We start from the raw sequence: 57,510 nt of genomic DNA, 5'->3' as shown, positions 1-57,510 counted from the left end.
GAGGCGCCGCTCAAGGAAAACCGCCTGTGGTCGATTCGCCGGCATTTTCCCCGCTATGGCAAGGCCACCCAGTTTTATCGGATAAGGGCGCTGCGGGCCACCGAGGCCCATGGCGAAACAACGCTCAACTATGACCCCTATACGTTGCAAACCGTGCGCGTAAAAATGCCCGACGGTTGTGTGACCACGGCCGAATACGACTATCAAGTGATGCTGCCGATAAAAATCGTCGACCCCAATGGCACTGTTCAAGAAGCGCTTTATGACGGTTTTGGGCAGTTGCTCGCCAGCACGTTTTACGGCAGTGAACAAGGCCTCAGAGTGGGTTTCGCTGCCCTTGAAAGCTACCGCACGCTCAACCATGTGACGCCCGAATTAGCCATCGAACAGGCGCAAAGCGTGTTGCAAGACATGGCCAGCGCGCACTGCTACGCCCCGTTCAGTTGGATGGGCAGCATCGACTTGGCCCTGGTCAAGCCTGAGTGGGTCACCAAGAACTATCTGCTCCCCAGCGGGCATATCCGCATGAGCGCGCGGGCGCGGCTGAGTGGTGGTCGCCAGCCCCTCGGCGACAGCGAAAAACAACTCAAGGCGTTGATCGATAAGGCCAGCCGCGTGCCGGTACACGGGCTCATGTCGCAAGCCGACCGCTACCCCGGCGATGCCGACCAACAGGTTCGCATGACCCTGACCTGCTGGGACGGCTTCGGCCGCTCGTTACAGACTAAGCAAAAGACCGAACCAGGCAAGGCCTATGCAGTGGACGACAAGGGCAACCTGCTGGTCGACGAGGTGGCAGATGCATCCGGCTCCTTGAGCAACCAGCTGCGCGAAGTGGATGCCGATCCCCGCTGGCGCGTCAGCGAGCGTGTCGAATACAACAACAAGGGCTTGGTCATACGTGCCTATCGCCCCTATTTCGCCAATAGCCACACCTACGTCAATGATCACTCCATGCGTGAGCTGGGTCACAGCGACCGGCAATTGTATGACCCCCTCGGACGCCCGACGCAGACGTTCACTGCGGGGGGATTCATGCGGCGTACCACCTATTGGGCCTGGTACACCGTCAATGAGGACGAAAACGACACCCATGAAGAGCTGAACGCAAGCCAAACTACTGACTGAAGAACCATGGGCCGCGGCGCCGGCCCATTCATCTTCTCCTCAGGATCGCCGGGCTGCGCCCCAGCGCGAGGCCAACGTTGTATACCCGCGCCGGGCAAACGTTACGAAAAAGCCGCGCCATTCGGTCAGTGATGCAATCACGCCGCGGGCCGCCATGACAATCGTTCGAGTGGTCCGGCTTTGGGCGGCCTGGGGCAGGCCCGTCAGCGCAACAGCCAATGCCTCGACACCGGACGCGGCCCAATGCGTCCACACCTGATTGAACATTCGGCTCAACCCACCGTGTATCGTCGCGGCAGGATCCGGCATTTGCAGGGTCTGGCCATGGGGGTCGTGGGCAGCGGTCAGGTGACCGCCGCGAATCATCGTTCCCACCGCCCCGTCGTAGGCTTCTATTGCAGGTGAGACATTGGGTTGCATCAGCGCAGGCACTTGCCCGCCATAAACAGCATTGGCCACGGTAGCGAGGGCATAGGCCGCCGTCGTTCCGGCGGTACGCGTGACCCTGCCGCTCAGGGGCGTGCTGCCCCAGGAGATGCCAGTACCGTGCCCACGCAAGACTTGCTGCACCAGTTCCCTGGAGAGCGCGCGAACATGCCCGCCCAAACGCTGAACCGCCACCGGGTCCCAGCTGTGCTCGGCTTGATCACCTATCGAGTCGCCATACATGGCATAACCCATACCTGCGGCACCTGCAAAAACAGCACCGATCTGTGGCGCATAGTGCGTCCAGTTAGCGACGATACCGGTGCTCATATGTGCCGAGGACACGGCATCAAGCACCGCAACGCTAATGCGCAAAATCTGGTTGCGTTGCGCCGTGGGCTGCAGGTTGCTGAAGATCGCCAGATCGACGCCCGTCGCGATGGCATTGGCGATATAGGTGGATAATCCATCGCGAATCGCGGCCGACGAGGCTGCTTGTATCCTGGGGCGCATAACCCGCCCTATATTCGCGAGCCTGCGACTGACGGAAAGCCTGCGTATTTGTTTGTCCTGCGGCTCCTCCAAAGCCGGTGTGGCGGCCAGCCCTTGCACATCGACCTGGGTGACTGGGTTACCGCCAACCATGGCGTACAGATTCAAGCCATCGGCATCGCCGGTCGGGTCCGGGCTGATCCAGCGGCATAACCACGGCGCGTAATACCTGAAGCCGTAGTAAGACAGCCCACTGGCATCGCGCTCCTTGCCCGAATAACGGATGAACCTGTAACTCGCCTCGGCGGAGCTTTTCGCCGCCCACCACGCGGTCCCGCCGTAAGGGTAATAACTTTCCTGGCTGAGCAGTTGCGCCTGCTCGCCCAACTCCAGGCTGCTGCTGCCCAAGTGGTCCGACAAGCCGTAACGGATCTGCGCCTCTTGGCGCCCTCCCGAAGGGTGGCGATCCCAAAGCAGGATGCGCACCGTGGTCGTACCGGCATCAAAGTTGAGTACATTCAGTTGCTCACCCGTTGCGCTGTCATGCCGAATTTCCAGCCCAGGCAAGTAACGCACCTGGGCCGTATGCACCACGCCCCTGGCCTGGGAGACCCTGCGTTTGAGGATGCGCTGGCCCGCAGCATCGTAGGCGTAGCGTTCTTCATCGTCATTGCCGCCCTCGCGTCGCACCTGCGTGAGGCGCACCAGTTGATTGCGCACATCCCAGCTCATCTTGTGATCACCTGCCAACGCTTGCAGATTGCCGTTGCGGTCAAAGCCCTGGCCCAACCCCGGCGCGGTCTTGCCATCAGCCTGCGGCACAAAATGATTGCTGCCCGCGGCCACGCTCATCTGCCGCGTGAAGCCGGCGCCGCTGCTGGGCACATGTTGCAACTTGAGCAAATTGCCGGCGGCGTCATAGTAAAATCGCTGGGTGTAGCGACGCCATACGCTGTCGTCAGTCGAGCCAAACGTCACATTCGCCGGCAACGCCGGGCCTCCCGTGTTACCGGCGGTTTCGCGGCCAGTGGCTTTGGTCAGTTGCGATAACGAGTCGTACTCATAGAGGCTGGCCGAACTGATTCGGGTGTTGCTGGACCATTGCGTCGGCTGGGCAAGGTCGTCGATCCGCACGATGTTGCCAACGCCGTCATAGTCGTAGCGCAGGTCTTGCAACGCTGCGCCCGGTTGTGCGGGTAGATGGGCAGTCATTTGCAGCAAGCGACCGTCAAACTCACGGTATTGCATGGCACGCACAACGCCGTTGCCGGCGCGTTCGCTGAGCACCTGACCCGCTGCGTTGTAGTCCCGCTGACCCAGCACCTGCGTACGCACGCCGCCCTTGGGCGTCACAACAATACTCGCCGGTTGGCCGTCAATGCCGTAGGCGTAGTCAAAGCGGTTGCCCTTGGCGTCCGTGTGATGCAGGCGCTCACCCAGCGCGTTAAACCCAATGGATGTCTGGAACCTCTCGGGCTCCAGGCGCACCTCGCGTTGTGCAGCGGGCTGCGGCCAATCCAGCGTGGCATCCGCCTGCCGAAAGCGTCGGGTCTGCTGAGCAACTTCTGCGTGCAGCCCATACCGCTCGTGGAACAACGAGCCGCCGCCGTCATCATGGCGAACCACCCGGCCACAGCGGTTGCGCGCAGCCTCCTCATCCGAGGACACGGCATAGGCAAGACGCTCGACGCACAACGCTTGCTCGTCACTGGCCGCCTGCTCGAAGACGGCGATCGGCCGCAGATATTGATCGTAGTGATGAGCCTGGTGAGCACCCCGCCCATCCCATTCTTCGAGTAAATGCCCGGCTTCCCCCATCAGCGTCAGTCGCCAGCCGGCATCCACGCTGTGGGTGCGCAACGCTTGTCCACCAAGGCTATAGACCGTGCGTTGATTAGGCGCGGTGTCGGGTTGTGAGCGTGACAACTGCAACAGACGTGGGTCCCATTGTTCAATCATCAAGCCTGTACTGCCAAAGACCTGACGATGAATGCGCACCTGCGGTTCAACCTCCGCGCTTGAGCGGTGGTAATTGACGTTACGAACAATTAACCCACGTGGGTCGACTGCGACCAGGGACGGTGTGTTTCGATGGATGGAATCAGACATGATCTCAAGACCTTATTGCTGAATAAGTAGTCCTGAAAGCCTAGGGACGGGGGGGCGAGAAAGGTGGTGCAGGAGGATGCTTTTGTGTGTCCGGGTACTGGCATCGCCCCGCCCCGCTCACGCGGGTCGAGGCGGCGCTCTTGAAGATCAAATGTGGCAGGGGCCCGCTCCCATAGGGTATGTGCTCACAGGCCGAGGCGTTTGGTCAGCGTGCCGCCCGCCCTGATACCCCGGGACGCCGCGGGGTGTAGCGACGCCAAGCAGACGCGTTTGACTCCCAAGGCGCGTCGACCCGTTGTTGGTTTTGATAGAACCTCACGCGGCCTGCCAGTTGCGTCCTGTGCCGATAGAGCCAGCGCAGCTCGGAAGCCGTAGCAGATACCCCCTGCTTGCTGATGACGGCTCCTATGTCCAAATTGTCGAGAGCGAAATGGACCACCGCCGCACTGTGCAAGCTGGTCAAGGTTTCCAAAGCGGATTTGCTGCTTCGAGTGACGATCTTTTGCTGGATGGTCAAAAGGTCTGTGCCAATGTATTGGTGAGCCGTCGCTACAAGTGAATATTTGCCTGCGCCAAGATCACTGACAAACTTCCTTGCGAATTGCTGGTTGCAGGCAGTTGACGTACACCCTGAGTACTTCAAAACAATGCCCTCGTAAAACGGCCGGACGCCGACCGAAAGCTGCTCAATGAGCTCAGCCTTGAGTTCGTTAGCTTTCGCTGGATCGTCTGGGTTTTGCGTCAAGTCTCTGAAGAGGTCCGCATTCGCGTTGCGAAAAGCAGAGAAGGCGCGAACGGGAGGCGCCAGCCCGGCAGTCCAGCGCTGCAGTTCCGCGCCTGAAAAATAGGCCACCATCGCATCCCCTCGCGCACTCAGCTTCGACCAGAAACTCCTGTAGGCCGTAATTGTGGCGGCCAGGCCGAAAATGATATCCCCTCGACTGGGCTGGAATTGCTCGCCAAACGTCGTTTGCGTGCCACCGGCATCCCTGAACCCCACGGGATTGCCCCGGACCATCGCATACAGGTTCAAGCCGTCCACATCGCCCATCGGGTCCGGGCTGATCCAACGCTGCAACCACGGCGCGTAATAACGGGCGCCGTAGTAATACAAGCCCGTGGCATCGCGCTCCTTGTCTGAGTAACGACGAACCTTGTGGTCCCCCCGAACATTATTGCTGGTTGCCCACCACGCCGTTGCGCCATAAGGATAGTAATGCTCCTGGCTCAACAACCGAGCCTGTTCGTCCAGCTCCAGCGCACAGCTCTTGAGGTGATCCAGAACGCTGAATCGCAACTGATGGGCGCTCATCTCGCGGGGCTTACCCGACTCCCATTGCACCACGGTGACTCGCCCACCGCCCGTATCGATGTCCAGCACATTGAAGCGCTGTGTGCTTTGCTTGTGGACCTGCAGGCCTGGCAGGTAATAGGTTCCCTGGGTGTAGGGTTTTGTACGCGCTTCGCGGCTGCGCACCTTGAGTGCGCGCCGGCCTTGACTGTCATACAGGTAACTCTCCACATCCGGGTCACCCTTCTCACGCTGTACCTGGGTGGTGTAGGTCAATTGGTTGCGCACATCCCAGACGGCCTGCTGTACGCCGTCGAGCGACAACTGATTGCCATTGGCATCGAACGCTTCATCCCATTGAACCTGCCGCCCTTGCACCGAAGGCACGGCGCGGTTGCTGAACGCAGCCACCTGCATTTCGCGGGTATAGCCTGTGCCGCTGGAGGGCACGTGTCGAAGGCGCGTCAGATTGCCCGCCGCATCATAGGCATAATGCTGGGTGTAATTGCGCCAGAGCCCCCGATCCGTCGCCCCGAACTGCACCGCGGTCGGGAGCTTCTGGCCGCCAGTGTTGGCGCTGTTTTCCCGGCCGCTGGCCTGGATCAACTGATAAAGCGTGTCGTACTGGTATCGACTGATTGCGTCGATCCGGGCGTTGCTGTGCCATTGAGTCGGCTGGACCAGATCGCTAAGACTGAGAATGTTGCCCACTGGGTCGTATTCATAAACAAGCTGCTGCAACGGCGCGGCGGCCTGCCCTTTACGATAGACCTTAAGTTCCAGCAACCGGCCATCTTGCTCGCAATAACGGGCGACTTTAGTGACATCATTACCCGCCCGCTCGGACACGATCTGGCCGCCGGCATTATAAGCGCGCTGATCCATTAACACCTGGCGCTCGCCATCCTTCAACGTCAGCGCCACTTCTGCCGGCCAGCCCTGTTGCCCATAGCGCCACTGTTGGCGGTTGTCCTTGGCGTCGGTCTGCTCAAGCAGCGCACCCAATGCATCGTAACGCCAGGTAGTGGTATAGGCCTGGCGTTCCACTAGCAGATCTTGGGCCTCATCGCTTTGTGGCCAGTCGACCAGCGCGGTGTCGGCGCGAAACCGCCTGGTTTGCTTGATGACGCGTTGATCGATCCCGTACGCCTCCATCAGCAGAACGCCTGCCGGGTCCGTATGCCGAATCAGCCGTGCGCAGCGATTACCGACGGCCTCGGCAGGGACTGCGGGCGCGTACGTCATACGCTCGACACAACGGGGTGACGAGTCCTCTGCCGATTGTTCGAACACCGCCACAGGGCGCAGCGAACGGTCATAGCGAAACGCTTGATGGGCGCCACGCGAGTCCCAGCTATACAGGCGCTGCCGCGCTGCGCCGTGCAAGAGCAGGCGCCAGCCGGCATCCGCACTCAGGGTACGCACGGCCTCGCCGGAGAGGCTATAAAGGTTCGATTGCGCCGCCACCCCGGTCGAGCCGAGGGCGAACTGACGTGGGTCCCACTGTTCCAGTAAGAAACCACTGGCCCCAAACACTTGGCGATTGACGCGCGGCTGTGGGGAGTGCGCAAGCGTTGCGCGGTGATACTGCACAGTGCGCACGGCTAACCCGCGAGGGTCAATGGCCGTCAAGGTAGGTGTATTTCGATGAAGAGCGTTAGACATGAATTCATGACCTGTTTGCACTAAGGTCAAAAAATCCTAGAGGTCTCGGCATTGGGAAGGGGGTATTGAAGACGGCCTTTTGTAACCAGATCCTGATAGCACCTATCGAGACCAGCAGGTTTGCACCTGCCGGTCTCAAAGGTTTTCAGTGCCCGCCGGCGCAGGTCGGCGAGGCCGGGGCTGCGTCGATGGTCGCCCATTCTTCAGGCGTGTAGGTATGCAGCGCCAGCGCATGGAACTCGCTCATCAGGCTACCCAGGGTGGCGTAGACCTTCTGGTGGCGCTTGACGCGGTTGAGCCCCTCGAACTGCTGGCTGACCAGCACGGCCTTGAAGTGGGTCTGCAACCCACGGCTGTGCATATGGCTTTCATCCAGCACGCTCAAATGTTCCGGGGCCAGGGCGGCAAGGGCCGTTTCGATACGCTGTTGCATGGTCATTCCTGCTTACTTCTTCTTGGCCGGTGCGGCGGCTTTGGGCGCCAGCTCGTTGGTCATGTCTTCCAACAGCTTGTTCACCACCGGTACGGCGCTTTCCAGCTTGGCCTGGGTCATCTGGGCCGATTGCTGGGTTAGCTGGGGCATTTTTTCCAGGACTTTCTTACCCAGTGGCGACTGATAGAACGCTACCAGGTCCTTGAGTTCGGATTCACTGAAGTTGGTGGTGTAGAGCTTGACCATGTCTGGCTTGAGCTTCGGCCAGCCGATGGCCTGGTCCAGAGCGGCGTTGGCCTTGGCCTGGTAGCTGTCCAGTACGGACTGCTTGGCGGCAGGCGCCTTGGTCTGTTCGAAACGCTGGGCGAACATTTGCTGCACTTGCATGTACACCGGGGTCCCCAGCTTGTCAGCATGGGCCAGGGTAAGGAAGGCTTCGGCACTGGCGTTGTGGCTGGCGGTATCGGCAAGAACCTGGCCGCTGGCGCAAACCAGAGCAACCGCGGTACAGATGGCACGAAGACGAGTCATCGAGTTTCCTTTTCTAGCAGGCGAGGTAAGACCCCAAGGGCGACCATTCTGCGCCTAAAAAACCTCGCGGCTCAACCCCACCCCATGGCAAGCCCCGGTTTCACGGGGCGCGGTGACACAAAAGCGCTTTTAGGGAACCCACGCTGGCCGCCAGGGCCTAAACTGACCAATCACGACAGCATAAGGAGGGTGACCGATGAGCCGTATCGAAACCGACAGCCTGGGGGAAGTACAGGTCCCTGATGACGCCTATTGGGGCGCGCAAACCCAACGTTCGCTGGTCAATTTCGCGATTGGCGAGCAGCGCATGCCGCTGGCGGTATTGCATGCCCTGGCCTTGATCAAGAAGGCTGCGGCACGGGTCAACGACCGTAACGGCGACCTGCCCGCCGACATCGCCCGCCTGATCGAGCAGGCTGCCGACGAGGTCCTGGACGGCCAGCATGACGACCAGTTCCCGCTGGTGGTCTGGCAGACCGGCAGTGGCACCCAGAGCAACATGAACGCCAACGAAGTGATCGCCGGCCGCGCCAACGAGTTGGCCGGCAACAACCGTGGCGGCAAGAGCCCGGTGCACCCTAACGATCACGTCAACCGCTCCCAGAGTTCCAACGACTGCTTCCCCACCGCCATGAGCATTGCTGCGGTGCAAGCGGTGAACAAGCAACTGCTGCCGGCGATCGCCACCTTGTCCGGCGGCCTGGCGGAATTGGCCGCGCGGCATATGAAGCTGGTCAAGACCGGCCGTACCCACATGATGGACGCTACGCCAATCACCTTCGGCCAGGAGCTGTCGGCGTTTATCGCACAGCTCGATTACGCCGAGCGTGCGATCCGCAGCGCCCTGCCCGCGGTGTGCGAGCTGGCCCAGGGCGGCACCGCCGTCGGCACCGGCCTCAATGCGCCCCATGGTTTTGGCGAGGCGATTGCCTCCGAACTGGCCGCATTGTCAGGCTTTCCTTTTGTCACCGCGCCGAACAAATTCGCCGCCCTCTCCGGCCATGAGCCGCTGGTGACCCTGCACGGCGCGCTGAAAACCCTGGCCGTGGCACTGATGAAGATCGCCAACGACCTGCGCCTGCTGGGTTCCGGCCCTCGCGCCGGGCTGGCCGAAGTCAAGTTGCCGGCCAACGAACCGGGCAGTTCGATCATGCCCGGCAAGGTCAACCCCACCCAATGCGAAGCGCTGTCGATGCTGGCCTGCCAGGTGCTGGGCAACGACGTGACCATCGGCATGGCCGCCAGCCAGGGGCACTTGCAGCTGAACGTGTACAAACCGGTGATCATCCACAACCTGCTGGAGTCGATCCGCCTGCTGGCCGATGGCTGCAACAACTTCCAGGAGCATTGCATTGCCGGCCTCGAACCCGACGCCGAGCAAATGGCCCAGCACCTGGAGCGTGGGCTGATGCTGGTCACTGCACTCAACCCGCATATCGGCTACGACAAGTCGGCCGAGATCGCCAAGAAGGCTTACGCCGAAGGGCTGACACTGCGTGAGGCTGCACTGGAGTTGGGCTACCTTACCGAGGCCGAGTTTGACCAGTGGGTGCGCCCGGAAAACATGGTAGACGCAGGCCATTGATCGCACCTACGCCTGCGCGTTGAACGCGTCTACTGTCAACTTTCACAGCTATCTATGTCAGCCAGCCCGAGGCCTAATCAAAGCTCATCGGAGCTGGCGACACGGCTATGAAACGCATCTACGCACTGACCGGTATCTTGCTATTGGCCGCCGGCCTGGTCTGGGCGGGTTTTCGATACCTGGCCGACAACCCGGCATTGAAGCCATACCCAGTCATCCTGAACCCGCCCGCAACAGCGCCGACTCGGCACGAACTGGTCATTTTCTATTCAGGCGACAGGGGCTGGGCGCCGCTGGAGCAGGCAGTGAGCCGCAATTTAAATGAACGTGGCTACGGTGTATTAGGCATCAGTACGCAAGCATATTTCTGGCATGAACAACCAGTGGCTGACTCGGCGGCACAACTGGACGGCCTGATCACGGTTTACCGCAAGATTTGGAATGCTCCGCGGGTGTGGCTGGTCGGCTACTCTTTCGGTGCAAATGTCTTGCCTTCGCTCATCGATCACCTCAAGCCCGAAAACCGAGCACGCATCACGCAATTGACATTGCTGGACCCCACTGAGGATGTGTTCCTCGAAATAGAACTGGGCGACGACATGAACGTGGGCTGGTTCAACCGAATCAGCCAGTCCTATCGACAAATGCGCAAACCCGTCCTGCACCATGATCCATTGCCCGCGCTGTATCCGTTGGAAGGGCAAATACCCGTCAATTGCTTCCACTCCACTGAAAATGTTGATGGTTTATGCAGTTTGTCGTCATGTCCAGCGTGGATAACCATAACCAGGATCGACGGCAGCCACACCTTCAATGGCGATTTCGACGGTTTGGCCCAACGCCTTATCGAACAGCATCCAGATGTACGCGACGCGCTCTGAGCCCGGCCAGCAGTGATGGAGCCAGCGCCACGGTCGCCGAGCCCAACACCACCACCAGTGCGCCGGTATACCCCACGGCATTGATCTGTTCTGCCTGCACATAGTCAGGCCACAGCCAGGCCGCCACTGCCACCGCCACAAAGGTCACCAACGGCGTCAACGCCAGGGTCGCACTGACCCGCGAGGCTTCCCAATGCGCCAGGGCTTCGGCAAATGCGCCGTAGGCCACCAGCGTATTCATGCAGCACGCCAGCAGCAGCCACCCTTGCAACGGGCTCAACTGCAACGCCTCCAGCGGATGTGCCCAGGGCGTGAGCAACAGCGCACACGACAGATAGATCACCATCATCACCTGCAGCGAATTCCACACCGTCAGCAACTGCTTCTGCCCCAGGGCATAGAACACCCAGATGGTGGTGGCGAGCAGGATCGTCAGCACACCGGCGGTGTAAGTGCCCATGGACGTCAGCAACTCCGCCAGGCGTTGGTTGAAGAACAAGCCAAAGCCTGCGATCAGCACCATCAGCCCCACTCCCTGCCCCAGGCTGAAGCGCTCCTTGAACACAAACACACTGGCTACCATCAGAAAGATCGGCCCCATCTGCACCACCAACTGCGCCGTGCCTGGGCTGAGCATTTTCAGGCCCACCAGGTACAGCACGTAGTTGCCCACCAGGCCACACACCGCCATGCCCACCAGCCACCCACCCTTGGGGCCAAGCACTTTGCGGCTGGGCAGGCGTTTGGTAGCGGCCAGGTAAACGAACAGGCAAGTGCCCGCTACCATGAGGCGAAACCACGTCACGGTGATCGGGTCCATCACCTGCAACACTTGCTTGAGCTTGATCGGAAGAATGCCCCACAGAAACGCGGTCAGCAGGGTCAGGAAAAAACCATAGACCCAGCGGCCGGAAGAAATGTGCATGAGAGCCCCAGATGCCAGAGGAAGTGGAGCAGGCATTCTAGGGGCAAGTCACTGAGTTCGGATACGTCACAGTTTTGAGTGTGGGCTGGCTTGCCTGCGATGGCCATAGGTATCCACACAATGCTGTTGCGATCAACGGTAACCACGATGCGAAGCGAGCCGCTCTTGCTCTGCTTTTGATTTTGATCTCAGGCGCCCCGTTAAACCACGCTGGCCGAACGCAGGCTTGAATTCGTGGGTAACCCGGCAGGACGCCGGGTTAGCCGCCCCGCGCCATGGATGGCGCGTGGCGGCGGCCCACGGATTCAAGCCTGTGTTCGGGCACACCGAGCCTAGGCGAGGTGCCGAGTGGTGGGGCATGAGCGTTTTGCTTACTTTTGCGCTCTTTTCAAAAGTGAGCCGCCGTCAGGGCGGAACCCTAAGTGGCCGTTACCGCAGCAATGGATATGTACACAATCCAACTGTGTTGACTGCCAGGCCGCCTTCGCGAGCAAGCCCGCTCCCACAGTTGGATGGTGGGGTGTCAGGGAGAGAAGTGTCGGCTGGCAGGCCGTTATCGCAGGCAAGCCAGCTCCCACAATTGGATCGGGGGGTGTCAGGGAGAGAAGTGTCGGCTGGCAGGCCGTTATCGCAGGCAAGCCAGCTCCCACATTAGCCCTCCCACACTGGCGCTGTTCCAACCGGGGTCAGCGCACGGCTTCGAAGAGCCCGGTAGCACCCATCCCGCCCCCCACGCACATGGTGACGATCCCATAACGCAGGTTGCGCCGCTGCAACTCCCGCACCAGATGCCCCACCTGCCGCGAACCGGTCATGCCAAACGGGTGCCCGATGGAAATCGAACCACCGTTGACGTTGTACTTGGCGTTATCAATCTCCAGGCGGTTACGCGCGTAGAGGCACTGAGAAGCAAAAGCCTCATTGAGTTCCCAAAGGTCGATGTCCGCCACCTGCAAGCCCTTGGCCTTGAGCAACTTGGGCACCGAGAACACCGGGCCAATGCCCATTTCATCCGGCTCGCAACCAGCCACGGTAAAACCACGGAAGAACGCCTTGGGCTTGAGCCCCAGTTCCAAAGCTTTTTCCAGGCTCATCACCAGGGTCATCGACGCACCGTCGGAAAGTTGCGAGGAGTTACCTGCCGTCACCGAGCCATCCTCGGCAAATACCGGCTTCAAGCCGCTGAGGCTGGCCAGGGTGGTGTCCGGGCGGTTGCAGTCATCCCGGTCGACCACGCCATCCAGGATCTGCACCGCGCCAGTGTTCTTATCCTCGACCTTGTACTTGACCGCCATCGGCACGATTTCATCGTTGAACAAGCCATCAGCCTGGGCCTTTGCGGTGCGCTGCTGGCTTTGCAGCGCGTAAAGGTCCTGGTCTTCGCGGCTGACGTGATAGCGCCGCGCAACGATTTCGGCGGTCTGGCCCATGGGGAAGTAAATGCCCGGCACCTGTTCTTTAAGCAGCGGGTTGATCAGGTTATCGGTGTTGACGCTCTTCATGGTCAGGCTGATGGACTCCACGCCACCGGCAACAATGATGTCGCTGCAGCCCGAAGCGATCTGGTTGGCGGCAATGGCAATCGCCTGCAAGCCCGAGGAACAGAAACGATTGAGGGTCATGCCCGCCGTACCGGTGCCCAGTTGCGAGAGTACCGCCACGTTACGCCCGATGTTATAGCCCTGGGCGCCTTCGTTGGAGCCGGCGCCGACAATGCAATCTTCCACCGTAGCCGGGTCGATGCCGTTGCGGGCCAGCAGCGCATTGACACAATGGGCCGCCATGTCATCGGGACGGGTCTGGTTGAACTTGCCGCGAAAGGATTTGGCCAGGCCGGTTCGCACGCTGTCGACGATCACTACTTCACGCATGGGCTACCTCGATCTTGTGGTTGTGGATGAGGATAGAGCCATGCCTGGCCGACAGCGATGATCATTCACTGCGTGGATGCAAAAGCATGGAGCCTCTGTAGGAGCGAGCTTGCTCGCGAAAAACTAATAGGCGCCGCGTTCACTCAGGAAGCACGCGTTATCGTTGACGTTTTTCGCGAGCAAGCTCGCTCCTACAGGCTATTTCTTTTTCTTTTTGTCGTGCTTGTCGCTTTTATCAAACGCTTCCTCCAGCGCACGGTTGATGGTGCGCAGCACCTTGACCCGCGCCCAGCGCTTGTCGTTGGCTTCTACCAGGGTCCAGGGCGCCACCTCGGTGCTGGTGCGGTCAACCATGTCGCCCACCGCCGCACGGTAGTCGTCCCACTTGTCGCGGTTGCGCCAGTCGTCTTCGGTAATCTTGAAGCGTTTGAAGGGGATCTCCTCTCGGGCCTGGAAGCGCTCCAGCTGCGTCTCCTTGTCGATAGCCAGCCAGAACTTGACCACGATCACCCCCGCATCGCGCAGCTGCTCTTCAAAGTCATTGATCTCGCCATAGGCACGCATCCAGTCCGCCGGGGTGCAGAAACCTTCGATACGCTCCACCAGCACGCGGCCGTACCAGGAGCGGTCAAACACGGTGAACATGCCGCGCGCCGGGATCTTCTGCCAGAACCGCCATAGATACGGCTGGGCCCGTTCGTCTTCGCTGGGCGCGGCAATCGGCACGATGTGGTACTGACGCGGGTCCAGTGCCGCCGCCACCCGACGGATCGCCCCGCCCTTGCCCGCCGCGTCGTTGCCCTCGAACACACTCACCAGGGCGTGCTTGCGCATGCGTTTGTCGCGCATCAGGCCAGAGAAGCGTGCCTGTTCGGTAATCAGTTGTTCTTCGTAATCGTCCTTGTCCAGGCGCAGGGTCATGTCGAGGCTGTCGAGCAGGCTCTTGCGGTCCACCGAGGCCAGCAACGGCGCCGGGTTCATGCCGCTGGCCTTGACCTTGGCCTGCTTCAGGGCACTTTGCAGCCCATCGAGCAGGATCTTGCCCACGGTCAGCCCACGGTAATGGGGGTCGACGCCTTCGATCACATGCCACGGCGCGTAATCGCGGCTGGTGCGGCGCAGCACGCGCTCACCGAAATGCACGAACTTGTCGTAGGTCTTGGACTGCTGCCAGTCCAGCGGGCTGATGCGCCAGCTGTGCAGCGGGTCGTCGGCCAAGGCCTTGAGGCGCGCCTTCATCTGTTTTTTGGACAGGTGGAACCAGAACTTGAAGATCAGTGCACCTTCATCGCAGAGCATCTTTTCCAGGCGCTCGGCGCCGGCGATGGCCTGGTCCAGGCGCGCATCCTTGATCTGCCCATGCACGCGGCCTTGCAGCATCTGGCTGTACCAGTTGCCGAAGAAAACGCCCATGCGGCCCTTGGCCGGCAGTTGCCTCCAGTAGCGCCAGGCCGGTGGACGCGCCAGTTCTTCGTCGGTCTGCTGGTCGAAGGTGCGCACTTCGATCAGGCGCGGGTCCATCCATTCATTGAGCAGCTTGACGGTTTCACCCTTGCCCGCGCCCTCGATGCCGTTGATCAGGATGATCACCGGGAAGCGCTTCTGCTGTTGCAGCTCGTATTGAACTTCCAGCAAGGCTTCACGCAGGGCCGGCACTTCGGCGTCGTAGGTGTCTTTGTCGATGGCGTGACCGATTTCGGCGGATTCGAACATGGGCAGCTCCGTTTCAAGATGGCTCAAGACTAGCGGATTGGGCCCCGACACGCGCAAGGAAATACAACCCAGCCTTGCCATGGATCAATTCAATGCCTGTTGATCGGCTAGAATGGCCGCCTTGTCTTTGCCCGCTTTCATTTTATGAGTCGCCATGAACCCCATCACCCACGCCCAGCTCGACTGGGATGATCAAGGCCGCCCGCATTCGCGGGTGTTCGACGATGTGTATTTCTCCGACCAGTCGGGCCTGGAAGAAACCCGCTACGTGTTCCTGGAGCAGAACCGCTTGCAGGAACGCTTCGCCGCCTTGCCGGCAGGTGGGCGCCTGGTGATTGGTGAGACTGGCTTCGGCACCGGCTTGAATTTCCTCTGCGCCTGGCAGTTGTTCCAACAGCACGCGGTGGCCGGTGCGCGACTGCACTTTGTCAGCGTGGAAAAATACCCGCTCAGCCATGCCGACCTGCAACGCGCCCTCGCCCTCTGGCCCGAGCTGCAACCCTTGGCCGAGCAACTGCTGGCGCACTACATTGCCATCCACCAGGGCTTCCAACGCCTGGTACTGGACAACGGCCGCGTGACCCTGACCCTGCTGATCGGCGATGCGCTGGAACAATTGCCGCAACTGGACGCCCAAATCGATGCGTGGTTTCTCGACGGGTTCGCCCCGGCGAAAAACCCCAACATGTGGACCGCCGAGCTGTTCGCCCAACTGGCACGCCTGGCGGCTCCAGGTTCGACCATCAGCACCTTCACCAGCACCGGCTGGGTAAGGCGGTTGATCAATGCCGCCGGGTTCAAGCTGAAACGCACGCCGGGCATCGGGCATAAATGGGAGATCCTGCGTGGGGAGTTTCTCGGTTGGCCCGAGGACGCTCCCGCGCCGGCCCCACGTAAACCCTCGTTCGCCCGGCCTCCCGCCATCGAGGGTGAACGTCACGCCCTGGTCATCGGCGGCGGCTTGGCCGGCTGTGCGACCGCCGCCAGCCTCGCCGCCCGTGGCTGGCGTGTCAGCCTGCTGGAGCGCCACGCCGGCCTGGCACAGGAAGCTTCGGGCAACCCACAGGGTGTGTTGTACCTCAAGCTTTCGGCCCATGGCACGGCGTTGTCCCAGCTGATACTCAGCGGTTTTGGCCACACCCGGCGTCTGCTGGAACACTTGCACCGAGGCGTCGATTGGGACGGCTGTGGCGTGTTGCAACTGGCGTTTGATGCCAAAGAGAGCCAGCGTCAGGCTCAATTGGCACACGCCTTCGCTCCAGACCTGCTGCACCTGCTGGACCGCGAGCAGGCGCAGCAAAAGGCGGGAATCGAACTGGCCCACGGCGGGTTGTTTTTTCCACAGGGCGGTTGGGTGCATCCACCCGCGCTGTGCCAGTGGCAGGCGAAACATCCCCTGATTGAAGTGCTCACCCACCACGAGGCACTGGAACTGCACCGGCTCGACGACCAGTGGCAAGCCCGCGCCGGTGACCGCGTGCTGGCCAGCGCCAGTGTCGTGGTGCTCGCCGGGGCTGCGGAGATCAAGCGTTTCCCCTTCAGTGCTGACGTGCCGCTCAAGCGCATCCGTGGGCAGATCACGCGGCTGGCGCAAACCCCGGCAAGTAAGGCCCTGGCCACTGTCGTCTGTGCCGAGGGCTACGTCGCACCGGCTCGGCTTGGCGAACACACCCTGGGCGCCAGTTTTGACTTCACCAATCAGGACCTCACGCCCACGCCCGCCGAACACCACGGCAACCTGCAGATGCTGGGTGAGATTTCTACCGACCTGCTGCAGCGCCTGGGTGCTGATCGCTTGGCGCCCGAACAGCTGGAGGGGCGTGCTGCGTTTCGTTGTACCAGCCCTGACTACCTGCCCATCGTTGGGCCACTGGCTGACCATGCGGCGTTTGAGCAGGCTTATGCGGTACTGGGCAAAGACGCCCGGCAAGTGCCGCAAACGCCATGCCCGTGGTTGCCGGGGCTCTATCTGAACAGCGGCCATGGCTCGCGCGGCCTGATCACTGCGCCGTTGTGCGGCGAACTGCTGGCTGCTTGGCTGAGTGATGAGCCCCTGCCAGTGCCAACCAGCGTAGCCGAGGCTTGCCATCCCAACCGCTTTGCCCTGCGGGCTCTGGTTCGAGGCCAAGCCGTGCCCCGCAAAGAGACCGATTGATGGCAAAGTGGTTAGCGGTCTTATAACTTATCGGTCTAAAACTCCACGCATAGCACTGGGTCAGTTTCTGGGTACGCGCCCTTTTGGGCGTATTGAGTGTTGACCCCTCCCCAACGGAAAAACCGGTAAGGAACTTATGTGTGGATTAGCTGGCGAGTTACGCTTTGATCATCAACCTGCCGACCTGGCAGCCGTAGAACGCATCACCCATCACCTCGCCCCCCGAGGCCCCGACGCCTGGGGTTTTCATGCCCAAGGGCCGATTGCCCTGGGCCACCGCCGCCTGAAAATCATGGACCTGTCGGACGGCTCCGCCCAGCCGATGGTCGACGCCCACCTGGGGCTGTCCCTGGCCTTCAATGGCGCTATCTATAATTTCCCGGAGCTGCGCCAAGAGCTGGAAGCCCTGGGTTACGCCTTCTATTCCGGTGGCGACACCGAAGTGTTGCTCAAGGGTTATCACGCCTGGGGCGAAGCGTTGCTGCCCAAGCTCAACGGCATGTTCGCCTTTGCCATTTGGGAGCGTGATGCCCAGCGCCTGTTCATCGCCCGCGACCGTCTGGGGGTCAAACCTCTGTACCTGTCGCGCACCGGCCAGCGCCTGCGCTTCGCCTCGGCGTTACCCGCGTTGCTCAAGGGCGGTGACATCAACCCGATCCTCGATCCGGTCGCCCTCAACCACTACCTGAATTTCCACGCCGTGGTGCCCGCACCGCGCACGCTGTTGGCCGGCATCGAAAAACTGTCGCCTGCCAGTTGGATGCGCATCGACGCCAGCGGCAAGACTGAACAGAAAACCTGGTGGACCCTGCCCTACGGCCCCCATGAGGACGAAAAACACCTGACCCTGGAAGACTGGACCGACCGCGTGCTCGACAGCACCCGCGAAGCCGTGGCCATTCGCCAACGTGCGGCGGTGGATGTGGGTGTGTTGCTGTCAGGCGGCGTCGACTCGAGCATGCTCGTCGGCCTGCTGCGCGAAGTGGGCGTGGAGGATTTGTCGACCTTCTCCATCGGCTTTGAAGACGCCGGCGGTGAGCGTGGCGATGAGTTCCAGTACTCAGACCTGATCGCCAAACACTACGGCACCCATCACCACCAACTGCGCATCGCCGAAAGCGAGATCATTGAGCAACTGCCAGCGGCCTTCCGTGCCATGAGCGAGCCGATGGTCAGCCATGACTGCATCGCCTTCTACCTGCTGTCGCGGGAAGTGGCCAAGCATTGCAAAGTGGTGCAAAGCGGCCAGGGCGCCGATGAATTGTTCGCCGGTTACCACTGGTACCCGCAAGTGGACGGCGCCAGCGACCCGTATGCGGCCTATCGCGAGGCGTTTTTCGACCGCAGCTACGACGACTACGCGGCCACAGTCGCGCCCAAATGGCTGACCGCCAACGACGCTGCCGGCGACTTCGTGCGCGAGCATTTCGCGATGCCGGGCGCCGACGCGGCCGTGGACAAGGCCCTGCGCCTGGACAGCACGGTGATGCTGGTAGACGACCCGGTCAAACGCGTAGACAACATGACCATGGCCTGGGGCCTGGAAGCGCGCACACCGTTCCTCGACTACCGCCTGGTGGAACTCTCGGCCCGTGTGCCGGCCCAGTTCAAGCTGCCCGACGGTGGCAAACAGGTGCTCAAGGAAGCGGCGCGACGGGTGATCCCCAGCGAAGTCATCGACCGCAAGAAAGGCTACTTCCCCGTGCCCGGCCTCAAGCACCTGCAGGGCGATACCTTGAACTGGGTGCGCGAGTTGCTGCTGGACCCAAGCCAGGACCGCGGGTTGTTCAACCCGGCCATGCTCGACCGCTTGCTCACCGACCCGCAAGGCCAACTGACCCCGCTGCGCGGCTCCAAGCTGTGGCAGCTGGCGGCGCTGAACCTGTGGCTGAGCGAACAAGGAATCTGATCCATGAAACCGAATGCCGCGGCTTACAGCCAACGCTTACTCAAGGGTCAGGCGCCGACCTACGAGCGCCTGCAAGCGCGCCTGGCCGAAGATGGCAGCGCACTGGCCGCCGACCCGATTGCCGTGCATTGCGGCTGGGGCCGGTTGTTGATCGGCCACACCTTTCCTGACCCGGCAAGCCTTGCCCAGGAACTGCTGAACGAGCAGCCCGGCGAGCGCGATATCGCGCTGTACGTGGCCGCGCCCCAGCAAATCCTGGGCATTGACCCGCAGCAACTGTTCCTCGACCCGTCCGACACCCTGCGCCTGTGGTTCACCGACTACCGTCCGGCCACCCGTGTGTTTCGCGGTTTTCGCATTCGCCGGGTGCAGAGCGAGGCCGACTGGCAAGCGGTCAACCACCTGTATCAGGGGCGCGGAATGCTGCCCGTCGACTCGGAGCGCCTTACCCCACGTCATCAAGGCGGCCCGGTGTATTGGCTGGCCGAAGATGAAGACAGCGGCGCAGTGATTGGCAGCGTGATGGGCCTCAACCATCACAAAGCCTTCCACGACCCGGAGAACGGTTGCAGCCTCTGGTGCCTGGCCGTCGACCCGCAATGCACGCGCCCTGGCGTCGGTGAAGTGTTGGTGCGCCACTTGGTGGAGCACTTCATGAGCCGAGGCCTGAGCTACCTGGACTTGTCGGTGCTGCACGACAACCGCCAGGCCAAGAGCCTTTACGCCAAGCTCGGCTTTCGGGCGTTGACCACCTTCGCGATCAAGCGCAAGAACGGTATCAATCAACCGCTGTTTCTGGGCCCGGGGCCGCAGGCGGAGTTCAACCCTTACGCACGCATCATTGTCGAAGAAGCCCACCGGCGCGGCATTGATGTGCAGGTGGACGATGCCGATGCAGGCCTGTTCACCCTCAGCCACGGCGGGCGTCGCGTGCGTTGCCGTGAGTCCCTGAGCGACCTGACCAGCGCCATCAGCATGACCCTGTGCCAGGACAAGAGCCTGACCCACAAGGTGCTCAAGGCGGCAGGCCTGCATGTGCCGGTGCAACAGTTGGCCGGCAGTGCCGACGACAACCTGGAGTTTCTCGACGAACACCAGCGCATCGTGGTCAAGCCGCTGGACGGCGAGCAAGGCCATGGCGTCGCCGTGGATTTGCAGAGCATCGAGGAGGTGCAGCAGGCGATCGAAGCGGCGCGCCAGTTCGACAGCCGCGTGTTGCTGGAAAGCTTCCACGAAGGCCTGGACCTGCGCATCCTGGTGATCGGTTTTGAAGTGGTCGCGGCTGCGATTCGTCGCCCTGCCGAAGTGATCGGCGACGGTCAACATTCGATTCGCGCGTTGATCCAGGCGCAGAGCCGTCGCCGCCAGGCGGCCACCGATGGCGAGAGCAAAATCCCGCTGGATGCAGAAACCGAGCGCACCCTCAAAGCCGCAGGTTACGACTACAACAGCATCCTGCCCCGTGGCGTGCAACTGGCCGTGCGACGCACCGCCAACCTGCACACCGGGGGTTGCCTGGAAGATGTCACGGCGATCCTGCACCCCACGCTGGTGGACGCCGCCGTGCGTGCGGCCCGTGCCCTGGATATCCCTATGGTCGGCCTGGACCTGATGGTGCCTGCGGCCGACCAGCCGGAGTATGTGTTTATCGAAGCCAACGAACGGGCCGGCCTGGCCAACCATGAACCGCAACCCACGGCTGAGAAGTTTGTGGATTTGTTGTTTCCACACAGTCAGCCGGCGACTTGAGTGATGTGTCGCCTGTACCGGCGCTATCGCGGGCAAGCCCGCTCCCACAGTTGACCGCATTCCCATGTGGGAGCGGGCTTGCCCGCGATGAGGCCGGGCCAGGCGAAGACGCTTGAACCCCTCATCGAAACCATCGATGCCCTCAACTCATCAGGAGTTTCCATGACCCGAACCATTCCCGAACCCGATCTGGCGTACCTGCAAAAAGTGCTGCTGGAAATGCTCGCCATTCCCAGCCCCACCGGCTTTACCGACACCATCGTGCGTTACGTCGCCGAACGCCTGGAAGAACTCGGCATCCCGTTTGAGATGACCCGGCGCGGCACCATTCGCGCCACCCTCAAGGGCCAGAAAAACAGCCCTGACCGTGCTGTCTCCGCGCACCTGGACACCATCGGCGCCGCCGTGCGTGCGATCAAGGACAACGGGCGTCTGACCCTGGCGCCGGTGGGCTGCTGGTCGAGCCGCTTTGCCGAAGGCAGCCGTGTCAGCCTGTTCACCGATAACGGCGTGATTCGCGGCAGCGTGTTGCCGCTGATGGCTTCCGGGCACGCGTTCAACACCGCCGTGGATGAAATGCCGGTGAGCTGGGACCATGTGGAGTTGCGCCTGGACGCCTACTGCGCCACGCGCGCCGACTGCGATTCCCTGGGAATCAGCGTCGGTGACTACGTGGCGTTCGACCCGCTGCCCGAGTTCACCGAAAGCGGGCATATCAGCGCCCGCCACTTGGACGACAAGGCCGGCGTCGCCGCCCTGCTCGCTGCGCTCAAGGCCATCGTCGACAGTGGCCAGCCCCTGCTGATCGACTGCCACCCGCTGTTCACCATCACCGAAGAAACCGGCAGCGGTGCAGCGGCCGCCCTGCCCTGGGATGTGAGTGAGTTTGTCGGCATCGATATCGCCCCGGTCGCCCCCGGCCAGCAGTCCAGCGAACATGCGGTAAGCGTGGCCATGCAGGATTCCGGCGGTCCTTATGACTATCACCTGTCCCGCCACTTGCTGCGCCTGGCCTCGGACAACGACCTGCCGGTGCGCCGCGATCTGTTCCGCTATTACTTCAGCGATGCCCACTCGGCGGTCACCGCCGGCCATGATATTCGCACCGCGTTGCTGGCCTTCGGTTGTGACGCCACCCATGGCTACGAACGTACCCATATCGACAGCCTGGCCGCCCTTAGCCGCTTGTTGGGCGCTTACATCCTCAGCCCGCCGGTGTTTGCCAGCGATGCGCAACCGGCCCAAGGTTCACTGGATCGGTTCAGCCATCAGATCGAGCATGAAACGCAAATGGAGAGCGACACCCGCGTACCGTCGGTGGATAGCCTGGTCGGCCAGAAGTCCTGACGCGGAGTGAGTGGATACTGGCAACAAAGGTCCCGGCGCAGTAGCATCGCCGGGACCTGACACCTGAGGCTTGTATGCTGATTCCCTACGATGCACTTGAAGTCGACACCCTGACCCGCCTCATCGAAGACTTCGTCACCCGCGACGGCACCGACAATGGCGACGACACGCCCCTGGAAACCCGCGTGCTGCGCGTGCGCCAGGCGCTGACCAAAGGCCAGGCGCTGATCGTCTTCGACCCCGAGAGCGAGCAATGCCAGTTGATGCTCAAGCACGATGTGCCCAAGCACCTGTTCGACTGAACAGCGGCGCCTAAGGGTTGGGCGCCGGCACGGGATGGGTAGCTTGGCCCTCGCCTTTGAGTATCTTGCGGTACACCTCGGCGCGGTACACGTTGACGCCCACCGGCGCCTCGATGCCGAATTTCACATGAGTACCGTTCACTTCCAGGATATGCACGGTGATGTCATCGCCAATGGCGATGGCTTCGCCTGTGGCACGGCTTAAGACCAGCATGGCGGTTGTCCTTTTCCAGTAGCAGGACCCCGACCATGCCCCCTTGGCGCTGGGCCGGCAATGGCTTGCGGGAAAATCAGGCACTGCCTACGCAGGCAGGTAATTTGTCTGACAGACCGCAGCCGAATCAGCCCTTCACGGCCTGCGCCTTGGCGCGCATCTTGTCGGCCATCAGTGTCATTTCGTCATACAGCAGTTGCGGATTTTTCTGTTTCAACGCCCAAGCCATGCGGCCTTGCTCGTGGGGCAGGATCATGAACTCGCCTGCGGCCACGCGCTGGTAAATGTAGTCGGCGATATCCGCCGCCGAGATGGGCGAACTCTCAAGCAGTTTGCCCACCTGGGCCTTCATGGCTGGGGTTGGCCCACGGAAGGAGTCGAGCAGGTTGGTCTGGAAAAACGACGGGCACACCACATGAACGCCCACTTCCTGTTGCTTGAGCTCCACCAGCAGGCTCTCGGACAACGCCACCACGCCCGCCTTGGCCACGTTATAGTTGCTCATGGCCGGGCCTTGCATCAGCGCGGCCATTGAGGCGATGTTGATGATGCGCCCCTTGCTCTTCTCAAGCAGCGGCAGGAACGCCTTGCAGCCTTTGACCACGCCCATCAGGTTGATTGCGATCTGCCAGTCCCAATCCTCCAGGGACAATTCAGCGAAGAACCCACCCGAGGCCACGCCGGCGTTGTTGACGATCACATCGATGCCGCCGAGCTTTACTTCACAGGCCTGGGCAAAGGCCGTGAGCTGGCTGTAGTCACGCACGTCACAACGCTGGGTAAAACCATCGCCGCCCGCCTCGCGAACCTGCTTGAGGGTTTCCTGCAAACCAGGCTCGCTCACATCGGACAACGCCAACTGCCAGCCTTCACGGGCCCAGCGCAGAGCGATTTCGCGACCCAGGCCAGACCCGGCGCCAGTGATCATCATGCGGTTTTGCATAGGAGGTAGCCTTGTGGTTCACGAAGAAGTGAGCGGCAGTGTAGCGAAGGTTTTTGCTCCACCCACGCACCATCAGGGTGATGAATGCCCCAGGCAAACCACGGGCTCGGTCACAGCTGCGCGCATAGACTAAGTTCAATTTTTTTCAACTAATTAGTTCACGTTGCGTACGCGTTAAAAGAAATAAGCGACGCATCAAAATGTTTTATAAAAACAATGAATTTTCTACGAAGCGGCAGAGTCGGAATGGGTAAGGCGTCCCACTGTACATGGACGAACCAACGGTTAAACAGCCGGTTTTTGCAAAGAACCTATAAGGAATAAAACCATGAGCCTCATTCTGATTATTATCCTGATCCTCCTGCTGGTCGGTGGCCTGCCGGTGTTCCCGCACTCGCGTAACTGGGGTTATGGACCGTCGGGTATCCTGGGTGTGGTACTGGTTGTTCTGCTGGTGTTGTTGTTGCTCGGCAAGATATAACGCCGCGCCACGCTTTTTGTAGGAGCGAGCTTGCTCGCGAAAAACTTACAGGCGTCTCGTTTATTCAGGACGCGCGCGTTAGCGTTGAGGTTCTTCGCGAGCACGCTCGCTCCTACAATTGAGAAGCAAAAAAAAGAGGCCCTCTAGAAGGCCTCTTTTTTATTGCCGGTCAGTTAGTCCGGCTTACCGTCCACCACACCTGCGGTGTTATCCAGCAGGCTCTTGGTCGCGGTTTGCAGGAACGACTCGAGTTTCTGCTTGAGTGCGGCTTCGTCCGGCGACTCAGGAATCACCGTGCCAGTCGGCTCGGCGCCCAGTGTGTATTCCCACAACTTGGGTGGCATTTCCTTGGGCAATACCAGTACGCGGTCACCGGTGAGCAAGGCCACGGTCTGGTCGCTGCCCGAGGGCTTGATCACGCCGAAACCTTTATCACCTTCCGGCAGGTTCAGCAGGTCACGGCCCCAGCACTGGTGCAAGGTGTCGCCGCCCAGGCGGCCCATGATGGTGGGCACGATGTCGATCTGGGTGCCCACGGTGTGGTCACGCTCACCGAACTTCTCGCGCATGCCCGGTGCAATCATCAGCATCGGCACGTTGAAGCGGCCCAGGTCCATCTCGGTGATCTGCTGCTCGTTGCCGAAACCGTGGTCACCGACGATCACGAACAGGGTTTCCTTGAAGTACGGCTCCTTGCGGGCCTTTTCAAAGAACTGGCCCAGGGCCCAGTCGGAGTAGCGCATGGCCGTCAAATGCTCGTTGAGGCTGCCACGGTCGGTGACTTTCTCGACCGGCAATGGGGTGGGCAACGCGTACGGCGTGTGGTTGGACAGGGTTTGCAGCAGTGCGTAGAACGGCTTGCCGCCTTCGCGTGCCTTCAGTTCTTCCAGGCCACGGTTGAACATGTCCTGGTCGGACACGCCCCACGTCGGGTCGGAGAACACCGGGTTGACGAAGTCATTGCGGCCGATGAAGTTGGTCATGCCCTGGTTGCTGAAGAAGCCCGACTGGTTGTCCCAGGCGAAATCGCCGTTGTAGACATACACATCGTCGAAATCACGCGCACTGAGCAACTGCGGCAGGCCCGACAGCTTATGGCTGCCTTCCGGGGTCTGCATCAGGTATTCGAAACCCGGCAGGTTCGGGAAGCAGGCCATGGTGGCGAACATACCCTGGTGGGTGTGGGTGCCGTTGGAGAAGAAGCGGTCGAACAGCAGGCCCTCTTGGGTCAGCTTGTCGAAGTACGGGGTGATATTGCCCGGACGGCCCAATGCGCCCACCGAGTGACCGGCGAAGCTTTCCATCAGGATGACCACGACGTTCTTGATCGGCAGGGTTTTCTCGGCCGGTGGCGTGAAGTCACGGCGCACGGCAGCGGTGTCGGTGTCTACCAGCTTCTCTTGCGGCAGCACCAGCATGTCGCGCACGGTCTGGGTGGCCAGCGGTTGTTCCAGGGTGGCCTTCCAGATGTTGGCGCGGTCTTCACCAAAGCGCGCCTTGGCCGCCGCGATCAGCGACAAGGTGCCATTGAGGCCCAACTGGTTGGCGAAGTTCGAATCGGTGGTGTAGACGTCACCCCAACGCAGCGGTGGCCCCTGGCGCAGGGTGCCACGGATGGCGACCACGGCAACCAGCACGCAGACCATGAACACTGCGATGCGGCTGTACCACGGCGCCACCTGGCGCGTGCTGATCGTGCCGCCGCTGAACGGGCCCCGTGGGCGCGTTGCGCGGTCAGCGCCCTTGAAGGCCATGCTCAGGATCAGCGTGCCCACGGCCCAGGCCAGCAGGTAGCGCACCACCGGGAAACCGTACCAGAGCATGCTCATCACGGTTTTGGGGTCTTCCTTCACATACTGGAAGACCAGGCCGTTGAGGCGCTGGTGGAACTCGCGATAGAAGTCCATCTCCATCAGGCCCAGGAACAAGGCGATGCTGGACGCGACGGTCAGCCACAAACGGAAGAACCCGCGCGCCGCCATGGCCCGCACGCTGAACAGCGCCAGCAACAGCGGAATCAGCAGGTACATTACCAGGCGAATGTCCAGGCGCAGGCCGTTGGCGAACGCTTCAAGGAACGTCGAGGCCGGCGTGTCCAGGATCATCTCGCGGTTGTAGACCAGCAACGCCAGGCGCAGCAGGGAAAACATCACCATCATGACCAGTGCGCAGAGCAGCGTGTACGCCAGATGGGATTTGACGGTCGGTTGCAGCAGGCGATTTGAAGCTCGCTGCTGATTCAGGGCGTCCGGGTTTGCCATGTCGTTTTAGGACCCATTGGAAGTTTAAGTTGCGAAATAATGCAGTGGCGTCCGTCCCTCGCCCAGGCTGGCTGGGGTAGGCGGTTAACGCGGTGGCACAAATGGTGCCCGATCAAGGCCGGCAAGGCTATTAATTACTGAACGTAGGGCACGGCCCTGCCTTTAAGGGCACTGGAGATAGAGCCCTGGCAGCCGGTTAAAGCCGGCGAATTGTCTTGGATGGGATGTGAAAATTTCGTGCGGCGAATAGTTTCGACACACAAATCTAATGAATGCCATACAAACCAATGTGGGAGCGGGCTTGCTCGCGAATGTGGGGTGTCAGCCAACAGATTCATTGACTGATCCTCCGCATTCGCGAGCAAGCCAGCTCCCACATTGACTGTGCCCACCGCAAATCGAGCAGGTCGTCAGATCCGCACGTTACCGCGCGGCCCGGCGATAGCCCAGATGATCAGGCCCAGCACTGGCAACAGCAGGATCAACAGAATCCACAGCACTTTGGCACCGGTGCTGGCGCCGCTTTTGAACACGTTGATGATCGCCCAGATGTCCAGCGCGAGGATGATCAGGCCAATCAGGCTATTAAACGTGGAACCCATGGTGTCGCTCCTAAAGTGAGGGCATGCCCTTGTAGGATAGTCAGCCTTGGCGCGGGTTCCGTTTTATTTCAGACGTGTACGGCAATCTTCAAGGCTTCAAGCGAGGGCTCGGCCTTGATGCCGACTTCGGCACACAGTTCCAGCACTCGCGCCAGGTCGTTGCCGAACACCAGCACCGCCTGGATCTCGTCGTCCAGCAACTGGCTGAAGTTCACCAGCACATAACCGCCGTCTTCCGGGCTCAGGGCGCTCATCTGGATCTGGATGCGGTTGAGCGCGGTCAGGTCTTCGGTCTTGGCCAGTTGCTTGGGCTTGAGGTTGAACGCCACACCCGGACCGAACGACGCGACGATCTGGGCAAACAGGTCGCCATAGGTATCAGCCTGGAACAACACCGTGTCCGGCAAGCTACCGACCACCACCCACTCCCCTAGCGGAATCGGGAAACTGTCGTCGTAGTTGATATCCGGGTTGGCCGCCAGGAACGCCGCCGGGTCCGCATAGGCCTGGGCCGCTTCGTCGGCGATACGCGCTACTTCGTCCTCACCCATGACGCCGGCGCTGATTTTGCTGATGAGTTCGACGAGGGCGGTTTTCATGGGGCGATCCTGTAACGGGCAAGTTTTGAAGGGCGCGTAGCCTACACCAGTTTCTGCAACTTCGCCGCCGTATCCACCGCACCCATGGTTTGCGCCGCAGCCAGCGCCGTCGCGCCCTGTGCATCAGTGGCCTTGGGGTTTGCGCCTTTACCGAGCAGGTAATCAACCATCTCAACGCGGTTGAACATCGCCGCCATCATCAACGCCGTACGCCCATCCGAGGAGGCCGCCTCAACCGGCGTGCCGCCTTCGATCAACGCCTGGACCACCGGCAGGTTGCCTTTGAACGCCGCACCGGCAATCGGCAACTGGTTCTTGTCGTTGGCGATCAGGGGGTCGGCCTTGAACTCCAGCAGCACTTTGACCGCCTCGGCATGGCCGTGGTAAGCCGCGAGCATCAACAAGGTGTCACCATTGTGATTACGAAAGTTGGCCGGCAGGCCTTTGGCCAACAGTGCGGCAAGCATGGCGGCGTCGCCGCGACGGGCCACGTCGAAGACTTGCTCGGCAAATTCGGCGGCTTCGTCTTCGGTCATTTGTTTAGGCTGTTCTGACATGGGGGCTCCTTGCTGAGGCGACTGATATAACTGTTTAAGGCGCCCAGTGTCGCGAGGGAGTTCCCCGGTGTCATGGCTTTTTTGTCAAAAGCCACCATAGCCAGAATCAATAACGGAAGTGGCCGCCCTGAATCTGCGCCAGCAATTGCCCGGTCACCGGCACATAGCTGTCCGAACCCGGCAACCAGGCGTAGACCGGGTCATTGTCAGCCTTGTCCGGGTCGAATCCTTGCTCCTTGAGCTTCACTTTCTGGTACTTGAACGTGCCGGTGGTTTCCATCTTCACCTTGATTCGCAAAAACAGCGGCACCGCATAAGGGGGCAACTGGCCGTGGGCGAATTGCAGCAGTTCGCGCATGTCCAGGCTGGCCAGGGATTCGCTGGGGGTGATGGCGACCATGCCGGCGCGGCCGTTGGTGTTGTCGATCTCGACGCCATAGGCCACCACTTCAGCGATCTGCGGGTGTTGCAGCAGGACATTTTCCACTTCGGTGGTCGAGACGTTTTCGCCCTTCCAGCGATAGGTATCCCCCATGCGATCGACAAATTGCGCATGGCCGAAACCGATACTGCGCACCAGGTCGCCGGTGTTGAAATAGCGGTCGCCTTTTTCGAACACGTCCGTTAGTACCACCTTGCGGTTCTTTTCCGGGTCGGTGTAACCGTCGAAGGGCGACTTTTCATCAATGCGCGCCAGTAACAGGCCCTGCCCGCCGGTGGGCACCTTGACCATCAACCCATTGCTGCCGCGCAGGGGTTCGCCAGTGTCATGGGCGTAATCCACCAGCGCCCAATGCTGCAGGCAAAAGCCGATGGTATTGTCAAAGTTCAGCACGTTGGTAAAACCGATATTGCCGTCGCTCGCGGCATACAGCTCGCAGATATGCGCCACACCATAGCGCTGCTTGAACTGCGCCCACACACCGGGGCGCAAGCCGTTGCCGACCATCTTGGTCACGTGGTTATCGCGATCCTGCGCACTGAAAGGCTGGTCGAGCAGATAGCGGCACAGCTCACCGACATAACCCAGGGTGGTCGCCTTGAACTTGCGCGCGTCATCCCAGAACTGGCTGGCGCTGAACTTGCGCCGGATGGCAAAGCCGGACGCGCCGATAATCGCCGCCCCCCAGCACACGCACAAGCCAGTGGCGTGGTACAGCGGCAAGGTGCAATAGAGGACGTCCTGCGGGCCCATGTCCAGGGCGATACTGCCGAAGCTCACGGCGGTTTTGGTCCAGCGCCCGTGCTTCATGATGCCGGCCTTGGGCAAGCCGGTGGTGCCGGAGGTGTAGATATAGAAGCAGGGGTCATTGAAGAACACCTGCGCGGAACTCGCCGGGTTGTCCACCGGGCTTTCGGCGCTGGCGGCCATCAGGTCGATATAGCCATCGGGCACTGCACTGCCGGGTTGATCGGCCACGAACCAGGTGCGCTCGGCCGGGATCTGGACTTGTTCGCGCACTGCTGCGTAAGGGCTCAGCAATTCGGCACCGACCACGATGGCAACCGGGTTGACCAGGGTCAGGCTGTGCACCAGCGCCCCTTGAGTTTGCGCCGTGTTGAGCATGGCGCAGATGCCGCCCAGCTTGGCCACGGCCAGTACATTGAGCAGCAACTCGGGGCGATTCTCGATAAACAGCGCCACCACGTCCCCCTTGCCGATGCCCTGGGCTTGCAGGTGGTGGGCAAGACGGTTGGCGCGCTGATTGGCGTCGCGGTAGCTGATCACGCTGTCCGCATACAGCAGGGCAGTACCGTCAGGGTTGCGCAAGGTGGCTTGTTCGAAATGCCAGCCCAGGCCGCAGGGTTGGCTGGGGTCGGTGACGTTGGCCGCGCGCATGCCGCGCACCACCCGTGGGAGGGCCCGAACGATGGCAGGCAACTTTCGCAGCATCATGCTCCAGGTGATCATGTCGTTTTGCTGGTGAGTCATGGCGGGACGTCCCTTTTCTTATTCTTGGTCGGGTCCAGGTACATCGACTGGTGTAGCGGAAAGTACGTCAGCGGTTCTTTGGCTGTACATGCGGGATTTGAAAAGTTTTGTATCCCGTGGCGGCTGGCCGATGCTTATCTCCCTGCTGCCCCACGCTCCAACTGTGGGAGCTGGCTTGCCTGCGATGACGGCCTACAAGCCGACACTTCTCTACCTGACATCCCACGATTCAATTGTGGGAGCGGGCTTGCTCGCGAAGGCGGCCTAACAGTCAACACAGTTGGACCGGGTACATATCCGTTATTTAGGTAACAGCCACTTAGGGTTCCGCCCTGACGGCGGCTCACTTTTGAGAAGCGCAAAAGTAAGCAAAACGCTCTTGCCCCACCACTCGGCACCTCGCTTGGGCTCGGTGTGCCCGTAATCCGCCAGTGATTTGGGGGGCCGCCGCCACGCGCCATCCATGGCGCGGGGCGGCTAAACCGGCATCCCTGCCGGTTTACCCCCCAAATCCCTGTCGAATTCCGGCCAGCGTGGTTTAACGGGGCGCTTAAGATCAAAAGCAGATCAAGATCAAGAGCGGCTCGCTTCGCATCGTGGTTAGCTTGGGGGGATACCACCGATAACGTGTAGATGGATTTTTCCGAGCAAAAGGCGGTCAGTATGATTACAGCCCTCCCGCTCCTTGCGGAAAAATCGCTGGGCAGATAGCGCAAAATGCAGGATGCACGATGGCCCTTCATGCAAATTGCACGAAAATGAAAATCCTATAAATTTATAAGCTGCTGATTTATAACGTTTTTTTAGAATATCCAATACTGGCACAATCACTGCACCTATCACTCCATGCTTGCCAACTTGAGCCAATGGAGCTGATAGACATGAGCCTGATCCAAGATAAATTCGCTTCGGTATTCTCCAACTACGACGTCACCACCCAGCCACGTCCGGACGGCGGCATCCTGTTGACCCTGCGCAACAGCGAAGGTAAGCAGGTCAAGCGCTCGATCTCTTATCAGCAGTTGCACACTGCCGACCAACTGACTTGGGTGATCAGCGCCATTCGTCGTGACTTGGCTGAACAGGCCAGCGAACTGCCGCAGATTTCGATGTTGCAAAGCCAGAACCGCTTTGCGCTGCCGACCTATCATTCGGCCTAAGCTACAAACCTGAAAAAGGGCCGCGACGCTACTCGGCGTCGCGGCCCTTTTTCATGTCGTTAACATAAGCCCTGGCGGGCGGCCTCATTCTTTGCCTGTACACGGTTGGTAACATCCAACTTGCCGTAGATGTTGCGCAGATGAAATTTCACCGTGGCTTCAGAGGTGGCGCGAATCTGGCTGATTTCCCAGACCGTCTTGCCCTCGGAGGCCCATCGCAGGATTTCCAGCTCCGTGGCAGTCAGGGGCTTGCCGCACAAGCTCAGGCGTTTTCTGATAGCCGTCGGTACAATAACCAACGGGCGATACGTCTCCTCGGGGCCACTCATTGTTCTCTCCTTTATGTCTGCTGATGCGCTGCCACCTTTCGGATTCCTCCTATTGACAGATGGCATAAACATTGGCGTTAAGCAGAGAGTTACATAATCAGTGGAATCAAAGCGCACAGCACAGAACAAACAGCTTTGCCCTACAAATAATTAAGTTTCTTCCCACAGCAACTTCCAACTTGCCAGGGTTGAACATTCAGTTATCTGTGCTTAGTCATCGAGTCCTGGAAAACGTGTGGCAATCGCATCACAGGTCAACGAGGGCACAGCACCCTGGGCCGTGTTGAACAAACGCAGTGTCACACAGTGCGGGTTTTCGCCCATGTCGAACCAGTGCGGTACACCGGCCGGGATGATCAGCAAGTCATTCTTCTCACAGCGCAGGCTGTAGACAGAGTCGCCGATGTGCAGCGTAAACAGCCCCTGACCGGCGATGAAGAAACGCACCTCGTCTTCACTGTAGGTACGTTCGGCCAGGAACTGCGCACGTAACTCGTCCTTCTGTGGATGGTCTTGGGTCACGCGCACCACTTCCACAGCGGCGTAGCCGAGGGCTTTGATCTGAGCCTGGTAGGCGGCAATCATTTGAGCATCCGTGGCGCCCTTTTCTAGTGGGCTGGGCTGCCAGCGTTCGAACCGCACACCGTGTTCGGCCAGGGTCGACTGGATGTCGTCGGCATGGGTCAACACTTTGTTCGGGGTGTCCGGGGTGGCGATGGAGTAGACGGCTACATAGCTCATTGCACGGTTCCTTGGTTCGGCTCTTGCAATCGAAGGCCAATGATAATGGCGGCGGCCAGGGCCGCGAGGCTGGCGATACTGAACGTGAGGGTTGGCCCCAACAGGTTCCAGCTGTAGCCGGAATACAGGGCGCCGAGCGCGCCGCCGGTGCCGGCCAGTGCGGCATAAAGGGCCTGGCCCTGGCCTTGCTGGCGGTCGCCGAAGCTGCGTTGCACAAAGGCAATCGCCGCCGCATGGAAGCTGCCAAACGTGGCGGCGTGCATCAGTTGCGCCACCAGCAGCAGCCAGAAAACCTCGGCAAATGAACCCAGCAGCCACCAGCGCAGCGCGGCCAGCAGGAAACTGGCGAGCAGCACCCGGCGCACCGAAAAGCGCGTAAGAATACGGCTCATGGCCAGGAACATCAGCACTTCCGCCACCACCCCCAGCGCCCACAGCAGGCCGATCACGCCACGGCTGTAGCCCAAGTGCTCCAGGTGCAGGGTGAGGAAGGTGTAATACGGGCCATGGCTCATTTGCATCAGCGCCACGCAGGCATAAAACGCCAGCACGCCGGGGCTGCGTAATTGCTTGAGGAAACCCTCACCGGCCAGGCGGTTGCCGTGGCTGGCAGGCTGCGCGTTCGGTACCCAAAGGCTGGCGCCGATGATGCCGGCCATGATCACCACGACCGCCACCGGGTAAATATCCAGGCTCAGCCAATCGAACAGGCGCCCCATGACCACCACGGTGAGGATAAAACCAATGGAGCCCCACAGACGGATCTGGCTGTAGCGCGAGGTTTGCGTGTGCAGGTGGGCCAGGGTGATGACTTCAAACTGCGGCAGCACCGCGTGCCAGAAGAACGCGTGCAGGGCCATCACCAACGCCAGCCAGGCGTAGGTCTTGCTGACGAAAATCAGGCAGAAGCTGGCCAGGGTGCACACCGCGCCGAATCGCACGATGGCCAGGCGCCGGCCGGTGTAGTCGCCGATCCAGCCCCACAGGTTGGGGGCCACGCAGCGCATCAGCATGGGGATGGCCACCAGCTCGCCGATGCGTGCGCTGGAAAAGCCCAGGTGATCGAAGTACAGCGCCAGGAACGGCGCGGTCGCCCCCAGCAGGGCGAAGTAAAACAGGTAGAAGCTGGAGAGGCGCCAGTATGGGAGGGCTGGGGTCATTTTATTCAGGGCTGCTTCGCAGCCCAGCGCGAGCAAGCTCGCTCGCCACAATAAGCGCGCTCATTGCCCCAGGCGATCACAGCTGGCCCAGTATCGGGGTACTCACGCGCACATCGGCATTTTGCCCACGGTTACGCAACAGGTGATCCATCAGCACGATGGCCATCATGGCTTCGGCAATCGGTGTGGCGCGGATGCCGACGCAGGGATCGTGGCGGCCCTTGGTGATCACGTCCACCGGGTTGCCGTGCACATCGATCGAACGGCCTGGCGTGGTGATGCTCGACGTCGCCTTGAGCGCCAGGTGCGCCACGATCGGCTGGCCGGAAGAAATACCGCCGAGGATGCCGCCCGCGTTGTTGCTGAGGAAACCTTCGGGGGTCATCTCATCGCGATGCTCGGTACCGCGCTGGGAGACGCAGGCGAACCCGGCGCCGATTTCCACCCCTTTCACCGCGTTGATGCTCATCAGCGCGTGGGCCAGTTCGGCGTCGAGGCGGTCGAAGATCGGCTCGCCCAGGCCCGGCTTTACGCCCTCGGCTATTACGGTGATCTTCGCGCCGACCGAGTCCTGGTCGCGGCGCAACTGGTCCATGTAGGCTTCCAGTTCCGGCACCTTGTCCGGATCGGGGCAGAAGAAGGCGTTGTCTTCGACGCTGTCCCAGGTCTTGAACGGGATTTCAATCGGGCCCAGCTGGCTCATGTAGCCACGGATGACGATGCCCTGGGTGGCCAGGTATTTCTTGGCGATGGCGCCGGCCGCCACGCGCATGGCGGTTTCGCGTGCCGAACTGCGGCCACCGCCGCGGTAGTCGCGTTCGCCGTATTTGTGGTGGTAGGTGTAGTCGGCATGGGCCGGGCGGAACAGGTCCTTGATCGCCGAGTAGTCCTTGGACTTCTGGTCGGTGTTGCGGATCAGCAGGCCAATGGCGCAGCCCGTGGTGCGGCCTTCGAACACGCCCGAGAGGATTTCGACTTCATCCGGTTCCTGGCGCTGGGTCGTGTGGCGGCTGGTGCCGGGCTTGCGGCGGTCGAGGTCACGCTGCAGGTCGTCCAGGCTCAGTTCGAGGCCTGGCGGGCAGCCGTCGACAATGGCGACCAACGCCGGGCCATGGCTTTCGCCCGCGGTGGTGACAGTGAACAGCTTGCCGAAGGTATTGCCGGACATGCAGGGCGCTCCGTGAAATCAGTTGAATCAAGTCAACCGTAATAACTTAAGGCGGCCAGTATACGCAGGCTAACCGACTAGTTCATCCTCGAAACCTTACCGGTAGACGTTGGTCCAACCGGCACCTCTCCAATGATGGCGCTATGATGCTGCGAGTTCTGCTGTTTACCCTCACCCTGTTTACCGCCGTGGCCCAGGCCGCCTCCCCTGTGGTGCTGCAACGCCCGATCAGCCTGGGCACCGGCAGCGGCCAACTCTTTGGCTCGTTGCTGTTGCCGCAATCGGATAAACCGGTGCCGGTGGTGCTGATCATCGCCGGCTCCGGCCCCACCGACCGCAACGGCAACAGCGCCGACGGCGCGCGCAATGACAGCCTCAAGCGCCTGGCCTGGGTGCTGGCCCGGCATAACATCGCCAGCGTGCGCTACGACAAGCGCGGCGTGGCCGCGAGCCTGGCGGCCACGCCAGACGAGCGCAACCTGACTCTGGAGGCCTATGTGGCCGACGCCGTGGCCTGGGGTAAGTTGCTCAAGGCCGACAAGCGCATGGGCCCGCTGATTGTGCTGGGCCACAGTGAGGGCGCGCTGGTCGCCGCCCTCGCCGCGCCGCAGTTGGAACCAGCCGGGGTCATTTCCTTGTCAGGCAGCGCCCGTCCGGTGGACCAGGTGATCCGTCAGCAACTGGCCGATCACTTGCCCCCTGCCCTGTTGCTGCGCAGTAATGAAATCCTCGATCACCTCAAGGCCGGCCAGGTGGACGCCGATGTGCCGCGCCCGCTGGAAGGCATTTTCCGACCCAGCGTGCAGCCGTATCTGATCAGCCTGTTCCGCGCCGATCCGTCGGCCGCTTTTGCCCGCCTGGACATGCCGGCGCTGATTATCCAGGGCACCAACGATATCCAGGTTGGCGTAGGCGACGCCCAACAACTGAAGCAGGCCAAGCCCGACGCGCAGTTGACGGTAATCGAAGGCATGAACCACGTGATGCGCATCGTGCCCAATAACGTGAAGCAGCAATTGGCCTCCTACAACGACCCGAAACTACCGCTGGCGGCGGAGCTGGGCCAACGTATCGTCAGCTTTATCGAAGGACTTCAACCCCGTTAAGCGGCAATTGGCCTCCAGTCCTGGGAAAAACGGCCGATAAGTCCAGAGTCGACAGTAAAAAGACTGTCGGCTCGCAGGGCTTGGACAGGATCGCGCCGCATGACAACCACCGAAACAACACCCGAATCTACCGCCGAGACCCCGGCCGCAACCGAAGCTAACGCAGCAGCGGCACTGCCGTGGGCCGACGTTCACGCCGAACATTTCAAGATGCTGCGCCTGGCCCCACTGGCCACCGACCGCGCCACCGGCGCACGGCCATTGCGCTTTGTGCAGTTCGGCTATGCCGAACGCCATGACAAACACCACAGCCTGTTGCGCATGGTCATCCAGTTACCGGGCCAGCGCGTACGGCGCGAGCAGAACCACCTGGATATCTGGGTCGATCACGATAAACACCGCGTGCACTTCGGCCCCGGCAACAGCCTGGAAATCGAGCCGGCCAACCGCGGTATCGGGCGCTTCCTGGTGGCCCAAGGCGCTGCCTGGGCGAAGAAGAAGTGGTCACACTACCGCGTCGACGGCGTGGACCTGGCCAACAAAGACGCCCTCAACGAAGCCACGCGCCTGCGCCGCGATCACTTCCTGCGTATCCAGGGTTTCGATGTGGCCTACGCCGATGTGCAGCACCTCAAAGGCAATGTGCAACCGGGCAAGGTCAGCGACGTGCTGGACAGTTGGAACACCGAGAAAGTGCAGTTCGTAGAGATCCTGGAAGCCGCGCAAATGCTGCAACAGGCCGAGCAGAACCTGGCGGAGCAGGAAGTGAAACTGCGCAAGGAAGAGGAGAAAGTCACCAAGTTCAAGCGTGAGGACAGCGGGCTGCGCTTTACCATCACCTGCCTGGTGGCATTTACGGTGTTCCAGGCGGGGTTGTTGATCTGGATTGCCACGCACCGTTAACACTGAAATACGATCCAATGTGAGAGCTGGCTTGCCTGCGATAGCGGTGGGTCAGTAGTAGAGGTGCAAGCTGACCGGCCGCTATCGCAGGCAAGCCAGCTCCCACAATTGACCGCGCCCGGCCCCACACTCCACGATGCGAAGCGAGCCGCTTTTGATCTGCTTTTGATCTGCTTTTGATCTTGATCTTAGGCGCCCCGTTAAACCACGCTGGCCGGAATTCGACAGGGATTTGGGGGGTAAACCGGCAGGGATGCCGGTTTAGCCGCCCCGCGCCATGGATGGCGCGTGGCGGCGACCCCCCAAATCACTGGCGGATTACGGGCACACCGAGCCCAAGCGAGGTGCCGAGTGGTGGGGCAAGAGCGTTTTGCTTACTTTGCCGCTTTTGCAAAGTGAGCCGCCGTCAGGGCGGAACCCTAAGCGGCCGTTACCTAAATAACGGATATGTACCCGGTCCAACTGTGTTGACTGTTAGGCCGCCTTCGCGAGCAAGCCCGCTCCCACAGTTGGGCTGTGGGGTGTCAGGGAGAGAAGTATCGGCTGGTAGGCCGTCATTGCAGGCAAGCCAGCTCCCACATTGACCGCGTTTGTGCAGTTAGACCCGCGCGGCAAATACTCCCTGGTGCGCACGGCACTGTTCAGCCGTGAGCATGAACACCCCATGCCCACCGCGCTGGAAGTCCAGCCAGGCAAAGTCCACTTCCGGGTACAGCGCCTCGACATGCACCTGGCTGTTGCCCACTTCGACAATCAGCAAGCCCTTCTCGGTCAGGTGGTCCGCCGCTTCAGCCAGCATCCGACGTACCAGGTTCAGGCCGTCGTCACCGCAGGCCAGGCCCAGTTCCGGTTCGTGTTGGTATTCGTCGGGCATGTCGGCGAAATCTTCGGCGTCCACGTAGGGCGGGTTCGACACAATGAGGTCGAAACGCTGGCCGGGCAAACCGTCAAAACCATCGCCCTGCACGGTGTAGACACGCTCGTCGACGCCATGGCGCTCGATGTTCTGGTTCGCCACTTCCAGGGCTTCGAAGGACAGGTCTCCCAGCACCACTTCGGCCTCGGGGAATTCGTAGGCACAGGCGATGCCGATGCAACCGGAGCCGGTGCACAGGTCGAGGATGCGTGCCGGCGGCTGGGCCAGCCAGGGTTCAAAGCGGTCTTCAATCAGCTCGCCTATCGGTGAGCGTGGAATCAGTACGCGCTCATCGACGATAAACGACATGCCGCAAAACCAGGCCTCGTTCAACAGGTAGGCCGTTGGCACTCGCTCATGGATACGCCGGTGCAGCAAGCGCTGCACGTGGGAGATTTCCTCTTCTTCCAGGTTGCAGTCCAGATAGCTGTCGGCTATTTCCCACGGCAGGTGCAAGGCGCCCAGCACCAATTGCCGGGCTTCGTCCCAGGCATTGTCGGTGCCATGGCCAAAAAACAGGTCTTCCCCATGGAAACGGCTGACAGCCCAACGGATATGGTCGCGCAAGGTGCGCAGGCGGGAAGTGATCACGGGGCAAGCTCCTGGAAAAAACGACTGGCGATTCTAACAGCCTTCACCTGTACCGACGATGTACGAAACACCTGGCGCCGTACGTCGGATTTCATCCAATTTGCCCGCATTGTGTTAAACAGGCCTGCCTCTTGACATGGCTGCACGCCAGCAACGGCGTACCTTACGATAGTAGCGATTCACAGAAGCGCTCAGCCAGTGGACAATGTCGCAAAAGCCCCACTCACAGGAGCCCCAGAATGTCCGTTCCAAAGACGATGTTTCAACTCAGCGGTCGCGGTTACGCAGCAGCCAACCTCAATCATGCGACCCTGGTGATCATCGACGCCCAGAAAGAGTACCTCAGCGGCCCGCTCGCCCTCTCGGGCATGGACGCGGCGGTGCAGAACATCAAGCAACTGGTGACCGCAGCGCGCAGTGCCGGGCGCCCGATTGTGCATGTGCGCCACCTGGGCACCGTGGGCGGCCTGTTTGACCCCCAGGGCGAGCGCGGTGAATTCATTCCGGGCCTTGAGCCTGAAGGTGACGAAACCATCATCGGCAAACTGCTTCCCAGCGCCTTCCATGGCACCGGCCTGGAAAAACACCTTCAGGACCTGGGCTCTCTGGACCTGATCGTCTGCGGTTTCATGAGCCACTCCAGCGTCAGCACCACCGTGCGCGCGGCCAAGAACCTGGGCTTTCGCTGCACCCTGGTGGAAGACGCCTGCGCTACCCGCGACCTGCCGTACAAAGGTGGCATCCTGAGCGCCGAGCACGTGCAGCAAACCGAAATGGCCATCATGGCCGACAACTTCGCCACCCTGGCGCTGGCCAAAGATCTGATCTGATCCTGCTGGCGGTGAGCGGCGTGTTTATTGCTCCGCTCATCCGCAAAGCCCTTTCATTTGGCGCATTTACCCCTCCCCCCGGAACAACCTGTGTATCTTCCGGTCGAAGGGCCGATACCCTGGAGGAAAGGTCGGAATGAAGATATCCGATGGTTTTGATGCTCGTCGCTTGCGCCCCAAAGGCCCGAGCAATTGGCGTCTGCGCCTGGTAGCGTGCATTGCTGCGTTACTGGCGATAGTAGGTTTGTTGTTGGCGGGCGCTGGTGGCGCCGGCCTGTTTGGGCATTCGCCGGCTCTGGGCGAGCTGAATGCCAGCCCGGGCGGCTCGGCACTCCTGCTGGGTGTCGGCTTGCTGGTGCTGTGGTTGGGTGTGTGGCTGTGGCGTCGCAGCCGTCGGAAAATGCGCCAACCGTTGTCGTTGAATATCGCCTCTCACCTGATGAAAAAGCACGACTGATGGCGCTTGGATAGCGTTTCCTGCGCCCTGGCCGCCGCGATTTAGGTAAACTGCCCGCCCTTCGCGGAGGCTGACATGCAAGACGACGATTTTTCCCTGTTCAAAAACGAGCTGCGCGGCGTCAAGCCGATCAAGCACGACCGCGCCGACACCGGCAAACCCAAGACTGACCGGGCGCAGATCGCCAAGCTGCGCCAGGCCGCGACCGTGCGCACCGATGCCACCACCGTGGATGGCCTGTCGGACCAGTTCGTGATCGACGTCGGCCCCGAAGATGAGCTGATGTGGGCCCGCGACGGCGTGCAGGAAAGCCAGATGCGCAAGCTCAAGGCCGGCCAGATCCCGTTCGAAGGCAGCCTCGACCTGCACGGCATGACCGTGGAAAAAGCCCGGGAAACCCTCTGGGCCTTCCTGGCCGAAGCGACCAAATTCGAAATTCGCTGCGTGCGCGTCACCCATGGCAAGGCTGTGCGGCTGGACGGCAAGCGGCCGATGATCAAGAGCCACGTCAATACCTGGCTGCGCCAGCATGCCCAGGTGCTCGGTTTTACCTCCTGCCAGGCCCGTCACGGCGGTGCCGGCGCGGTGTATGTGATGCTCAAGCGCACCATGATGGAAGGGCGCGACGAGTAACAAGTGCCATCGTCAGGCTTGCAGCGATGTGTCCGCCACCGTAACCTTGCGCTTTGCGAAAATCCCACAGGTAGTTTCATGTCCCTGGAACAGAATTACACAGAGATTCTCGGCCAACTCGGCGAGGACGTGTCCCGCGAGGGCCTGCTCGACACGCCAAAGCGTGCCGCCAAGGCAATGCAGTACCTCTGCCGCGGTTATGAACAGACACTCGAAGAAGTCACCAACGGTGCCTTGTTCAGCTCTGACAACAGCGAAATGGTGCTGGTCAAGGACATCGAGCTGTACTCGTTGTGCGAGCACCACCTGCTGCCGTTTATCGGCAAGGCTCACGTGGCGTATATTCCGAGCGGCAAAGTGCTGGGCCTGTCGAAGGTCGCACGCATTGTCGACATGTATGCGCGCCGCCTGCAGATCCAGGAAAACCTCAGCCGCCAGATCGCCGACGCGGTGCTGGAAGTGACAGGCGCCCTGGGCGTGGCCGTGGTGATCGAGGCCAAGCACATGTGCATGATGATGCGCGGTGTCGAGAAACAGAATTCGTCGATGATCACCTCGGTGATGCTGGGCGAGTTCCGTGAGAACGCGGCTACCCGCAGCGAATTTCTCAGCCTGATCAAGTAACCGGCCAGGCAGGAAAAAACCGGCGTTCATCGCCGGTTTTTTTTCGCCTGTAGAAATCAGGTAAGCTGCGCCCCCTCAGTCATGGGCAAGAGGTTTCAGCCATGTTCGTCAAAGCACTTAGAGTGGGCCTCGGCCACGTCATCATCGCGGGCGACTTTCTTACCCGCCCACGCAAAAAACAACGCCCTGCCGAGCAACAGGCCAAGGTCAATGCTGCGGCCAAGGACCTGACCCTGTATCAGTTCCACGCCTGCCCGTTCTGCGTGAAGACCCGCCGCACTCTGCACCGCCTGAATGTGCCGGTGGCCTTGAAGGACGCGAAGAACAACGAACAGGACCGCCAGACCCTGCTGGAACAAGGCGGCAAGATCAAAGTGCCGTGCCTGCGCATCGAAGAGAACGGCCAGACCACCTGGATGTATGACTCCAAGGTGATCATCGAGTATCTGGACAAGCGCTTCGCTGCGATCTGAAGCACACGCCGATCAATGTGGGAACTGGCTTGCCTGCGATTGCATCACCGCGGTACATCTGCGGCACCGCGGTGCCCGCATCGCAGTATAGGTATCTACACATCTTCGGCAAGACGCTGGACCTGTGGCGAGGGAGCTCGCTCCCGTGACGACCGGACAGGCGATGCTTATCCACCTGACGCCCCGCGATCCAAATGTGGGAGCTGGCTTGCCTGCGAAGGCGGCCTAACAGTCAACACAGTTGTACAGGGTACATATCCGTTATTTAGGTAACGGCCACTTAGGGTTCCGCCCTGACGGCGGCTCACTTTTGAACAGCGCAAAAGTAAGCAAAACGCTCTTGCCCCACCACTCGGCACCTCGCCTAGGCTCGGTGTGCCCGTAATCCGCCAGTGATTTGGGGGGCCGCCGCCACGCGCCATCCATGGCGCGGGGCGGCTAAACCGGCATCCCTGCCGGTTTACCCCCCAAATCCCTGTCGAATTCCGGCCAGCGTGGTTTAACGGGGCGCCTAAGATCAAAAGCAGATCAAGAGCGGCTCGCTTCGCATTGTGGTTACCATCGCAGGCAAGCCCACACATTTGCTCTGCGGTGTTCTTAAGTCTGTATTGCCAGTTCAAGGTCCAGCAGTGCCGAGCCCAGGCACTTGCCGTGGGCATCCAGCGCCAGCGAGCGGGTCACGCCGCCACGCAGGATGCCCGGCAACACGAAGTTCAGCGCCTGCACATTTGGCAATTCATAACGCCGAACCGGCTCAGCACCGGGTTCCAGTAAATCCGCGAAGAACGCTGCCACGCGCTCCGCCGTCAGCTGTTCGCACAGCAACGGATAGTCTTGCACGCGATAGGCAATGATCGAGATGTTCGACGTATCGCCCTTATCCCCGGTGCGGGAATGGGCCAGCGTATGCAGTTTCATTCTTCAATCCTCGGTTTGACCGCTTCACGGGGCAACAGCAACGACGCGACCGCCACCACCTGGCGTACGCCTTTGCTCGCCCCACCGCCGCCGGCCGGGCCGTTGGTGTAGAGGGTCTCCACTTCATTGCCGATCCGCACCGCGTCGCCACGCTCCTCACACCGGGCGGCGACCCGCAGGCGCACCTCCCAAGGCTCGACGTTGCTGCGTGGGCCGTGCAATGAATCCATACCGATCAACTCAGCGCGCAGGTCCTGCATCTTTACGCCGATCAACGCGAGACGCTTGAGTACCACGTCCCGCGCCAACTGGGCCCGTGCGACAGCGCCGGGGCCGCCGTAGGACATCTGCCCTTCACCGATCCAACCGTCCAGATAACCGACGCTGACCTTCAGCTGTTCAGGCCGGGCACGCCCGCTGGCTCCTTGGGCACGCACCCGGTCCACGCCCTCCTCGACAAACCCGACCTGGGAAAAGTCGGCCGTCACATCTGGGGTCAAGTAGGCTGCCGGGTCGTGAACTTCATAAATCAGTTGTTCGGCGCAGGTCGCGCGGCTGACCCGCCCACCGGAGCCTGCCACCTTGGTGATTACTGCACTGCCGTCGGCGTCGACCTCGGCCAGGGGAAAGCCCAGGCGTGCCAGATCCTCCACATCCTTGAAGCCGGGATCGGCGAAATAGCCGCCACTGACCTGCCCCGCGCACTCCAGCAAATGCCCCACCAACGTGCCTCGGCCCAGTCGCTGCCAATCATCAGAGGCCCAACCGAATTCAAACATCTGGGGTGCCAGGAACAGCGAAGGGTCGGCCACGCGCCCGGTGATCACCACATCGGCGTCGGCGCGCAGCGCTTCAATAATGCCCTCCACACCCAAGTAGGCATTCGCGGAAATCAGCCGCTCACCCAATGCCCCCACGGTCTGGCCGTTATCCAGCAACTGCTCGGCAGGCAAGGCGTGCAGCACGTCATCGCCGACCACGGCCACAACCTTGAGGCCCAGGCCCAGCTCGCCCGCAATACGCCGTACTTCCCTGGCCGCCGCCAGCGGGTTGGCCGCGCCCATATTGGTGATCACCCGCAGGCGTCGACGCCCCGCCCGCTGCCCCACACAGGGCAAGACACGGCGCATGCGCTCAGCGAGCAGCGGGTCATAACCACCCTGCGGGTCGCTGATACGCGCCTGTTGCGCCAGGGCGATGGTGCGTTCGGCCAGGCATTCGAAGACCAGGTAATCCAGGTCGCCGTGTTCGGCCAGTTCTACGGCAGGTTCTATACGGTCGCCGGAGTAGCCGGCGCCGGAGCCGATGCGCAAGGTGTTCATCTCAAATCACTCCCAGGAGCAACGCCGTCAGGGTCATCAACACCGAGGCGGCAAACAGGAAAGGAATGGTGAAGCGCTGGTGATCGGCCAGTTCGATCTTGCACAGGCCCACCAGCAAGAAGGTCGCAGGGGTCAGCGGGCTGACCGGGAAGCCGGTGGTGTGCACGCCCAGCAGCGAAGCCTGAGCCACTTGCAGCGGATCGACGCCCAGGGCCTTGCCGACTTCGGCGATCACCGGCATCACACCGAAATAGTAGGAATCGGGGTCAAACAACATGCTCAGGGGCATGGACAAAAAGCCCACGACGGCCGGGATCAACTTGCCGTGGCCCGCCGGGATCTGCGCCACCGCCACTTCGGCGATGGCCTTGAGCATGCCGGTGCCTTGCATGATGCCGGTAAATACCCCGGCGGCGAGCAGGATACTGGCCATGGTCAGAGCGGTTTTCGCATGGGCGTCGATGCGCGCACGCTGGGCGTCCACGTTGGGGTAGTTGATGCACAGCGCAACCACGGTGCCGAGCATGAACATCACCACCGGATCGACCCAGCCAGCGATCATCACCACCATCACCAGCACGGTCAGCATCAGGTTGACCCAGAACAACCGTGGACGACGCAGCTTGATGTCGTCATCGCTGAGCACTCGTTGCGGCACCGCCTCCACGCTGGAACCCGCGCCCAGGCCCAGGCGCTTTTCTTCGCGATGGCCCAGCCACCAGGCGCAGGCGAAGACAAAGATCAGCCCGACGATCTGCACCGGGATCAGTGGCTGAAACAGGTCAGCCACCGGCACATGCAGCGCCGCCGACGAGCGCAGCACCGGGCCGGTCCAGGGCAGAAAGTTAACCCCGGCCGCCATCGCACACACGCAGGCGAGGATGCGTTTATCAATGCCGAGGCGCGTATACAGCGGCAGCATCGCCGGCACCGTCACCAGGAAGGTCACCGCGCCAGAGCCGTCCAGGTGTACCAGCAACGCCAAGGTCGCAGTACCGACGACAATCCGTGTAGGACGGGTCCCGACCGTGCGCAGGATGCGATCAATGATGGGATCGAGCATGCCCGCATCGGTCATGATCCCGAAAAACAGGATCGCGAACACAAACATGCCAACCACGGGGGCGACGTTCTTGATACCGGTAATGATGAAAGCGCTGGTCTGCAGGCCAAACCCACCGAGCAGCGCAGCGATGATCGGCAAGGCGATCAAGGCCACCAGCGGCGAGAGGCGCTTGCTCATGACGGCAGCGAGCAGGCACAGAATGGTGATGACACCCAGGGTTGCGAGCATGGGTTACTCCAGGGCGGCCTGGTTGGCCGGTTATTGTTTTCCCTGGAGTATTGGAATCGCGCTAGGCTTTGTAAATTGCAATATTCAGCCACCGGCGTTCGGAAAAACAAAATGAAGCGACGCTCATGAAAAACAGCATCCAGCACATTCAAGCCTTCCTTGCGGTTGCCCGCACAGGCAGCTTCACCAAGGCGGCTAACGAACTGCATCTGTCGCCGTCGGCCCTCACCGTGCAGGTGCAGCAACTGGAGGACTGGCTCGGCGTCGCCCTGCTCGACCGCAGCCCGCGCCACGTGAGCATTACCGCCGCAGGCCAGGACGCGCGCGGGCCTATGGAAAAACTGCTGTTGGACCTGGACAACATCGTCACCGGCTCCCGCGACCTCGCTGCATTGCGCCGTGGCGTGGTAACCATCGCCGCCCTGCCCTCAGTTTGCGCCGGCGCCCTGCCCCCGGCCTTGCGCCTGTTTCGCGAACGCTTCGCCGGCATCGAAGTGCGCCTGCATGACCTGGTGGCCCAGCGCATTCACGCAAAGGTTCGCAACGGCGAAGTGGATTTCGGCATCGGCGTGCGCGCCCGCCTGAGCCACGGCCTGGACTTCGTGCCGGTGCTCAATGATCGGCTGTGCGCGTTTGTGCCATCGGGTCATGCGCTCGCCCATCACCGCCAATTAACCCTGGAGCAACTGGCAGACCAGCCGATCATCCTGACCGGGCGCGACAGCAGTGTGCGTGAGCAAGTGGATACGCTGTTCGATGAGACACGGCTGACGCTGAACGCCGGCATGGAAGCCAACTACATGTCGACCGTATTGGCCCTGGTGCGCCAGGGGTTGGGCATCAGTGTGCTGCCGGAGTCGGCGGCGGACAGCTTGGAGGGTTTGCAGCGGATCAGCATCGATCATCCCGGGGTGAATCGGGAGATCGGCTTGATCAGCCGCAGCGGGATGGGCTTGAGCCCGGCGGCGCAGCGCTGCTTTGAACTGCTAAATAGAGAATTATCTGACTCACCATTGAGCTAAATGTGGGAGCGGGCTTGCTCGCGAATGCGCAGTGTCAGTCACTGAATACTGAGACTGACCCACCGCATTCGCGAGCAAGCCCGCTCCCACAGTTTGACGGCGTTAACTCAGTCGAGCATCGCCACGTACTTGGGATGACTGGCCACCCGCTGCAACCATGCCTGCACCGCCGGATACGGCGCCAGGTCAAAGCCGCCTTCATGGGCCACATGGGTGTAGGCATACAATGCGATATCGGCAATTGAAAACTGCTCGCCCACTAAATAAGGCGTGGCTTGAAGCTGACGCTCCATCACCCTCAAGGCCTTGTAACCGCCCTTATGGGTGGTTTTATATTCTTCCAGCCGATCCTCGGGCATGTTCAGGTAGAACTGAATAAACCGCGCCACCGCAATGTAAGGCTCATGGCTGTACTGCTCGAAAAACTGCCACTGCAATACCTGGGTACGCAGGCGCGGTTCGGTCGGCAGGAATTCGCTGCCATCGGCGAGGAAGTTGAGGATCGCGTTGGACTCCCACAGGCAGGTGCCGTCTTCAAGCTCCAATACCGGGACCTTACCATTGGGGTTTTTGGCCAGGAACTCAGGGGTCTGGGTATCGCCCTTGAGGATATCGATATCGACCCACTCATACGGAATGCCCAACAGAGTGAGCATCAATTTGACCTTGTAGCAATTGCCCGACTTGTAATCGCCATAAACCTTGTACATGGGGCTCCCCTTTTCGCCGCGCTGACCGAATGCTTGCGCCCACAAGGTGCGGGTATCGAGGGCTTGTTTCAAGGCGTCGCGCAGAATAAATCCCCTGGCGTGGGCCTTTCATCCCTTTTCGCCCAGATAATCGAAAACATTATTTGCTTTATTTGTATACAAAAGCATAATTCGCTTCGTGCGAGTTCCTGACCTTTTGGTCAACAAACCCGCCAGTACCTCAAAGCGCCGTTGCCCACTCATGTAACCGGCGCTGGAAATAACAATAAAACGATTGAGGAGTACTCGCTGTGGATAGCCGCAAAACCGAAGCCCCTACGTTGGACCTGGCCGCGCCTCGAGGCGGTTGGCTGGAACGCCTGTTCAAACTGCGCTTGCATGGCACCACAGTGAAGACCGAGCTGATCGCCGGCCTCACCACCTTTATCACCATGGCCTACATCATCTTCGTCAACCCCAACATCATGGCCGATGCCGGTATCGATCACGGCGCGGCCTTCGTCGCCACTTGCATCGCCGCGGCGTTGGGTTGCCTGCTGATGGGCCTGTACGCCAACTGGCCCGTGGGCCTGGCGCCGGGCATGGGCTTGAACGCGTTTTTCACCTACACCGTGGTCGGCACCATGGGCTACACCTGGGAGACCGCCCTCGGCGCGGTGTTTATTTCCGGCGTGCTGTTCATGATTCTGACGCTGTCGCGCATCCGCGAATGGCTGCTCAACAGCATTCCAGTCAGCCTGCGCCATGCCATGGGCGCCGGCGTGGGCTTGTTCCTGGGAGTGATCGGCCTGAAAACCGCCGGCATCATCGTCGACAGCCCCGCCACGCTGATCAAGCTCGGCTCCCTGCACGAGCCGGCACCGCTGCTGGCGGCCGTGTGTTTCCTGTTGATCGCCATCCTCAGTTATCACCGCGTCTTCGGCGCCATCCTGATCAGCATCATCGCCGTGACCCTGGCCGGCTGGAGCCTGGGCCTGGTGCACTACAACGGCATTCTCGCCACCCCACCGAGCCTGGCACCGACCTGGATGGCAATGGACGTGATGGGTGTGTTCAATGTGAGCATGATCAGCGTGGTATTTGCCTTTCTTTTTGTACACATGTTCGACACTGCCGGTACACTCATGGGCGTTGCACAACGCGCAGGCCTGGTGAATGCCGATGGCAAGATCGACAACCTGTCGCGCGCATTGAAGGCTGACAGTGCATCCAGCGTGTTCGGCGCCATGGTCGGTGTGCCGCCGGTGACCAGTTATGTGGAAAGTGCCGCGGGTGTGGCTGCCGGCGGCCGTACGGGTTTGACTGCAGTGACCGTGGGTGTGCTGTTCGTGGCGGCGATGTTTTTTGCGCCGCTGGCCGGCATGATCCCTGCCTACGCAACGGCAGGCGCGCTGATTTATGTTGCGATGCTGATGATGGCAAGCATGGCCCATATCAATTGGGATGAAGCCACCGACAGCATTCCGGCGATCGTCACCGCGATCATGATGCCACTGACGTTTTCGGTCGCCGACGGCATCGCCCTGGGCTTTATCACTTATGTGGCGTTGAAGGCCGGCACCGGCAAGTACCGCGAAATTTCCATCAGCCTGTGGGTGCTGTGCGCGATCTTTATCGCCAAGTTCATCTTCCTGTAGTTCGGGAACGGCTGAAAAACCGCCTCACCTTCGGGTGGGGCTTTTGCATGAAGGGAGGACTGTAAATGACCTTGGAAACCTGGCTGCTGTTCAGTGGCGCTGCGCTGGTGGTAATCCTGATACCTGGCCCGCTGTCGCTGTTGATGATCAGCAACAGCCTCAACTACGGCCTGCGCCGCTCGTACCCGGCGTTTCTCGGCGGCGTGTTCGCCTCGATCTGCCTGTTGAGCGCCTCGGCCCTGGGCCTGGGCGCGCTGTTGCTGGCCTCCGAGCAGTTGTTCAGCGCGCTGAAGATCGTCGGCGCGCTGTACCTGTTCTACCTCGCCTGGCAGAGCTGGCAACAGTCGCGCCAGCCCAGCCAGGGTGCAGTCGTGCCGCAAACCCCCACTGTGCCGCGCTTTCGCGCCTTGTTTGGTCGCGCATTTGTGCTGGGTGCCAGTAACCCCAAGGACATTCTGTTTTTCGCCGCCTTCCTGCCGCAATTTCTCAATGCCCAGCAGGCCTTTTTACCGCAGTTGCTGATCATGATCGCCACCTGGACGGTGCTCGACCTGCTGTGCAAGCTGGCTTACGGCCTCGGCGCCCATGGCGCGGCGCGGTACTTGCGTTCTGGCGCTGGCCAGAGCTGGTTCAACCGGGTCAGCGCCGCGCTGTTCGGCGGCGCCGGCGCGGTGTCGCTTATCGGGGCGAGGGGCTCACTTTGACGAAATAGACGGTGGGAGAAAGCGTCCTCTTGGTCGGCCATTGAATGCCTGCCACGATCCGAACCAGGCGCCCTTCGTCCAGCGCGAGCTTGACGCCCTGCAATGGAAGCGCATTGGAGTGTTTGCTGAGTGCGTCGCTAAACCAAAGATCCGAGAGTCGGGTATTTAGCTGAATACTGGCCTCCTCCACCCAGCTGGGTGACACGTAGTACAGCTGGTTTGAGTTGGGATGAGTCGCGATCAGATCATCCATTGCCCTGCCGTGCTTCACTTTTACTTCGCGGACATTGAAACCCTGCTGCTCCAATACGCTCTTGATGGCCGCGCGTTGGGCAGTGCTTCGCTCAACCGCGACCGACCGGCCACCGAATAAAAGCGATGGGTCTAATCCCGCCACCTTAAAGTCAACGCGGGTGAAACCAGGCGCCTGGTCTTCGTAACCGATGTGTACCCTGGTGTACGGCTTTTCAGTGGGCCGCAACATTCGCAATAAATCATCTGTCTGGCCAATGTTCCCCTGGGTCGGGGTTAACCACGTATCGAGTGTCGAACGCACATTAAGTAGGTGAGTGGCCGTTACCTGGCGCGTAGAGCCTGACAACTCAATCAGCCTTTCGGCGGTGAACCTTTGGCTACTGACGGTCATGGTAGGGAATGCCGTACCGATATACTGCTGCAGCGGCCTGTCAAACAAGGGCGCATGGAACCGCCATTGGTTCGTCAGGGTGTTATATGACGCCGGAAGGGGTTGTTCCGCGAGTTCAGTGGCTGTCCAACGCCCAATATCAACCCGTGCGGCTGAAACCGGCGTCCAGTCCCTGGTGATAAACACGATACCCGTCAACGGCGCCTGATCACCTTGGGGCAGCAACCTGTAATAAACGTTCGAAGGGTCCCTTATGTTGGTATAAACAGGAGCCACCCTGAGAACGTGGTGCGGCCCCCTGCGGGCATCCTTCCCGATATAAAACACCCCAGGAGCGGCAGAAGCAAAATCGGCATCCAACCCAGGTGAAATACGCCAACTGAACCAACGGTCCCCCATTGCAGACGACTGAAGGATGGCGTTTTCAGTCACCCCACGTGCAGTGGATGGTCGCCAGGTCGGCACGGCCGCAGGCCACGGCTGACGGGCCGCCGAACTGCTTCCCGCCACCGGTTGAGGCGTATCGGCCCCGAGTAACCACTCTGGGGGCTGATGGATATTCAATACCAGTTCATTTTGCGATTCTTTAAAGCGCACGACCGATTCGGCCTTGCGCTGATACACCGTGTAGAGCTCGCCCCCCTCGGCAAGCAACTGCTGGCCATTCTTCACGTACTGAGTCTTGCTTGCTGGCCCCTTCAACTCAACGGCGCCTTCCAATACGTCGGTTGATTTGAAGCGCGCAAGCAGATGAGTCGGCTTGCTCGACGGCGCCTTCAGGCCTGTGAGAGCGAATGTGTTGCCTTTATAGCGAGGCAGAGCGCCCCGTGCGACGCGAGCACCCTTGGGGCCTGGGGCAAAGGTAGACAGCACATCAATAAATGCAAAGAGCGTCAGAGCCACCACATCTACCGCGTCATGACCAGAACCGCTCAAATGATAGCGCCGCGCCGCCAGCAGCATCTCATACAAGCTGATGCCCACCCCTAGCACTGGAATAAATGCCAGTAACCCACGAATCGTGGCCTCGAACTGTTCTCTCAGGCGTCGCTCACGGTACTCCCCCAGTGCCTGGGAGGAATTGGACCGAGCCTGCGTACGTCGTTGCAGCTCGAACACCCGGGCATGGGCCAGCAGCGCCGTGGGATTGGAATGGGAGGTGGTCACAACCTCCAACCAACTTTCTGGTTGCAGCGCAATCTGCTCCTCGATTTGCGCTTCGACAGCTTCAAGCCCGGCCGCCGGGTCTTTATGCTTGAGCAGGAAGAATTCAACGAGAACCGCCATGAGGTCTGCCCCGGGGAGGAGACGATGCTTGGCCGAGTCAGGCAGCCTGGGCTCTAGCTGGAGGCTTTCGTCTGGATAATCTTGCACCGCCTGATGCTCCCAGCCGGGAGCCACCAGGCGCGCCAACTCTTTCAGGTTGGCAGGTAATGCGCCCAACCGATTCAGGGCTTGCTCGGCCTCGGCCAAACTGGGGTACCCGACCAGCACCCGACTTGCCACTGCCGTGGGCCAGTACACCACGCATTTCCCCGTGGGCTTGTCATGAATCACCAGTACCCCGGCGATGTGGCGATCATATTCCAGGGTAACGCCCACCAGGCGCAGGACAGCCAGTTGCACGTCAAACTCGTCGTTTTTCAGATCGCCTGCCTTGCGCGCGGCCATGGCGAAGGTAAACAGACGCTGGCTCCAATCGTTCAAGCCTTGTCGCGCCGCCGAGTACAACTGCATCTCGGCGCGCTGTTTAAAGCCTCGATCGACCAGCGCCTGAGACAGCCCGAAGGACGAGCCAGGGCTCGGATAAAAAGCCTTACGGATCTGCTTGTCGTATTCGCCCCCCACATTCAGCGATGCGATCATTTTGATCAGGTAGCTCACACTCAAGCGTTCTTTCCAGACGGGTTCCAGCCAGCGCGCCCGGTTCAAGCGCCAGCGGGTCCAAGGCGCCTCAGGGTTGAGGTTGTGCAACGCCAATTGCAGCATGCTGAAGGTGGTACGTTCCTTACTGACCACCGTTTTAATCTGACGGTCACCCACCGCCCCCTGGCTCGTCCAGCCCTCGTAGTGAGTGCTGACATCATCGGGCATGTCGAACAGGGGGGTATCGATATCCAATTGCGGATAGAAACCGTCCACGGTCAATTTGGCAATCAGGGCTTGGCGAGCAAAGGGCTCCAAGTCAGGCAAGTCCTGCCAGAGCTTGGTTTCCAGTGCAAAAATGCTGACCAGATAGCGGCGTAACAAACGCTTATAGTGTTTGCGCTGAGCGGGCGATGCGATGCCGAGCCACGAAGGGAGTTTTTTGGCCTCAGCAGCTGCCGCCTGCAACAAGTCGATGTTGGCCAAGGCCAGTGTTCGAGCATCATTGTCAGGTACTTGCAGACACTCGAACAGCTCCCGAGCCAGCAACATCCGGCTCAGCTGCGGATCACTCACTTCGCTGAACAGTCTCTTACCCTTGTCAATACGCTTGTTCAGCGCGATATGGTGTACCGCCAGTTTCATGAACAGGTCTTTGAACATGTAACGCTCGATCGCGGTGTAGCTCACCACCAGTGCAGCCGTCTGCGGCAGCAAACTGATCGACGTGCGCACCGCCTCGCGCCGGTGACGCTCGATGCAGCGCCATAACACCGAGCTATCGCGGCTTTTCAGGCTGGCTTGCAGGCCCGCGACAAAGGCGTTCAAGCTATCGAATGTCACCAGCCCGCCATGCTGGCCCATCACATATAACACTACGGGATACAGGGCCCCCGGCTGAGTCCGAGCCGCTTGGGTGGTTACCACTACTGCGCCCAGCAATGGGTACAATTTGGTTGCCTCGCCACCCACGGAGACTTGCAGTACACAGCTGTCCGTGGACTTGGCCCCGGGTACCCATGCTTCATTCAACACAGCCTCCAGACACTCCAGATGGGCGCGACTCATCAGGCCCAAGCGGTGTTGCATCTGCGCCTCCCCAAGCAAGGCGTCACGCTGCGCTTGCATTAGCAACGAACCACGTGTGCGTGAGCCCTCGGGTTTCTCCAGCCAGTAATCACTCTGAAACACGCGTTCAAGCGGGCTTTGCGCCCACTTGCGCGCCACCGCAACCTGGTCCTGCCATTGGCGTTCAAGGCGCAAAAATTCCTGGTAGCCCGCGCTGGCGCTGCCCACATCCGTGGCGTCCAGCAAACCCATCAGTTTTTTTTCGTAACGCTTGAGCTGTGCTTGCTGGGTTTTGAACGCGAGGTCCGGCGTCAGGCGCCCAAGTACAATTTCGTCACTGCGGCGCTTGTAATCCCACTCCAACAAGGCATCCAGGGTACGGCCCAACCGAGTGAACGCCACCACACGCTGGCGCCCTTTTTGGATAAACCTGAGAAAGCGTTGGATACCGGCGATAGCCGGCTGTCCCGCGTCCTGAATGCCCATCACCCCATGATTGATCGATAAGGCACACGCCAGCTCATTATCCCATTGCCCGTCCAGCAATTCGCGCGCACTGTTTTGCAACGCGTCCCCATGTTGCCGGACGAATGTCATGGGCGTTGCGCCGATGGTGTTACACGCCTCATGCCTACGACGCAGCGGCAGGCATTGCCATAAAGCACTGCTCAAGGGGCCGTTGACCAGTAGCGGCAAATCACACTGCAGCTGGTTAAAAGAGTCGAACTCATAGAATTCGCGGAACAGACCGGGCAGATAAATAACCTGGGGCGTCCCCCCGACGACGCCATCACGATAAATATGCAGAGCCCCCGGGATGGGCACCATGGCCCGATTAGTCCCGGGCCACATGATGTGGCTCACCTGAATCGCAGCCCATTCCCCGCCGGCCTTCTGACGCAAGCCGGCGTCAGGTATTTGCAGCAGTTTGCTTAGCATGTCATAGCCACTGTCCGTCAGTTGAGACGTGCGATGGGCCAAAAACGCATTTTCGGCGAACAACGATGTGCGCAATTGCACCCAGCGCTCTCGACGTGTCAGCCAGGAACCGTGGGCCAACTGCTGCCAATACTCGGCTACCGCGCGCTCGAACCGAGCGAGCAGCGCCAAGTCCTTGACCCGAACCAATGCTTCCCTGGCGGTAAACGTTAGACGTTTGGTCGGATCATCCTTGAGGCTCAATGAGGTGAACTGGTTGATATTGAGCGGTACATTGGGCTGGATCAGCAACGCCAGGGCCCGCTCGGTCAAGCTGTTGACCTTGCGCGCGGGAGCCGGCGGCAGAGGTTCGGTGAACAGTAAGGTGTCAGGGTCGAGGCCGAAGGCTTCGCGCAATGCGCCACGAATGACCCCCAGTATCCTCGGTGCGCGTCCAATCAGGCCGCTGAGGGCTTTGGCCGATTCGCGTCCCCTGACCTGAGCCTGGTGGATCTGGTTGATTTCATGGCTGGGGTGCGCGACCGCATTGAGCCGACGGGTCAGCAACACGCGAATGGCCTCGTCACGCTCCAGGGAAGAGGTGTGTGGGTCATCGAAATCAAGCTTGTCGGCCCAGGCCGTGGTGTCGGTGCTCATAGCGACTATTCCGTTCAGAAAAGCCGAGACTAGGCACCGCTGCCGCCCAGGGTGCGTTACATACTTGAGCGGCCAATTCACAAGCCACGGGCAAAAAAAAGCCCGCAGTGTGCGCGGGCGAAACCAACGAAGAGCATTTGGGGGTGTGAAGCGAGGTGACGACTCAGCTACCGCGATAAGTGGAGTAGCTGTAAGGCGAAATCAGCAAAGGCACATGGTAATGATCCTGTTCGGCACTGATGCCAAAGCGCAGTACCACCACGTCCAGAAAAGCCGGCTCGGGCAATTGCACGCCACGGGCACGGTAGTAATCACCGGCGCTGAACTGCAGTTGGTACACGCCGCTGCGGTAGTCGTCGCCTTGCAGCAGCGGCGCGTCGCAACGGCCATCGCTGTTGGTGGTGGCGGTGGCAACCAGCTCCAGCTGCGCGCCTTCGACGCGGTACAGCTCAACCTTGATGGCGCTGCCGGGGCAGCCGTGCGCGGCGTCCAAAACGTGTGTGGTCAAACGTCCCATGGCTTTTATGCGCCTCCCGAAGTCAGTAATAGGAAAACCCGCACTCTTTCAGGGCAGTGAAAAAGCCGGCGATGGCTGATTAAGACATTTTCAACGAAAATTGTACACAATAAATTTCACAGCGCTTCAACCCCCCGTAGGAGCGAGCTTGCTCGCGAAAAACGCCAACGATAACGCGGGCTCTCAGGATGAAAAGTGGCGCCCTCAGGTTTTTCGCGAGCAAGCTCGCTCCTACAGTGGGCTTTTTGATTTTAACCTGACCACTTAGGCAAGTTTCTTGCAGAGACCCGTAGAGCGCCCGTTCAGAAAAAATGCAGAAATGCAGGCTTACAAAGTTCGCGATAAGTTGTATACAATCACTCATCGCTGTGACGCCACTCAGTCATTCCACTGCCCGGCCGCCACACATTTGCTACCACGAACAAGAAGGAAGACTGCAGTGAGCGCTGACTACCCACGCGACCTGATCGGTTACGGCAGTAACCCTCCTCACCCCCACTGGCCGGGCAAGGCACGCATTGCGCTGTCGTTCGTACTCAACTACGAAGAAGGCGGCGAGCGCAACATTCTGCACGGTGACAAAGAGTCAGAAGCCTTCCTCTCGGAAATGGTCTCGGCCCAGCCGCTGCAAGGCGAGCGCAACATGAGCATGGAGTCGCTGTACGAGTACGGCAGCCGTGCCGGCGTGTGGCGCATCCTCAAGCTGTTCAAAGAATTCGACATCCCGCTGACCATCTTCGCCGTGGCCATGGCCGCCCAGCGCCATCCGGATGTGATCCGCGCCATGGTCGCCGCCGGCCACGAGATCTGCAGCCACGGCTACCGCTGGATCGACTACCAGTACATGGACGAGGCCCAGGAGCGCGAGCACATGCTCGAAGCCATCCGCATCCTCACCGAACTCACCGGCGAACGCCCGCTGGGCTGGTACACCGGCCGCACCGGCCCCAACACCCGTCGCCTGGTGATGGAGGAAGGCGGTTTCCTGTATGACTGCGACACCTACGACGACGACCTGCCCTACTGGGAACCCAACACCCCCCACGGCAAGCCGCATTTGGTGATCCCCTACACCCTGGACACCAACGACATGCGCTTCACCCAGGTGCAGGGCTTCAACAAGGGCGATGACTTTTTCGAGTACCTCAAGGACGCCTTCGACGTGCTGTATGCCGAAGGCGCCGAGGCGCCGAAGATGCTCTCCATCGGCCTGCATTGCCGCCTGATCGGCCGCCCGGCACGCCTGGCCTCGCTCAAGCGCTTCATTGAATACGTCAAAGGCCATGACCAGGTGTGGTTCACCCGCCGCGTGGACATCGCCCGTCACTGGCACCAAACCCACCCTTTCCCGGGAGCGGCGAAATGACTGCGTTCCAAACCCTTAAACCTTCGACCTTGAGCCGCGACGCCTTCGTCCAGGCCTTTGCCGACATCTACGAACACTCGCCATGGGTGGCCGAAAAGGCCTTCGACCTGGGCCAGGACGCGTCGATCGACCAGATCGAAACCCTGCACCAGCGCATGAGCGATATCCTGTTGAGCGCTGATCACGCCTCGCAACTGGCGCTGATCAATGCTCACCCGGACCTGGCCGGCAAAGCTGCCGTCCAGGGCCAACTGACCCAAGCCAGCACCGATGAACAAGCGGGCGCGGGTATTCACCAATGCACGGCCGAAGAGTTTTCTCGCTTCACCGAGCTGAATGAGGCCTACAAAGCCAAGTTCAAGTTTCCCTTCATCATGGCGGTAAAAGGCAGCAACCGGCACCAGATCCTCGCCGCGTTCGAAACGCGCATCCACAACTCTGCGGACGCTGAGTTCAAGTGCGCGCTGGACGAGATCAACAAGATCGCGTTGTTCCGTTTACTGAACCTCTAGCAGTCCATCCCCAGCCACTCTATCTAAGGCAGACAAGAAGAATGAAAGCTTACGCCGTACCTTTCGAGAAGTTCGTCAACCTGGCCGACGCCCGCCTGGGCACCAAGATCATCTCGGTGACCGATGACTGGTTCGCTGACGCCAACCGCCTGTTCCAGCCGACCCCGGCCGTGTGGAAGGAGGGCGTTTTCGATGACAACGGCAAGTGGATGGACGGCTGGGAGTCACGCCGCAAGCGCTTCGAAGGCTACGACAGCGCGGTGATCCGCCTGGGCGTGCCGGGTTCGATCAAAGGCGTGGACATCGACACTTCATTCTTCACCGGCAACTTCCCGCCGTCGGCCTCCCTGGAAGCCTGCTTCCTGGCCTCGGGCGAGCCGGATGCCAACACCCAGTGGGTGGAAGTGCTGTCGGCCGTCGAGCTGCAAGGCAACAGCCACCACTACCACGAGATCAACAACGACCAAGCGTTCAGCCACCTGCGCTTCAACATCTACCCGGATGGCGGCGTAGCGCGTCTGCGGGTGTACGGTGTGCCGTTCCGCGACTGGTCTTCGGTGGGCGACAACGAACAGGTCGACCTGGCTGCCGCGCTCAATGGCGGCCGTGCCCTGGCCTGTTCCGACGAACACTTCGGCCGCATGAGCAACATCCTCAACCCGGGCCGTGGCATCAACATGGGCGATGGCTGGGAAACCGCACGTCGTCGCACGCCTGGCAATGACTGGGTGATCGTCGCCCTGGGCCACCCGGGCGAGATCGAGAAAATCGTGGTCGACACCCTGCACTTCAAGGGCAACTACCCGGACACCTGCTCGATCCAGGGCGCCTTTGTGAAAGGCGGCACCGACAGCCAGATCGAAACCCAATCGCTGTTCTGGCGCGAACTGCTGCCGGCACAGAAGCTGGAAATGCACGCCGAACACACCTTCGCCGAGCAGATCAAGGCGCTGGGGCCGATTACCCACATCCGCTTGAACGTGTTCCCGGATGGTGGTGTGAGTCGCCTGCGCGTGCTGGGCAAAGTGTCGAAATAAGCGGTGATGCCATCGCAGGCAAGCCAGCTCCCACAGGGGAATGCATTCCAAATGTGGGAGCGGGCTTGCCCGCGATAGCAATAGACCAAACAACACAGTATTCGGATAAGAAGACAGCCATGC

The 57,510-nt window shown here is 60.7% G+C and carries 49 protein-coding genes (2 of these 49 running past the window's edge); 24 read left to right on the top strand and 25 right to left on the bottom strand.

What is annotated here, in order from left to right; translation table 11 throughout:
- A protein-coding gene (locus MF6394_RS13175; protein WP_078466815.1) for a SpvB/TcaC N-terminal domain-containing protein crosses the window boundary here: on the top strand, window positions 1-1,128 show its end. Its footprint begins 3,447 nt before the window's first position; the window shows 1,128 of its 4,575 coding nt (coding positions 3,448-4,575); its start codon lies off the left edge, out of view; its stop codon occupies window positions 1,126-1,128.
- Window positions 1,129-1,167: 39 nt separating this feature from the next.
- On the opposite strand, the gene MF6394_RS13170 is transcribed toward MF6394_RS13175, so the two are convergent.
- The 4 genes from MF6394_RS13170 to MF6394_RS13155 form a co-directional block, all read right to left on the bottom strand.
- Window positions 1,168-4,155, bottom strand: coding sequence for an RHS repeat-associated core domain-containing protein (locus MF6394_RS13170; RefSeq protein ID WP_078466814.1), 2,988 nt, complete (start codon window positions 4,153-4,155; stop codon window positions 1,168-1,170).
- A 205-nt stretch (window positions 4,156-4,360) separates the two neighbouring features.
- Entirely contained in the window at window positions 4,361-7,111 is a 2,751-nt protein-coding gene (locus MF6394_RS13165; RefSeq protein ID WP_078466813.1) for an RHS repeat-associated core domain-containing protein, read from the bottom strand.
- Window positions 7,112-7,256: 145 nt separating this feature from the next.
- Entirely contained in the window at window positions 7,257-7,550 is a 294-nt protein-coding gene (locus MF6394_RS13160) for a BolA family protein (protein WP_038450988.1), read from the bottom strand.
- A gap of 6 nt (window positions 7,551-7,556) precedes the next feature.
- Complete coding sequence (locus tag MF6394_RS13155; protein WP_014719258.1) at window positions 7,557-8,075, bottom strand: DUF2059 domain-containing protein; 519 nt, start codon at window positions 8,073-8,075, stop codon at window positions 7,557-7,559.
- 196 nt (window positions 8,076-8,271) lie between these two features.
- Here MF6394_RS13155 and MF6394_RS13150 point away from each other — a divergent pair, with 196 nt between their 5' ends.
- Complete coding sequence (locus MF6394_RS13150; RefSeq protein WP_078466812.1) at window positions 8,272-9,660, top strand: class II fumarate hydratase; 1,389 nt, start codon at window positions 8,272-8,274, stop codon at window positions 9,658-9,660.
- 107 nt (window positions 9,661-9,767) lie between these two features.
- Window positions 9,768-10,541, top strand: a complete 774-nt coding sequence (locus MF6394_RS13145) for an AcvB/VirJ family lysyl-phosphatidylglycerol hydrolase (protein ID WP_078466811.1) — start codon at window positions 9,768-9,770, stop codon at window positions 10,539-10,541.
- On the opposite strand, the gene MF6394_RS13140 is transcribed toward MF6394_RS13145, so the two are convergent.
- The 3 genes from MF6394_RS13140 to pap all read right to left on the bottom strand — a co-directional run bounded on the left by MF6394_RS13140 (window position 10,504) and on the right by pap (window position 15,050).
- Entirely contained in the window at window positions 10,504-11,466 is a 963-nt protein-coding gene (locus MF6394_RS13140; RefSeq protein WP_044274479.1) for a DMT family transporter, read from the bottom strand. The two genes, MF6394_RS13145 and MF6394_RS13140, sit on opposite strands and share 38 nt — an antisense overlap.
- A 686-nt stretch (window positions 11,467-12,152) precedes the next feature.
- Complete coding sequence (locus MF6394_RS13125; protein WP_069558647.1) at window positions 12,153-13,337, bottom strand: thiolase family protein; 1,185 nt, start codon at window positions 13,335-13,337, stop codon at window positions 12,153-12,155.
- Between the two features lie 198 nt (window positions 13,338-13,535).
- The gene (gene pap, locus MF6394_RS13120; protein ID WP_078466810.1) at window positions 13,536-15,050 is read right to left on the bottom strand and encodes a polyphosphate:AMP phosphotransferase; all 1,515 of its coding nucleotides are present in this window, start codon (window positions 15,048-15,050) and stop codon (window positions 13,536-13,538) included.
- Window positions 15,051-15,204: 154 nt separating this feature from the next.
- Between pap and mnmC the strand changes: the two genes are divergently transcribed.
- The 5 genes from mnmC to MF6394_RS13095 all read left to right on the top strand — a co-directional run bounded on the left by mnmC (window position 15,205) and on the right by MF6394_RS13095 (window position 22,512).
- Entirely contained in the window at window positions 15,205-17,205 is a 2,001-nt protein-coding gene (gene mnmC, locus MF6394_RS13115) for a bifunctional tRNA (5-methylaminomethyl-2-thiouridine)(34)-methyltransferase MnmD/FAD-dependent 5-carboxymethylaminomethyl-2-thiouridine(34) oxidoreductase MnmC (RefSeq protein WP_078466809.1), read from the top strand.
- A 136-nt stretch (window positions 17,206-17,341) separates the two neighbouring features.
- On the top strand, window positions 17,342-19,114 hold the full coding sequence (locus MF6394_RS13110) for an N-acetylglutaminylglutamine amidotransferase (protein ID WP_078466808.1): 1,773 nt from the start codon (window positions 17,342-17,344) through the stop codon (window positions 19,112-19,114).
- A gap of 3 nt (window positions 19,115-19,117) precedes the next feature.
- Window positions 19,118-20,863, top strand: coding sequence for an N-acetylglutaminylglutamine synthetase (gene ngg / locus MF6394_RS13105; RefSeq protein WP_044274890.1), 1,746 nt, complete (start codon window positions 19,118-19,120; stop codon window positions 20,861-20,863).
- A 162-nt stretch (window positions 20,864-21,025) separates the two neighbouring features.
- On the top strand, window positions 21,026-22,210 hold the full coding sequence (locus MF6394_RS13100; RefSeq protein ID WP_032896028.1) for an osmoprotectant NAGGN system M42 family peptidase: 1,185 nt from the start codon (window positions 21,026-21,028) through the stop codon (window positions 22,208-22,210).
- Window positions 22,211-22,284: 74 nt separating this feature from the next.
- A complete protein-coding gene (locus MF6394_RS13095; protein ID WP_003192759.1) occupies window positions 22,285-22,512 on the top strand; it encodes a YheU family protein in 228 nt (75 codons plus the stop codon).
- A gap of 10 nt (window positions 22,513-22,522) precedes the next feature.
- Here the strand turns inward: MF6394_RS13095 and csrA are convergent, their stop codons facing one another.
- Entirely contained in the window at window positions 22,523-22,726 is a 204-nt protein-coding gene (gene csrA / locus MF6394_RS13090) for a carbon storage regulator CsrA (protein WP_003192762.1), read from the bottom strand.
- Between the two features lie 127 nt (window positions 22,727-22,853).
- The gene (locus MF6394_RS13085; protein WP_047711466.1) at window positions 22,854-23,669 is read right to left on the bottom strand and encodes an SDR family oxidoreductase; all 816 of its coding nucleotides are present in this window, start codon (window positions 23,667-23,669) and stop codon (window positions 22,854-22,856) included.
- Window positions 23,670-23,997: 328 nt separating this feature from the next.
- On the opposite strand from MF6394_RS13085, the gene MF6394_RS13080 reads away from it, so the two are divergent.
- Window positions 23,998-24,150, top strand: coding sequence for a DUF3309 family protein (locus tag MF6394_RS13080; RefSeq protein ID WP_003192767.1), 153 nt, complete (start codon window positions 23,998-24,000; stop codon window positions 24,148-24,150).
- A 173-nt stretch (window positions 24,151-24,323) separates the two neighbouring features.
- On the opposite strand, the gene MF6394_RS13075 is transcribed toward MF6394_RS13080, so the two are convergent.
- From MF6394_RS13075 to MF6394_RS13055, 5 genes are all read right to left on the bottom strand, one after another.
- A complete protein-coding gene (locus tag MF6394_RS13075) occupies window positions 24,324-26,411 on the bottom strand; it encodes an LTA synthase family protein (protein WP_047711467.1) in 2,088 nt (695 codons plus the stop codon).
- A gap of 410 nt (window positions 26,412-26,821) precedes the next feature.
- Window positions 26,822-27,013 carry a PLDc N-terminal domain-containing protein gene (locus MF6394_RS13070; RefSeq protein WP_003192770.1) on the bottom strand — a complete coding sequence of 64 codons (192 nt, stop codon included), beginning with the start codon at window positions 27,011-27,013 and terminating at the stop codon, window positions 26,822-26,824.
- Between the two features lie 68 nt (window positions 27,014-27,081).
- The gene (locus tag MF6394_RS13065) at window positions 27,082-27,612 is read right to left on the bottom strand and encodes a hypothetical protein (protein ID WP_044274897.1); all 531 of its coding nucleotides are present in this window, start codon (window positions 27,610-27,612) and stop codon (window positions 27,082-27,084) included.
- A gap of 41 nt (window positions 27,613-27,653) precedes the next feature.
- Window positions 27,654-28,169, bottom strand: a complete 516-nt coding sequence (locus tag MF6394_RS13060) for an ankyrin repeat domain-containing protein (protein ID WP_044274899.1) — start codon at window positions 28,167-28,169, stop codon at window positions 27,654-27,656.
- A 106-nt stretch (window positions 28,170-28,275) separates the two neighbouring features.
- Window positions 28,276-30,102, bottom strand: a complete 1,827-nt coding sequence (locus MF6394_RS13055; protein ID WP_078466807.1) for a long-chain-acyl-CoA synthetase — start codon at window positions 30,100-30,102, stop codon at window positions 28,276-28,278.
- 881 nt (window positions 30,103-30,983) lie between these two features.
- Between MF6394_RS13055 and MF6394_RS13050 the strand changes: the two genes are divergently transcribed.
- The gene (locus MF6394_RS13050; RefSeq protein WP_003172952.1) at window positions 30,984-31,262 is read left to right on the top strand and encodes a DUF3509 domain-containing protein; all 279 of its coding nucleotides are present in this window, start codon (window positions 30,984-30,986) and stop codon (window positions 31,260-31,262) included.
- A 59-nt stretch (window positions 31,263-31,321) separates the two neighbouring features.
- Here MF6394_RS13050 and MF6394_RS13045 read toward each other — a convergent pair whose 3' ends face one another.
- From MF6394_RS13045 to aroC, 4 genes are all read right to left on the bottom strand, one after another.
- On the bottom strand, window positions 31,322-31,591 hold the full coding sequence (locus MF6394_RS13045; RefSeq protein ID WP_003192780.1) for a response regulator transcription factor: 270 nt from the start codon (window positions 31,589-31,591) through the stop codon (window positions 31,322-31,324).
- A 210-nt stretch (window positions 31,592-31,801) separates the two neighbouring features.
- A complete protein-coding gene (locus MF6394_RS13040; protein ID WP_044270063.1) occupies window positions 31,802-32,332 on the bottom strand; it encodes a 1,2-dihydroxy-3-keto-5-methylthiopentene dioxygenase in 531 nt (176 codons plus the stop codon).
- On the bottom strand, window positions 32,329-33,492 hold the full coding sequence (locus MF6394_RS13035) for an MFS transporter (protein WP_069558988.1): 1,164 nt from the start codon (window positions 33,490-33,492) through the stop codon (window positions 32,329-32,331). Before MF6394_RS13035 ends, MF6394_RS13040 begins: the two co-directional genes overlap by 4 nt.
- Window positions 33,493-33,568: 76 nt before the next feature.
- The gene (gene aroC / locus MF6394_RS13030) at window positions 33,569-34,660 is read right to left on the bottom strand and encodes a chorismate synthase (RefSeq protein WP_032896019.1); all 1,092 of its coding nucleotides are present in this window, start codon (window positions 34,658-34,660) and stop codon (window positions 33,569-33,571) included.
- 143 nt (window positions 34,661-34,803) lie between these two features.
- Here aroC and MF6394_RS13025 point away from each other — a divergent pair, with 143 nt between their 5' ends.
- A complete protein-coding gene (locus MF6394_RS13025) occupies window positions 34,804-35,766 on the top strand; it encodes an alpha/beta hydrolase (RefSeq protein ID WP_078466806.1) in 963 nt (320 codons plus the stop codon).
- Between the two features lie 99 nt (window positions 35,767-35,865).
- Complete coding sequence (locus MF6394_RS13020; RefSeq protein WP_047711470.1) at window positions 35,866-36,669, top strand: hypothetical protein; 804 nt, start codon at window positions 35,866-35,868, stop codon at window positions 36,667-36,669.
- Window positions 36,670-37,267: 598 nt separating this feature from the next.
- Here MF6394_RS13020 and prmB read toward each other — a convergent pair.
- On the bottom strand, window positions 37,268-38,176 hold the full coding sequence (gene prmB / locus MF6394_RS13015; RefSeq protein ID WP_078466805.1) for a 50S ribosomal protein L3 N(5)-glutamine methyltransferase: 909 nt from the start codon (window positions 38,174-38,176) through the stop codon (window positions 37,268-37,270).
- Window positions 38,177-38,415: 239 nt separating this feature from the next.
- Here prmB and MF6394_RS13010 point away from each other — a divergent pair, with 239 nt between their 5' ends.
- The 5 genes from MF6394_RS13010 to MF6394_RS12990 all read left to right on the top strand — a co-directional run bounded on the left by MF6394_RS13010 (window position 38,416) and on the right by MF6394_RS12990 (window position 41,193).
- Window positions 38,416-39,006, top strand: a complete 591-nt coding sequence (locus MF6394_RS13010; RefSeq protein WP_003192792.1) for a cysteine hydrolase family protein — start codon at window positions 38,416-38,418, stop codon at window positions 39,004-39,006.
- Window positions 39,007-39,142: 136 nt separating this feature from the next.
- Window positions 39,143-39,463: a hypothetical protein gene (locus MF6394_RS13005; protein WP_003192794.1), complete on the top strand. Its 321-nt coding sequence runs from the start codon at window positions 39,143-39,145 to the stop codon at window positions 39,461-39,463.
- Between the two features lie 75 nt (window positions 39,464-39,538).
- Window positions 39,539-40,096: a Smr/MutS family protein gene (locus MF6394_RS13000; protein ID WP_003192796.1), complete on the top strand. Its 558-nt coding sequence runs from the start codon at window positions 39,539-39,541 to the stop codon at window positions 40,094-40,096.
- 78 nt (window positions 40,097-40,174) lie between these two features.
- The gene (gene folE / locus MF6394_RS12995; protein WP_003192797.1) at window positions 40,175-40,720 is read left to right on the top strand and encodes a GTP cyclohydrolase I FolE; all 546 of its coding nucleotides are present in this window, start codon (window positions 40,175-40,177) and stop codon (window positions 40,718-40,720) included.
- A gap of 101 nt (window positions 40,721-40,821) precedes the next feature.
- Window positions 40,822-41,193, top strand: coding sequence for a glutathione S-transferase N-terminal domain-containing protein (locus MF6394_RS12990; RefSeq protein WP_003192799.1), 372 nt, complete (start codon window positions 40,822-40,824; stop codon window positions 41,191-41,193).
- 597 nt (window positions 41,194-41,790) lie between these two features.
- Here the strand turns inward: MF6394_RS12990 and MF6394_RS12985 are convergent.
- The 3 genes from MF6394_RS12985 to MF6394_RS12975 are packed head-to-tail and all read right to left on the bottom strand — an operon-like array spanning window position 41,791 to window position 44,727.
- Window positions 41,791-42,111 (bottom strand): AtuA-related protein, encoded by a 321-nt coding sequence (locus MF6394_RS12985; RefSeq protein ID WP_078466804.1) that lies wholly within the window; start codon window positions 42,109-42,111, stop codon window positions 41,791-41,793.
- Window positions 42,108-43,433 carry an acyclic terpene utilization AtuA family protein gene (locus MF6394_RS12980; RefSeq protein ID WP_078466803.1) on the bottom strand — a complete coding sequence of 442 codons (1,326 nt, stop codon included), beginning with the start codon at window positions 43,431-43,433 and terminating at the stop codon, window positions 42,108-42,110. The genes MF6394_RS12985 and MF6394_RS12980 overlap by 4 nt, the downstream gene beginning before the upstream one ends.
- Before the next feature lies 1 nt (window position 43,434).
- Entirely contained in the window at window positions 43,435-44,727 is a 1,293-nt protein-coding gene (locus MF6394_RS12975) for a CitMHS family transporter (protein WP_078466802.1), read from the bottom strand.
- A gap of 125 nt (window positions 44,728-44,852) precedes the next feature.
- Between MF6394_RS12975 and MF6394_RS12970 the strand changes: the two genes are divergently transcribed.
- On the top strand, window positions 44,853-45,749 hold the full coding sequence (locus MF6394_RS12970; RefSeq protein ID WP_032896009.1) for a LysR family transcriptional regulator: 897 nt from the start codon (window positions 44,853-44,855) through the stop codon (window positions 45,747-45,749).
- 107 nt (window positions 45,750-45,856) lie between these two features.
- On the opposite strand, the gene MF6394_RS12965 is transcribed toward MF6394_RS12970, so the two are convergent.
- Complete coding sequence (locus tag MF6394_RS12965; protein WP_078466801.1) at window positions 45,857-46,459, bottom strand: glutathione S-transferase family protein; 603 nt, start codon at window positions 46,457-46,459, stop codon at window positions 45,857-45,859.
- 290 nt (window positions 46,460-46,749) lie between these two features.
- On the opposite strand from MF6394_RS12965, the gene MF6394_RS12960 reads away from it, so the two are divergent.
- Together MF6394_RS12960 and MF6394_RS12955 are read left to right on the top strand one after the other, a co-directional pair.
- Entirely contained in the window at window positions 46,750-48,096 is a 1,347-nt protein-coding gene (locus MF6394_RS12960) for an NCS2 family permease (RefSeq protein ID WP_078466800.1), read from the top strand.
- Window positions 48,097-48,161: 65 nt separating this feature from the next.
- Window positions 48,162-48,800, top strand: coding sequence for a LysE family translocator (locus tag MF6394_RS12955; RefSeq protein WP_044271669.1), 639 nt, complete (start codon window positions 48,162-48,164; stop codon window positions 48,798-48,800).
- Here the strand turns inward: MF6394_RS12955 and MF6394_RS12950 are convergent.
- Together MF6394_RS12950 and uraH are read right to left on the bottom strand one after the other, a co-directional pair.
- On the bottom strand, window positions 48,775-53,955 hold the full coding sequence (locus MF6394_RS12950) for a dermonecrotic toxin domain-containing protein (RefSeq protein ID WP_078466799.1): 5,181 nt from the start codon (window positions 53,953-53,955) through the stop codon (window positions 48,775-48,777). The genes MF6394_RS12955 and MF6394_RS12950 overlap by 26 nt on opposite strands.
- Before the next feature lie 163 nt (window positions 53,956-54,118).
- The gene (uraH, locus tag MF6394_RS12945; RefSeq protein ID WP_032896006.1) at window positions 54,119-54,472 is read right to left on the bottom strand and encodes a hydroxyisourate hydrolase; all 354 of its coding nucleotides are present in this window, start codon (window positions 54,470-54,472) and stop codon (window positions 54,119-54,121) included.
- A gap of 439 nt (window positions 54,473-54,911) precedes the next feature.
- Between uraH and puuE the strand changes: the two genes are divergently transcribed.
- From puuE to MF6394_RS12920, 4 genes are all read left to right on the top strand, one after another.
- Window positions 54,912-55,838, top strand: a complete 927-nt coding sequence (puuE, locus tag MF6394_RS12935) for an allantoinase PuuE (protein WP_044271671.1) — start codon at window positions 54,912-54,914, stop codon at window positions 55,836-55,838.
- The gene (gene uraD / locus MF6394_RS12930; RefSeq protein WP_044271673.1) at window positions 55,835-56,350 is read left to right on the top strand and encodes a 2-oxo-4-hydroxy-4-carboxy-5-ureidoimidazoline decarboxylase; all 516 of its coding nucleotides are present in this window, start codon (window positions 55,835-55,837) and stop codon (window positions 56,348-56,350) included. Before puuE ends, uraD begins: the two co-directional genes overlap by 4 nt.
- Before the next feature lie 41 nt (window positions 56,351-56,391).
- Window positions 56,392-57,387, top strand: a complete 996-nt coding sequence (alc, locus tag MF6394_RS12925; protein ID WP_014719294.1) for an allantoicase — start codon at window positions 56,392-56,394, stop codon at window positions 57,385-57,387.
- A 119-nt stretch (window positions 57,388-57,506) separates the two neighbouring features.
- Window positions 57,507-57,510, top strand: partial view of an ureidoglycolate lyase gene (locus MF6394_RS12920; RefSeq protein ID WP_078466798.1) — the 5' end (the start) only. Its footprint extends 500 nt past the window's final position; the window shows 4 of its 504 coding nt (coding positions 1-4); the start codon lies at window positions 57,507-57,509; its stop codon lies beyond the right edge, outside the window.

Origin of the sequence: Pseudomonas sp. MF6394 (assembly GCF_002018845.1) — a bacterium.
In the GTDB taxonomy this organism is placed as follows: domain Bacteria; phylum Pseudomonadota; class Gammaproteobacteria; order Pseudomonadales; family Pseudomonadaceae; genus Aquipseudomonas; species Aquipseudomonas lactis.
This window is presented reverse-complemented; position numbering and strand designations above follow the sequence as displayed.

Bases quoted from the DNA above. Each gene is read 5' to 3' on its own strand.
- MF6394_RS13170 (WP_078466814.1), bottom strand. From the start codon at position 4,155: ATGTCTGATTCCATCCATCGAAACACACCGTCCCTGGTCGCAGTCGAC.
- MF6394_RS13165 (WP_078466813.1), bottom strand. From the start codon at position 7,111: ATGTCTAACGCTCTTCATCGAAATACACCTACCTTGACGGCCATTGAC.
- MF6394_RS13160 (WP_038450988.1), bottom strand. From the start codon at position 7,550: ATGACCATGCAACAGCGTATCGAAACGGCCCTTGCCGCCCTGGCCCCG.
- MF6394_RS13155 (WP_014719258.1), bottom strand. From the start codon at position 8,075: ATGACTCGTCTTCGTGCCATCTGTACCGCGGTTGCTCTGGTTTGCGCC.
- MF6394_RS13150 (WP_078466812.1), top strand. From the start codon at position 8,272: ATGAGCCGTATCGAAACCGACAGCCTGGGGGAAGTACAGGTCCCTGAT.
- MF6394_RS13145 (WP_078466811.1), top strand. From the start codon at position 9,768: ATGAAACGCATCTACGCACTGACCGGTATCTTGCTATTGGCCGCCGGC.
- MF6394_RS13140 (WP_044274479.1), bottom strand. From the start codon at position 11,466: ATGCACATTTCTTCCGGCCGCTGGGTCTATGGTTTTTTCCTGACCCTG.
- MF6394_RS13125 (WP_069558647.1), bottom strand. From the start codon at position 13,337: ATGCGTGAAGTAGTGATCGTCGACAGCGTGCGAACCGGCCTGGCCAAA.
- pap (WP_078466810.1), bottom strand. From the start codon at position 15,050: ATGTTCGAATCCGCCGAAATCGGTCACGCCATCGACAAAGACACCTAC.
- mnmC (WP_078466809.1), top strand. From the start codon at position 15,205: ATGAACCCCATCACCCACGCCCAGCTCGACTGGGATGATCAAGGCCGC.
- MF6394_RS13110 (WP_078466808.1), top strand. From the start codon at position 17,342: ATGTGTGGATTAGCTGGCGAGTTACGCTTTGATCATCAACCTGCCGAC.
- ngg (WP_044274890.1), top strand. From the start codon at position 19,118: ATGAAACCGAATGCCGCGGCTTACAGCCAACGCTTACTCAAGGGTCAG.
- MF6394_RS13100 (WP_032896028.1), top strand. From the start codon at position 21,026: ATGACCCGAACCATTCCCGAACCCGATCTGGCGTACCTGCAAAAAGTG.
- MF6394_RS13095 (WP_003192759.1), top strand. From the start codon at position 22,285: ATGCTGATTCCCTACGATGCACTTGAAGTCGACACCCTGACCCGCCTC.
- csrA (WP_003192762.1), bottom strand. From the start codon at position 22,726: ATGCTGGTCTTAAGCCGTGCCACAGGCGAAGCCATCGCCATTGGCGAT.
- MF6394_RS13085 (WP_047711466.1), bottom strand. From the start codon at position 23,669: ATGCAAAACCGCATGATGATCACTGGCGCCGGGTCTGGCCTGGGTCGC.
- MF6394_RS13080 (WP_003192767.1), top strand. From the start codon at position 23,998: ATGAGCCTCATTCTGATTATTATCCTGATCCTCCTGCTGGTCGGTGGC.
- MF6394_RS13075 (WP_047711467.1), bottom strand. From the start codon at position 26,411: ATGGCAAACCCGGACGCCCTGAATCAGCAGCGAGCTTCAAATCGCCTG.
- MF6394_RS13070 (WP_003192770.1), bottom strand. From the start codon at position 27,013: ATGGGTTCCACGTTTAATAGCCTGATTGGCCTGATCATCCTCGCGCTG.
- MF6394_RS13065 (WP_044274897.1), bottom strand. From the start codon at position 27,612: ATGAAAACCGCCCTCGTCGAACTCATCAGCAAAATCAGCGCCGGCGTC.
- MF6394_RS13060 (WP_044274899.1), bottom strand. From the start codon at position 28,169: ATGTCAGAACAGCCTAAACAAATGACCGAAGACGAAGCCGCCGAATTT.
- MF6394_RS13055 (WP_078466807.1), bottom strand. From the start codon at position 30,102: ATGACTCACCAGCAAAACGACATGATCACCTGGAGCATGATGCTGCGA.
- MF6394_RS13050 (WP_003172952.1), top strand. From the start codon at position 30,984: ATGAGCCTGATCCAAGATAAATTCGCTTCGGTATTCTCCAACTACGAC.
- MF6394_RS13045 (WP_003192780.1), bottom strand. From the start codon at position 31,591: ATGAGTGGCCCCGAGGAGACGTATCGCCCGTTGGTTATTGTACCGACG.
- MF6394_RS13040 (WP_044270063.1), bottom strand. From the start codon at position 32,332: ATGAGCTATGTAGCCGTCTACTCCATCGCCACCCCGGACACCCCGAAC.
- MF6394_RS13035 (WP_069558988.1), bottom strand. From the start codon at position 33,492: ATGACCCCAGCCCTCCCATACTGGCGCCTCTCCAGCTTCTACCTGTTT.
- aroC (WP_032896019.1), bottom strand. From the start codon at position 34,660: ATGTCCGGCAATACCTTCGGCAAGCTGTTCACTGTCACCACCGCGGGC.
- MF6394_RS13025 (WP_078466806.1), top strand. From the start codon at position 34,804: ATGATGCTGCGAGTTCTGCTGTTTACCCTCACCCTGTTTACCGCCGTG.
- MF6394_RS13020 (WP_047711470.1), top strand. From the start codon at position 35,866: ATGACAACCACCGAAACAACACCCGAATCTACCGCCGAGACCCCGGCC.
- MF6394_RS13010 (WP_003192792.1), top strand. From the start codon at position 38,416: ATGTCCGTTCCAAAGACGATGTTTCAACTCAGCGGTCGCGGTTACGCA.
- MF6394_RS13005 (WP_003192794.1), top strand. From the start codon at position 39,143: ATGAAGATATCCGATGGTTTTGATGCTCGTCGCTTGCGCCCCAAAGGC.
- MF6394_RS13000 (WP_003192796.1), top strand. From the start codon at position 39,539: ATGCAAGACGACGATTTTTCCCTGTTCAAAAACGAGCTGCGCGGCGTC.
- folE (WP_003192797.1), top strand. From the start codon at position 40,175: ATGTCCCTGGAACAGAATTACACAGAGATTCTCGGCCAACTCGGCGAG.
- MF6394_RS12990 (WP_003192799.1), top strand. From the start codon at position 40,822: ATGTTCGTCAAAGCACTTAGAGTGGGCCTCGGCCACGTCATCATCGCG.
- MF6394_RS12985 (WP_078466804.1), bottom strand. From the start codon at position 42,111: ATGAAACTGCATACGCTGGCCCATTCCCGCACCGGGGATAAGGGCGAT.
- MF6394_RS12980 (WP_078466803.1), bottom strand. From the start codon at position 43,433: ATGAACACCTTGCGCATCGGCTCCGGCGCCGGCTACTCCGGCGACCGT.
- MF6394_RS12975 (WP_078466802.1), bottom strand. From the start codon at position 44,727: ATGCTCGCAACCCTGGGTGTCATCACCATTCTGTGCCTGCTCGCTGCC.
- MF6394_RS12970 (WP_032896009.1), top strand. From the start codon at position 44,853: ATGAAAAACAGCATCCAGCACATTCAAGCCTTCCTTGCGGTTGCCCGC.
- MF6394_RS12965 (WP_078466801.1), bottom strand. From the start codon at position 46,459: ATGTACAAGGTTTATGGCGATTACAAGTCGGGCAATTGCTACAAGGTC.
- MF6394_RS12955 (WP_044271669.1), top strand. From the start codon at position 48,162: ATGACCTTGGAAACCTGGCTGCTGTTCAGTGGCGCTGCGCTGGTGGTA.
- MF6394_RS12950 (WP_078466799.1), bottom strand. From the start codon at position 53,955: ATGAGCACCGACACCACGGCCTGGGCCGACAAGCTTGATTTCGATGAC.
- uraH (WP_032896006.1), bottom strand. From the start codon at position 54,472: ATGGGACGTTTGACCACACACGTTTTGGACGCCGCGCACGGCTGCCCC.
- uraD (WP_044271673.1), top strand. From the start codon at position 55,835: ATGACTGCGTTCCAAACCCTTAAACCTTCGACCTTGAGCCGCGACGCC.
- alc (WP_014719294.1), top strand. From the start codon at position 56,392: ATGAAAGCTTACGCCGTACCTTTCGAGAAGTTCGTCAACCTGGCCGAC.